The organism is Streptomyces sp. NPDC090022 (assembly GCF_044748145.1).
GTDB lineage: Bacteria > Actinomycetota > Actinomycetes > Streptomycetales > Streptomycetaceae > Streptomyces.
The window spans coordinates 1-54,338 of record NZ_JBIVFN010000002.1 but is presented as its reverse complement, the minus strand read 5'-3'; the positions used below and the strand labels follow the sequence as shown (position 1 = coordinate 54,338).

Annotated in this window: 57 protein-coding genes, 3 tRNA genes and 4 pseudogenes; 34 read left to right on the top strand and 30 right to left on the bottom strand. The window is 72.7% G+C overall.

Annotation, left to right across the window (positions count from 1 at the left end):
• Window positions 1-312 precede the first annotated feature (312 nt).
• The gene (locus ACIPXB_RS04705) at window positions 313-936 is read right to left on the bottom strand and encodes a hypothetical protein (RefSeq protein WP_401444553.1); all 624 of its coding nucleotides are present in this window, start codon (window positions 934-936) and stop codon (window positions 313-315) included.
• A gap of 145 nt (window positions 937-1,081) precedes the next feature.
• Between ACIPXB_RS04705 and ACIPXB_RS04700 the strand changes: the two genes are divergently transcribed.
• From ACIPXB_RS04700 to ACIPXB_RS04660, 9 genes are all read left to right on the top strand, one after another.
• On the top strand, window positions 1,082-1,420 hold the full coding sequence (locus ACIPXB_RS04700) for a DUF6344 domain-containing protein (RefSeq protein ID WP_401444551.1): 339 nt from the start codon (window positions 1,082-1,084) through the stop codon (window positions 1,418-1,420).
• Window positions 1,421-1,844: 424 nt separating this feature from the next.
• Entirely contained in the window at window positions 1,845-2,156 is a 312-nt protein-coding gene (locus ACIPXB_RS04695; RefSeq protein ID WP_401444548.1) for a hypothetical protein, read from the top strand.
• Window positions 2,157-2,325: 169 nt separating this feature from the next.
• Window positions 2,326-3,489, top strand: a complete 1,164-nt coding sequence (locus ACIPXB_RS04690; protein WP_401445802.1) for an acyl-CoA dehydrogenase family protein — start codon at window positions 2,326-2,328, stop codon at window positions 3,487-3,489.
• Window positions 3,486-4,412, top strand: a complete 927-nt coding sequence (locus tag ACIPXB_RS04685) for a bifunctional MaoC family dehydratase N-terminal/OB-fold nucleic acid binding domain-containing protein (protein ID WP_401444546.1) — start codon at window positions 3,486-3,488, stop codon at window positions 4,410-4,412. The genes ACIPXB_RS04690 and ACIPXB_RS04685 overlap by 4 nt, the downstream gene beginning before the upstream one ends.
• Window positions 4,412-5,443, top strand: a complete 1,032-nt coding sequence (locus tag ACIPXB_RS04680) for an acyl-CoA dehydrogenase family protein (RefSeq protein WP_401444543.1) — start codon at window positions 4,412-4,414, stop codon at window positions 5,441-5,443. Before ACIPXB_RS04685 ends, ACIPXB_RS04680 begins: the two co-directional genes overlap by 1 nt.
• Window positions 5,444-5,520: 77 nt before the next feature.
• Complete coding sequence (locus tag ACIPXB_RS04675; RefSeq protein WP_401445799.1) at window positions 5,521-5,970, top strand: MaoC family dehydratase; 450 nt, start codon at window positions 5,521-5,523, stop codon at window positions 5,968-5,970.
• Window positions 5,967-7,133 carry a lipid-transfer protein gene (locus tag ACIPXB_RS04670; RefSeq protein WP_401444541.1) on the top strand — a complete coding sequence of 389 codons (1,167 nt, stop codon included), beginning with the start codon at window positions 5,967-5,969 and terminating at the stop codon, window positions 7,131-7,133. The genes ACIPXB_RS04675 and ACIPXB_RS04670 overlap by 4 nt, the downstream gene beginning before the upstream one ends.
• 135 nt (window positions 7,134-7,268) lie before the next feature.
• Window positions 7,269-7,802 (top strand): SigE family RNA polymerase sigma factor, encoded by a 534-nt coding sequence (locus ACIPXB_RS04665; RefSeq protein ID WP_401444540.1) that lies wholly within the window; start codon window positions 7,269-7,271, stop codon window positions 7,800-7,802.
• 151 nt (window positions 7,803-7,953) lie between these two features.
• Entirely contained in the window at window positions 7,954-9,615 is a 1,662-nt protein-coding gene (locus ACIPXB_RS04660) for a long-chain fatty acid--CoA ligase (RefSeq protein WP_401444537.1), read from the top strand.
• A gap of 52 nt (window positions 9,616-9,667) precedes the next feature.
• Here the strand turns inward: ACIPXB_RS04660 and ACIPXB_RS04655 are convergent, their stop codons facing one another.
• The 3 genes from ACIPXB_RS04655 to ACIPXB_RS04645 all read right to left on the bottom strand — a co-directional run bounded on the left by ACIPXB_RS04655 (window position 9,668) and on the right by ACIPXB_RS04645 (window position 14,335).
• Window positions 9,668-10,246, bottom strand: a complete 579-nt coding sequence (locus tag ACIPXB_RS04655) for an antibiotic biosynthesis monooxygenase (RefSeq protein ID WP_401444535.1) — start codon at window positions 10,244-10,246, stop codon at window positions 9,668-9,670.
• Between the two features lie 13 nt (window positions 10,247-10,259).
• The gene (locus ACIPXB_RS04650) at window positions 10,260-13,793 is read right to left on the bottom strand and encodes a PAS domain-containing protein (protein WP_401444533.1); all 3,534 of its coding nucleotides are present in this window, start codon (window positions 13,791-13,793) and stop codon (window positions 10,260-10,262) included.
• 119 nt (window positions 13,794-13,912) lie between these two features.
• Window positions 13,913-14,335 (bottom strand): SSI family serine proteinase inhibitor, encoded by a 423-nt coding sequence (locus tag ACIPXB_RS04645; protein WP_401445796.1) that lies wholly within the window; start codon window positions 14,333-14,335, stop codon window positions 13,913-13,915.
• 180 nt (window positions 14,336-14,515) lie between these two features.
• Between ACIPXB_RS04645 and ACIPXB_RS04640 the strand changes: the two genes are divergently transcribed.
• The 3 genes from ACIPXB_RS04640 to ACIPXB_RS04630 all read left to right on the top strand — a co-directional run bounded on the left by ACIPXB_RS04640 (window position 14,516) and on the right by ACIPXB_RS04630 (window position 15,384).
• Window positions 14,516-14,606 (top strand) — tRNA-Ser (locus ACIPXB_RS04640).
• Window positions 14,607-14,834: 228 nt separating this feature from the next.
• Window positions 14,835-14,907: transfer RNA gene (locus ACIPXB_RS04635), tRNA-Arg, on the top strand.
• 111 nt (window positions 14,908-15,018) lie between these two features.
• Window positions 15,019-15,384 (top strand): PH domain-containing protein, encoded by a 366-nt coding sequence (locus ACIPXB_RS04630; RefSeq protein WP_401444530.1) that lies wholly within the window; start codon window positions 15,019-15,021, stop codon window positions 15,382-15,384.
• Between the two features lie 20 nt (window positions 15,385-15,404).
• On the opposite strand, the pseudogene ACIPXB_RS04625 reads toward ACIPXB_RS04630, so the two are convergent.
• Window positions 15,405-16,155: pseudogene (locus ACIPXB_RS04625) on the bottom strand (SMP-30/gluconolactonase/LRE family protein).
• A 112-nt stretch (window positions 16,156-16,267) separates the two neighbouring features.
• Between ACIPXB_RS04625 and ACIPXB_RS04620 the strand changes: the two are divergent.
• The 9 genes from ACIPXB_RS04620 (at window position 16,268) to ACIPXB_RS04580 (ending at window position 25,683) form a co-directional block, all read left to right on the top strand.
• Window positions 16,268-16,702: an Lrp/AsnC family transcriptional regulator gene (locus ACIPXB_RS04620; protein ID WP_401444528.1), complete on the top strand. Its 435-nt coding sequence runs from the start codon at window positions 16,268-16,270 to the stop codon at window positions 16,700-16,702.
• Window positions 16,699-17,583, top strand: coding sequence for a DUF2797 domain-containing protein (locus tag ACIPXB_RS04615; protein ID WP_401444526.1), 885 nt, complete (start codon window positions 16,699-16,701; stop codon window positions 17,581-17,583). Before ACIPXB_RS04620 ends, ACIPXB_RS04615 begins: the two co-directional genes overlap by 4 nt.
• 114 nt (window positions 17,584-17,697) lie before the next feature.
• Window positions 17,698-18,036: an antibiotic biosynthesis monooxygenase family protein gene (locus ACIPXB_RS04610; protein WP_401444524.1), complete on the top strand. Its 339-nt coding sequence runs from the start codon at window positions 17,698-17,700 to the stop codon at window positions 18,034-18,036.
• Complete coding sequence (locus tag ACIPXB_RS04605) at window positions 18,020-18,913, top strand: amidohydrolase family protein (protein WP_401444522.1); 894 nt, start codon at window positions 18,020-18,022, stop codon at window positions 18,911-18,913. The genes ACIPXB_RS04610 and ACIPXB_RS04605 overlap by 17 nt, the downstream gene beginning before the upstream one ends.
• A 187-nt stretch (window positions 18,914-19,100) precedes the next feature.
• Window positions 19,101-19,814, top strand: coding sequence for a response regulator transcription factor (locus tag ACIPXB_RS04600; RefSeq protein WP_401445793.1), 714 nt, complete (start codon window positions 19,101-19,103; stop codon window positions 19,812-19,814).
• Window positions 19,815-19,873: 59 nt separating this feature from the next.
• Window positions 19,874-21,409, top strand: coding sequence for a sensor histidine kinase (locus ACIPXB_RS04595; protein ID WP_401444520.1), 1,536 nt, complete (start codon window positions 19,874-19,876; stop codon window positions 21,407-21,409).
• A gap of 25 nt (window positions 21,410-21,434) precedes the next feature.
• On the top strand, window positions 21,435-22,712 hold the full coding sequence (locus ACIPXB_RS04590) for a glycosyltransferase (protein WP_401444518.1): 1,278 nt from the start codon (window positions 21,435-21,437) through the stop codon (window positions 22,710-22,712).
• Window positions 22,709-24,916 carry an ArnT family glycosyltransferase gene (locus ACIPXB_RS04585; protein ID WP_401444516.1) on the top strand — a complete coding sequence of 736 codons (2,208 nt, stop codon included), beginning with the start codon at window positions 22,709-22,711 and terminating at the stop codon, window positions 24,914-24,916. Before ACIPXB_RS04590 ends, ACIPXB_RS04585 begins: the two co-directional genes overlap by 4 nt.
• A gap of 89 nt (window positions 24,917-25,005) precedes the next feature.
• Window positions 25,006-25,683 (top strand): TetR/AcrR family transcriptional regulator, encoded by a 678-nt coding sequence (locus ACIPXB_RS04580; RefSeq protein ID WP_401444514.1) that lies wholly within the window; start codon window positions 25,006-25,008, stop codon window positions 25,681-25,683.
• Between the two features lie 3 nt (window positions 25,684-25,686).
• Here ACIPXB_RS04580 and ACIPXB_RS04575 read toward each other — a convergent pair whose 3' ends face one another.
• The 11 genes from ACIPXB_RS04575 to ACIPXB_RS04525 all read right to left on the bottom strand — a co-directional run bounded on the left by ACIPXB_RS04575 (window position 25,687) and on the right by ACIPXB_RS04525 (window position 34,197).
• Window positions 25,687-27,360 (bottom strand): MDR family MFS transporter, encoded by a 1,674-nt coding sequence (locus tag ACIPXB_RS04575; RefSeq protein ID WP_401444511.1) that lies wholly within the window; start codon window positions 27,358-27,360, stop codon window positions 25,687-25,689.
• Between the two features lie 122 nt (window positions 27,361-27,482).
• A complete protein-coding gene (locus tag ACIPXB_RS04570; RefSeq protein ID WP_401444509.1) occupies window positions 27,483-28,274 on the bottom strand; it encodes a hypothetical protein in 792 nt (263 codons plus the stop codon).
• A gap of 44 nt (window positions 28,275-28,318) precedes the next feature.
• Window positions 28,319-29,158, bottom strand: a complete 840-nt coding sequence (locus ACIPXB_RS04565) for an RNA polymerase sigma factor SigF (RefSeq protein ID WP_401444507.1) — start codon at window positions 29,156-29,158, stop codon at window positions 28,319-28,321.
• A 221-nt stretch (window positions 29,159-29,379) separates the two neighbouring features.
• Window positions 29,380-30,222 carry an RNA polymerase sigma factor SigF gene (locus tag ACIPXB_RS04560; protein WP_401444504.1) on the bottom strand — a complete coding sequence of 281 codons (843 nt, stop codon included), beginning with the start codon at window positions 30,220-30,222 and terminating at the stop codon, window positions 29,380-29,382.
• Between the two features lie 230 nt (window positions 30,223-30,452).
• The gene (locus ACIPXB_RS04555) at window positions 30,453-30,614 is read right to left on the bottom strand and encodes a hypothetical protein (RefSeq protein ID WP_401444501.1); all 162 of its coding nucleotides are present in this window, start codon (window positions 30,612-30,614) and stop codon (window positions 30,453-30,455) included.
• A 380-nt stretch (window positions 30,615-30,994) separates the two neighbouring features.
• Entirely contained in the window at window positions 30,995-31,288 is a 294-nt protein-coding gene (locus ACIPXB_RS04550; RefSeq protein ID WP_401444499.1) for a hypothetical protein, read from the bottom strand.
• A gap of 132 nt (window positions 31,289-31,420) precedes the next feature.
• A tRNA-Ser gene (locus ACIPXB_RS04545) sits at window positions 31,421-31,507 on the bottom strand.
• A gap of 93 nt (window positions 31,508-31,600) precedes the next feature.
• A complete protein-coding gene (tadA, locus tag ACIPXB_RS04540) occupies window positions 31,601-32,029 on the bottom strand; it encodes a tRNA adenosine(34) deaminase TadA (RefSeq protein WP_401445791.1) in 429 nt (142 codons plus the stop codon).
• 77 nt (window positions 32,030-32,106) lie between these two features.
• Window positions 32,107-32,655 (bottom strand): hypothetical protein, encoded by a 549-nt coding sequence (locus ACIPXB_RS04535; protein WP_401445789.1) that lies wholly within the window; start codon window positions 32,653-32,655, stop codon window positions 32,107-32,109.
• 247 nt (window positions 32,656-32,902) lie between these two features.
• A complete protein-coding gene (locus ACIPXB_RS04530) occupies window positions 32,903-33,088 on the bottom strand; it encodes a hypothetical protein (RefSeq protein WP_401444497.1) in 186 nt (61 codons plus the stop codon).
• Between the two features lie 110 nt (window positions 33,089-33,198).
• Window positions 33,199-34,197, bottom strand: coding sequence for a universal stress protein (locus ACIPXB_RS04525; RefSeq protein WP_401444495.1), 999 nt, complete (start codon window positions 34,195-34,197; stop codon window positions 33,199-33,201).
• Between the two features lie 151 nt (window positions 34,198-34,348).
• Between ACIPXB_RS04525 and upp the strand changes: the two genes are divergently transcribed.
• The gene (gene upp, locus ACIPXB_RS04520) at window positions 34,349-34,984 is read left to right on the top strand and encodes a uracil phosphoribosyltransferase (RefSeq protein WP_401444492.1); all 636 of its coding nucleotides are present in this window, start codon (window positions 34,349-34,351) and stop codon (window positions 34,982-34,984) included.
• Between the two features lie 61 nt (window positions 34,985-35,045).
• On the opposite strand, the gene ACIPXB_RS04515 is transcribed toward upp, so the two are convergent.
• Both ACIPXB_RS04515 and ACIPXB_RS04510 read right to left on the bottom strand, forming a co-directional pair.
• Window positions 35,046-35,687 carry a LytR C-terminal domain-containing protein gene (locus ACIPXB_RS04515; protein WP_401444489.1) on the bottom strand — a complete coding sequence of 214 codons (642 nt, stop codon included), beginning with the start codon at window positions 35,685-35,687 and terminating at the stop codon, window positions 35,046-35,048.
• Between the two features lie 115 nt (window positions 35,688-35,802).
• A complete protein-coding gene (locus tag ACIPXB_RS04510) occupies window positions 35,803-36,099 on the bottom strand; it encodes a type II toxin-antitoxin system VapB family antitoxin (RefSeq protein WP_003955420.1) in 297 nt (98 codons plus the stop codon).
• Window positions 36,100-36,187: 88 nt separating this feature from the next.
• On the opposite strand from ACIPXB_RS04510, the gene ACIPXB_RS04505 reads away from it, so the two are divergent.
• Window positions 36,188-37,756, top strand: a complete 1,569-nt coding sequence (locus ACIPXB_RS04505; protein ID WP_401444487.1) for a helicase HerA-like domain-containing protein — start codon at window positions 36,188-36,190, stop codon at window positions 37,754-37,756.
• 126 nt (window positions 37,757-37,882) lie between these two features.
• The gene (gene opcA / locus ACIPXB_RS04500) at window positions 37,883-38,815 is read left to right on the top strand and encodes a glucose-6-phosphate dehydrogenase assembly protein OpcA (RefSeq protein ID WP_401444485.1); all 933 of its coding nucleotides are present in this window, start codon (window positions 37,883-37,885) and stop codon (window positions 38,813-38,815) included.
• Here opcA and ACIPXB_RS04495 read toward each other — a convergent pair.
• Complete coding sequence (locus tag ACIPXB_RS04495) at window positions 38,764-39,249, bottom strand: cupin domain-containing protein (RefSeq protein ID WP_401444482.1); 486 nt, start codon at window positions 39,247-39,249, stop codon at window positions 38,764-38,766. The two genes, opcA and ACIPXB_RS04495, sit on opposite strands and share 52 nt — an antisense overlap.
• A 99-nt stretch (window positions 39,250-39,348) precedes the next feature.
• Window positions 39,349-39,939: an HhH-GPD-type base excision DNA repair protein gene (locus ACIPXB_RS04490; RefSeq protein WP_401444479.1), complete on the bottom strand. Its 591-nt coding sequence runs from the start codon at window positions 39,937-39,939 to the stop codon at window positions 39,349-39,351.
• 87 nt (window positions 39,940-40,026) lie between these two features.
• Here ACIPXB_RS04490 and ACIPXB_RS04485 point away from each other — a divergent pair, with 87 nt between their 5' ends.
• Entirely contained in the window at window positions 40,027-40,848 is an 822-nt protein-coding gene (locus tag ACIPXB_RS04485; RefSeq protein WP_401444477.1) for a VOC family protein, read from the top strand.
• Here ACIPXB_RS04485 and ACIPXB_RS04480 read toward each other — a convergent pair.
• Window positions 40,805-41,647, bottom strand: coding sequence for an AraC family transcriptional regulator (locus tag ACIPXB_RS04480; protein WP_401444475.1), 843 nt, complete (start codon window positions 41,645-41,647; stop codon window positions 40,805-40,807). The genes ACIPXB_RS04485 and ACIPXB_RS04480 overlap by 44 nt on opposite strands.
• A 49-nt stretch (window positions 41,648-41,696) precedes the next feature.
• Between ACIPXB_RS04480 and ACIPXB_RS04475 the strand changes: the two genes are divergently transcribed.
• A complete protein-coding gene (locus ACIPXB_RS04475) occupies window positions 41,697-42,200 on the top strand; it encodes a DUF2000 family protein (protein WP_401444473.1) in 504 nt (167 codons plus the stop codon).
• A gap of 183 nt (window positions 42,201-42,383) precedes the next feature.
• Window positions 42,384-42,803, top strand: coding sequence for a molybdopterin-binding protein (locus ACIPXB_RS04470; RefSeq protein WP_401444471.1), 420 nt, complete (start codon window positions 42,384-42,386; stop codon window positions 42,801-42,803).
• Here ACIPXB_RS04470 and ACIPXB_RS04465 read toward each other — a convergent pair.
• Window positions 42,769-43,264, bottom strand: a pseudogene (locus ACIPXB_RS04465) (molybdopterin-dependent oxidoreductase). The gene ACIPXB_RS04470 and the pseudogene ACIPXB_RS04465 sit on opposite strands and share 35 nt — an antisense overlap.
• A 25-nt stretch (window positions 43,265-43,289) precedes the next feature.
• Window positions 43,290-43,820 (bottom strand): annotated as a pseudogene (locus ACIPXB_RS04460) (molybdopterin cofactor-binding domain-containing protein); the annotation flags it as partial.
• A 213-nt stretch (window positions 43,821-44,033) separates the two neighbouring features.
• Here ACIPXB_RS04460 and ACIPXB_RS04455 point away from each other — a divergent pair.
• A complete protein-coding gene (locus ACIPXB_RS04455; protein WP_401444468.1) occupies window positions 44,034-44,318 on the top strand; it encodes a PucR family transcriptional regulator in 285 nt (94 codons plus the stop codon).
• 45 nt (window positions 44,319-44,363) lie between these two features.
• Here the strand turns inward: ACIPXB_RS04455 and ACIPXB_RS04450 are convergent, their stop codons facing one another.
• From ACIPXB_RS04450 to ACIPXB_RS04440, 3 genes are all read right to left on the bottom strand, one after another.
• Window positions 44,364-44,762: a molybdopterin-binding protein gene (locus ACIPXB_RS04450; RefSeq protein ID WP_401444465.1), complete on the bottom strand. Its 399-nt coding sequence runs from the start codon at window positions 44,760-44,762 to the stop codon at window positions 44,364-44,366.
• Between the two features lie 57 nt (window positions 44,763-44,819).
• Entirely contained in the window at window positions 44,820-46,064 is a 1,245-nt protein-coding gene (locus ACIPXB_RS04445; RefSeq protein WP_401444462.1) for an RNA polymerase sigma factor, read from the bottom strand.
• 70 nt (window positions 46,065-46,134) lie between these two features.
• A complete protein-coding gene (locus tag ACIPXB_RS04440; protein ID WP_401444459.1) occupies window positions 46,135-46,488 on the bottom strand; it encodes a YciI family protein in 354 nt (117 codons plus the stop codon).
• Between the two features lie 368 nt (window positions 46,489-46,856).
• Between ACIPXB_RS04440 and ACIPXB_RS04435 the strand changes: the two genes are divergently transcribed.
• The 3 genes from ACIPXB_RS04435 to ACIPXB_RS04425 all read left to right on the top strand — a co-directional run bounded on the left by ACIPXB_RS04435 (window position 46,857) and on the right by ACIPXB_RS04425 (window position 48,076).
• A complete protein-coding gene (locus tag ACIPXB_RS04435; protein WP_401444457.1) occupies window positions 46,857-47,186 on the top strand; it encodes a MerR family transcriptional regulator in 330 nt (109 codons plus the stop codon).
• Window positions 47,187-47,456: 270 nt separating this feature from the next.
• Entirely contained in the window at window positions 47,457-47,660 is a 204-nt protein-coding gene (locus tag ACIPXB_RS04430) for a cold-shock protein (protein WP_401444454.1), read from the top strand.
• Between the two features lie 149 nt (window positions 47,661-47,809).
• Window positions 47,810-48,076 carry an SCO5918 family protein gene (locus ACIPXB_RS04425; protein WP_401444451.1) on the top strand — a complete coding sequence of 89 codons (267 nt, stop codon included), beginning with the start codon at window positions 47,810-47,812 and terminating at the stop codon, window positions 48,074-48,076.
• Window positions 48,077-48,294: 218 nt separating this feature from the next.
• On the opposite strand, the gene ACIPXB_RS04420 is transcribed toward ACIPXB_RS04425, so the two are convergent.
• From ACIPXB_RS04420 to ACIPXB_RS04405, 4 genes are all read right to left on the bottom strand, one after another.
• The gene (locus tag ACIPXB_RS04420; RefSeq protein WP_401444448.1) at window positions 48,295-49,722 is read right to left on the bottom strand and encodes an ATP-binding protein; all 1,428 of its coding nucleotides are present in this window, start codon (window positions 49,720-49,722) and stop codon (window positions 48,295-48,297) included.
• Window positions 49,723-49,783: 61 nt separating this feature from the next.
• Complete coding sequence (locus ACIPXB_RS04415; protein WP_401444446.1) at window positions 49,784-52,219, bottom strand: helicase C-terminal domain-containing protein; 2,436 nt, start codon at window positions 52,217-52,219, stop codon at window positions 49,784-49,786.
• 218 nt (window positions 52,220-52,437) lie between these two features.
• On the bottom strand, window positions 52,438-52,860 hold the full coding sequence (locus ACIPXB_RS04410) for a PIN domain nuclease (protein WP_401444444.1): 423 nt from the start codon (window positions 52,858-52,860) through the stop codon (window positions 52,438-52,440).
• A complete protein-coding gene (locus tag ACIPXB_RS04405) occupies window positions 52,857-53,072 on the bottom strand; it encodes a type II toxin-antitoxin system VapB family antitoxin (protein ID WP_401444443.1) in 216 nt (71 codons plus the stop codon). The genes ACIPXB_RS04410 and ACIPXB_RS04405 overlap by 4 nt, the downstream gene beginning before the upstream one ends.
• A gap of 439 nt (window positions 53,073-53,511) precedes the next feature.
• Between ACIPXB_RS04405 and ACIPXB_RS04400 the strand changes: the two genes are divergently transcribed.
• The 3 genes and pseudogenes from ACIPXB_RS04400 to ACIPXB_RS04390 all read left to right on the top strand — a co-directional run.
• The gene (locus ACIPXB_RS04400; RefSeq protein WP_401444440.1) at window positions 53,512-53,787 is read left to right on the top strand and encodes a hypothetical protein; all 276 of its coding nucleotides are present in this window, start codon (window positions 53,512-53,514) and stop codon (window positions 53,785-53,787) included.
• On the top strand, window positions 53,784-54,023 hold the full coding sequence (locus tag ACIPXB_RS04395) for a hypothetical protein (protein ID WP_401444438.1): 240 nt from the start codon (window positions 53,784-53,786) through the stop codon (window positions 54,021-54,023). The genes ACIPXB_RS04400 and ACIPXB_RS04395 overlap by 4 nt, the downstream gene beginning before the upstream one ends.
• Window positions 54,024-54,038: 15 nt before the next feature.
• A pseudogene (locus ACIPXB_RS04390) lies at window positions 54,039-54,212 on the top strand (type II toxin-antitoxin system VapC family toxin); the annotation flags it as partial.
• Between the last annotated feature and the right edge of the window lie 126 nt (window positions 54,213-54,338).

The following is a 54,338-nucleotide window of genomic DNA, read 5'->3' as shown; positions in this document are numbered from 1 at the left end:
GAAGATGCAAGGTCAGGCTGAGCAGCCGGCTCGGCAAGGGCAGGACTGCTAGGCCGTCCTCCGGCGACCACGTGGAAGGGCGTCCTCGTGGACCAGGTGTGGACCGGTAGGAGCGGCGAGGGCCCCCGAGGGCGGGGAACGAGCAGGTCAGGCACGACAGAGACGCTGCCCACAGCACTCTCTTGAAAACCGTCGTGGCAGCGATGTCACCGTGGGTTCAAATCCCACACCCACCGCACCAGGTCGGCGTACGCGCAGGCCCGAAGGGGCGCCCCGGTCCGGGGCGCCCCTTCGTCGTGACCGCCCGGGGCGTCAGCAGTCGAACCAGACGACCAGGCGGACCCCGTCGGGGCCGTGCCGGTCGGCGAGCGTGCGCATGACGCTCCATACGGCGCCCCAGTCGGCCTCGGGCACGGCGTCGCCGCGGCGCAGGCGGGCGATGCGGAACAGGCGGTCTCCGTCGGGCCACTCGGTGCCCTCGGGGTGGGTGCGCCCGGCGCGGTACAGGACCGTCGGGTCATCGATGCGGGCGAGCCCGGCGAAGCGCGTGAGGCTGGTGTTGCGGCCGTGGAAGTGCCACGCGCCGTCCGGGCCGCGGCGGTACTCGTGCACGCAAGCGTCCACCGCCGTGGCCGGTTCGGACCAGTCGGTCGTCGCGAGTTCCGCCCACGTGATCCAGGACGCTCCGTGGGCGTCGCGGCCCCAGCCGTGGTAGGCGGCCACCGTCCCGGCGGCGGCGTCGGGCGGGAGGCCGCGGTGGTCGGCCAAGGGGCGGAAGGACGTGTCGTCGCGGACGCCGAAGAGGGCGCCGAAGGCCGCGTACGAGCGGCCGTCGTAGAGGTGGTCGAGGCTGATCGCCGCGTCCCACGCCGTCTCGTCCCCGGTCGGCCAGTGGTCCCAGCGGCATTCGACGATGCCGTGTATGTCCGTTCCCATCAGCGGATTATCGCGGGGCCGATGGGCCGGCCGGGTGGTGTTTGTCGGACCATCGGCGCGCGTCGTGGAGGCGGTGCGGTTGCGGGCACATCATGCCGAATGTATGCAGATCCGCCCGTCCGAACATGTGGAGTGTGGGGTCGTCATGGCCGCTAAGCACAGCTTCTTCTCGATCTGGACCGTCGTCATCGCCGCCGTCGTCGCGTTCCTCGCCGGCCTCGGGATCGGCGCCAAGGCCGCCGCCCCGAGCGCGGGAGTGGCTCCGGCCGCGGGCACGGCCACGGCCCCGGCGAGCGCTGCGCGGCCGGAGGCGGTGGTGCGGGCCCGGCGGAGCTGGCGGGAGGTGATGCGCGGCGGGGCGCTGCCGCCCACCATCGCGCAGCGGATCCGGGCCGAGGCCCACGGGTCGGCTCCCAGTGCGCGCCGGTCGACGACCGCCGCCGCCACGGTCGGGGAGCGGGACGACGTGGCCCTCATGGCATAGGGATGCGCAAGCCCCGGCGGGCGCCGGGGGCGCGCAAGGGGCGCACAGCCCGTGATCGCTTGGCGCAGCTCGTATCGAGCTGGGCGCTGCAGGGCCGCGAGGGCCGGGAGACGGTGGGGTTCCCGGACGGAGCGGCCCTTTTTGGCATGCGCAGGCATGCGCTGAAGATCCTTTTTGGTGAAACGCTTCGACCCGTCCGGGGCTTGGGTTGCGGTAGGGGCAGGGGTTGTGAGCTGGGGCTCTGGGGGCGTGAATGAGGTTTATCCGATGTTGCTCATGCTTGCGGGGGAACCGAGGCGCTAGGGGTGGTTTGCCGGGGATTCGGTGGGCAATTCTGATCTCGCGACGTCGTCACCACGACCAACGCCGGTCGGCCAACTGGCTTGGTACAACCCCCACTTCGGGTCCCTTGGAGGATTCAGACATGGCAAGCATCCGTACCGCCCGCGTCATCGCAGCCGTCGCCGCTTTCCCTCTCGCCGTCGCCGTCTTCGGCGGGGTGGCCCAGGCCGACAATGGTTCGTTCGCGAACGACGGATCGAATGCGAGCGTCGCCAGCATCATCGGCAGCGGTGTCGGCGGTGACAACAACGGCAACTCCGCCACCACGCAGCAGGTCGCCACGGGCTCCGGCGCGGCCAACCAGAACAACACCGCGCAGGTCAACGGCTCGGCGTTCACGGCCATCGACCAGTCGAACTCCAACGTCGCGGTGAGCTTCCACCCCTGGTGGTAGTCCCCGGCAAGCATGGAGGGCGCCTGAGCGACCGGACCGGCTGGGGTCCGGTAGCGCAGGCGCCCTCGCGCGTTCCCCGGCGGGGTCGCGGCCTGCGACCTTGACATCCCCAGTGGATCTGACGGAGAGTCAGATTTACTCGATGTTGCGACGCCTGGAGGCCGCCGCCGTGCATCTCGCCCCGTCCGAAGGCCAGTTGAGGCTCCGCGCGGAGCTGCGCGACTACTTCCGCACCACCATGCCCGACGGCCCCCCGCCCGGGCTTCCCGAGCAGCGCCGGCTGCTGCGCCGCATCGGCGCCGACGGCCTCCTCGGCCTCGGCTGGCCCGTCGAGTACGGCGGCCAGGGCCGCGGCCCCGACGAGCAGTTCGTGTTCTTCGACGAGGCCTACCGCGCGGGCGCCCCCGTCTCCATGGTCACGCTCAACACGGTGGGCCCGACCCTCATGAAGTACGGGACTCCGGAGCAGAAGGAATACTTCCTCCCCCGGATCCTCGCCGGCGAGCTCGTCTTCGCCATCGGCTACTCCGAACCCGAGGCGGGTACGGATCTCGCCTCCCTGCGCACCAGGGCCGTCCGTGACGGCGCCGGCGCCACCGCCGACTGGGTCGTGGACGGGCAGAAGATCTTCACCTCGAACGCCCAGAACGCCGACTGGATCTGGCTCGCCTGCCGCACCGACCCCGACGCCCCCAAGCACAAGGGCATCTCGATCATCCTGGTGCCGACCGACTCCCCGGGTTTCTCCTGGACCCCCATCGAGACCGTCGGCGGGCTCACCACCACGGCCACGTACTACGACGCCATCCACGTCCCCGCGGGCAACCTCGTCGGCCCCGAGCACGGCGGATGGGGTCTGATCACCAACCAGCTCAACCACGAGCGCGTGGCCCTCGCCGCCATCGGCATGCAGGCCGAGGACTTCTACGCCGCGGCCCTCGCCCACGCCCGCACCCCCGACCCTGGCACCGGCGAGCGCCCCGCCGACCGCCCCTGGGTCCAGGCGCGCCTGGCGGAGGCGCACGCCCGGCTGGCCGCCGTACGCCTGCTCAACTGGCGCCTCGTCCAGGACGTCGGCGCCGGCACCCTGGCGCCCGGCGACGCGAGCGGTGTGAAGTTCCTGGGCACCGAGTCCACCGTCGAGGTCTACCGGATGTGCCAGGAGGTGGTCGGCGAGCAGGCTCTCGTCCGCGGTCCCGGCGGCTTCGCCGGCGGCGAGCTCGAGCGGATGAACCGGGCCGCCCAGATCAACACCTTCGGCGGCGGGGTCAGCGAGGTCCAGCGCGAGATCGTCGCCATGATGCGGCTCGGTATGAAGGGGAGGAAGGGGTGAGCGAGGACGGCCTCTATCCGCTGCTCAAGGAGTTCGAGGGACGGCCCGCCGCCACCGGGGGCGTCGGCAAGGACCGCGTCGACGCGGCCATGATCCGCCACTGGTGCGAGGCGATGGGCGATGCCCACCCCGCCTACACCGGCCCGGACGCCATCGCACCGCCCACCATGCTCCAGGCCTGGACGATGGGCGGACTCTCCGGCCACACCGACCGCTCCTCCGCCTATGACGAGCTCCTCACCCTCCTCGACAGGGCCGGCTGCACCTCCGTGGTCGCCACCGACTGCGAGCAGGAGTACCTCCGGCCCCTGCGGCCCGGGGACACCGTCGCCTTCGACGCCGTCATCGAGTCGGTCTCCCCGCGTAAGACGACCAAGCTCGGCACCGGCCACTTCGTGACCACGCGCATGGACATCCGGGTGGCGGGCGAACTCGCCGGGACCCACCGCTTCCGCATCCTCAAGTACGCCCCGGCCGCCCCCACCCCGCAGCCACGCCGGCAACAGCAACAGCAACAGCAACAGCCCTCCCGCCCCCGCCCCGTCGTCAACCGCGACAACCAGGGCTTCTGGGACGGGGTCGCGCACCACCGCCTCCTCATCCAGCGCTGCGGCGCCTGCGGCACCCTCCGCTTCCCCTGGCTGCCCGGCTGCAACCACTGCGCCTCCCCCGACTGGGACACCGTCGAGGCGAGCGGAGCCGGCACCGTCTTCAGTTACGTCGTCATGCACCACCCGCCCTTCCCGGCGTTCGACCCGCCCTACGCGGTGGCCCTGGTCGAACTCGCCGAGGGTGTCCGCATGATCAGCAACATCACCGGGGTCCCGTACGACAAGGTGCGCATCGGGATGCCCGTCCAGCTGGAGTTCCTGCGCGTCGACGACGACCTCGAACTCCCCGTCTTCCGGGGGAGCGCCGCCTGATGGACTTCCGTCCCACCGAGGAACAGGCGGCGGCCGCCGGCCTCGCCGCCCGGATCTTCCGCGACCTGGCCACCCATGAGCGCCTCGCCACCGCCGGCACCGGCAGCGACGCCGAGCTGTGGAAGGCGCTGACCACCGCCGGCCTGACCGCCGCGGTGGCGGACGTCGGGCTGCTCGGCCTGGTCCTGCTGCTGGAGGAACAGGGCCGCACCACCGCCCAGGTGCCCTTCGCCGCCACCTGCGCCTACGGCATCCTTCCCGTCACCGCCCACGGCGGCGCGGAGCTGCGCGACCGGCTGCTGCCCGCCCTCGGCACCGGCGAGGCGGTGGCCACCGGCGCCTTCCCGGCCCGCGGGTACGTCGCCCGGGCCGACGGCGGCCGGCTCAGCGGCACCCTGCCCGTCGTGCCCTGGCTGCGCGACGCCACCCATGTCCTGGTGCCCGACGACGGGCGGGCCCTGTGGCTGGTCAGGACGGACGCGCCCGGGGTCCGGACGCAGCCGGTGGAGACCACCGCCCCGTGGTCGGCGGGCCGGCTGACCCTGGCCGGCGCGGAGGCGGAGCCGCTGGCGGGCCCCGAGGCGTACGAGCCGGTCCTCGCCGCCGCCCGGACGGCCTTCGCCGGTCTCCAGGCGGGCGTCTGCGCCGGCTCCCTCGCCCGCGCCGTCGCCCACACCTCCACCCGCGAGCAGTTCGGCCGGCCCCTCTCCACCCATCAGGGTGTCCAGCTCCGGGCGGCCGACGCGCACATGGACACCGAGGCCATCCGGGTCACCGCGTACGAGGCCGCCTGGCGCATCGACGCGGGCCTGCCGGCGTACGAGCACGCGCTGACCGCCGCCTGGTGGGCCTCGGAGGCCGGCAAGCGCGTGGTCCACGCGGGCCAGCACCTGCACGGCGGCATGGGCGCCGACCTCGACCACCCCGTCCACCGGCACTTCCTGTGGGGCCGCCAGCTGGACGCGTATCTGGGCTGCGGGGCCGAGCTGCTGGCCGAACTGGGCGCCTCACTCGCGAAGGAGACGGCATGAGAACCGGCGACACCCCGCCGCCCGGCGACACCAAGCCGCCCGGCGGCGTTCCGGCGGCCGGAGACACCCGGGTGCCGCTGGAGACAGGCGACACCCTGGCGCCGCTGGAGATACCGGTCACGCGCACGCTGATCGTCGCGGGCGCCATCGCCTCCCGCGACTACCAGGACGTGCACCACGACGCGGAGCTCGCGCGGGAGAAGGGCTCCCCGGACATCTTCATGAACATCCTGACGACGAACGGCCTGGTCGGCCGGTACGTCACCGATCGCCTGGGGCCGGGCGCGCGGCTGCGCAAGGTCGCGATCCGGCTCGGCGCCCCCAACCACCCCGGCGACACCATGGTGCTCACCGGCACGGTCCTCGCGGTCGAGGGCGACACAGTAGAGATCCGTGTCATCGGCGCCAACGGCCTCGGCCACCACGTCACCGGCACGGTCACCGCCACCCTCGGCGGCCTCCCTCCGGCCCCCGCAGCCGCCGGAGCCGCCGCCGCGGCCACCGCGAGCCGGGAGACGGCCGCATGAGCGTGCGCAACCGTGACGGGCTCGGCGGCCGCGCCGCCATCGCCGGCATCGGCGCGACCGAGTTCTCCAAGGACTCCGGGCGCAGCGAGCTGAAGCTCGCCGTCGAGGCCGTGCACGCCGCCCTCGACGACGCCGGGCTGAGCCCCGCCGACGTCGACGGGATGGTCACCTTCACCATGGACACCAGCCCCGAGATCACCGTCGCCCAGGCGGCGGGCATCGGGGAGCTGTCCTTCTTCTCCCGGATCCACTACGGCGGCGGCGCGGCCTGCGCCACCGTCCAGCAGGCCGCCCTCGCCGTGGCCACCGGGGTCGCGGAGGTCGTGGTCTGCTACCGCGCGTTCAACGAGCGCTCCGGCCGCCGCTTCGGCTCCGGGGTCCAGCAGCGCGAGCCCTCGGCGGAGGGCGCGGCGCTGGGCTGGTCGCTGCCCTGGGGCCTGCTGACCCCGGCGTCCTGGGTGGCCATGGCCGCCCAGCGGTACCTGCACGCCTACGGCCTGACCCCCGACGCCTTCGGCCATGTCGCGGTCACCGACCGCCGGCACGCCGCCACCAACCCGGCCGCCTACTTCTACGGCAAGCCCATCACCCTCGCCGACCACGCCGCCTCGCGCTGGATCGTGGAGCCGCTGCGGCTGCTGGACTGCTGCCAGGAGACCGACGGCGGCCAGGCCGTCGTCGTCACGACCACCGAGCGCGCCCGCGATCTGCGGCAGCGGCCCGCGGTCATCGCGGCCGCCGCCCAGGGCGCGGGCCGCCGCCAGGAGGGCATGACCTCCTTCTACCGCGACGACCTGACCGGGCTGCCGGAGATGGACGTGGTCGCGCGCCAGCTGTGGCGGACCTCCGGACTGCGCCCCGCCGACATCGACGTGGGCATCCTCTACGACCACTTCACCCCGTTCGTCCTGATGCAGCTGGAGGAGTTCGGCTTCTGCGGACCGGGTGAGGCGGCGGCCTTCGTGGCCGAGGACCGGCTGCCGCTGAACACCCACGGCGGTCAGCTCGGCGAGGCGTACCTGCACGGCATGAACGGCATCGCCGAAGCGGTGCGTCAGCTGCGCGGCATCTCGGTCAACCAGCGGGCCGGCGCCGCTCACGTCCTGGTCACGGCCGGTACCGGGGTCCCGACCTCCGGCCTGATCCTGGGCGCGGACGGCTAGGGGGCCCGTCCGGCGCGACGAGAGCACCTCCACCTTCAGGTGGTGGGGGAAACCCCCGCACTACAACCTGAGACGGAGGAGGCTTCGGCACCTGGGGGCGATCCCCGGCGCGTCCCGCGCTCCTAGCGTGGGGGTATGACCACGCCTGTGTGCACGTCCGCCTCGGACCCGCTGCTGTATCCGTCGTTCTCGGCGTACGTACGGACCCGCGGCACGGTCCTGATGCGCACCGCACGCTCGCTGACCGCCGACCCGTGCGACGCCGAGGACCTGCTGCAGACCGCCCTGACCAAGACGTACGTCGCCTGGGACCGGATACAGGACCAGCGGGCCCTCGACGGTTACGTGCGCCGCGCCCTGGTCAACACGCGTACCTCGCAGTGGCGCAAGCGCAAGGTGGACGAGTTCGCGTGCGACGAGCTGCCCGAGGTCGCGAACCCCCCGGTGACCGACCCCGCCGAGGCGCAGGCACTGCGCGACGCGATGTGGCGGGCGGTGGCCCGGCTGCCCGAACGGCAGCGGGCGATGGTGGTCCTGCGCTACTACGAGGACATGAGCGAGGCGCAGACCGCCGAGCTGCTCGGCGTCTCGGTGGGCACCGTCAAGAGCGCGGTCTCCCGCGCCCTGGGCAAGCTCCGCGAGGACCCGGAGCTCGCCGTCGCCGGCTGATCCCATGTTTCACGTGAAACAGTGAGCCGGACCGGGCACGGTTTCCGTCACGGCTTTGTACTCCCGGGTAGTGACAGACCAGGCGGTACGTGCGCAGAATCGGCTTCGAACCGAAGCCGCCGCAGCGCCGCAGCGCCCCCGGGAGGACGCTTTGCTGAGCACCATTCAGGATGTCCCGCTCCTTGTCACCCGCATCCTTCATCACGGGATGACGATCCACGGAAAGTCCCAGGTCACGACCTGGACGGGGGAGGCCGAGCCGCACCGCCGGAGCTTCGCCGAGGTCGGGGCCCGCACCACCCAGCTCGCCAACGCGCTGCGCGACGAGCTCGGGGTCCAGCAGGACGACCGGGTCGGCACCCTGATGTGGAACAACGCCGAGCACGTCGAGGCGTACTTCGCGATCCCCTCGATGGGCGCGGTCCTGCACACGCTCAACCTGCGGCTCCCTCCCGAGCAGCTGGTCTTCATCGTCAACCACGCGGCCGACCGGGTCGTCCTGGTCAACGGCACGCTGCTGCCCCTGCTGGTCCCGCTGCTGCCGCACCTGCCGACCGTCGAGCACGTGGTCGTCTCCGGCATCGGCGACCGCTCGGGCCTCGAGGCCCTCGCCCAGGAGCGCGGCTTCCGCGTCCACGACTACGAGGAGCTGATCGCGGGCCGCCCCACCTCGTACGACTGGCCCGAGCTGGACGAGCGTCAGGCCGCGGCCATGTGCTACACCTCCGGCACCACCGGTGACCCCAAGGGCGTCGTCTTCTCCCACCGCTCGATCTACCTGCACTCCATGCAGGTCAACATGACCGAGTCGATGGGCCTGACCGACCGCGACACCACCCTCGTGGTGGTCCCGCAGTTCCACGTCAACGCCTGGGGTCTGCCGCACGCCACCTTCATGTCCGGTATCAACATGCTGATGCCGGACCGCTTCCTGCAGCCCGCCCCGCTCGCCGAGATGATCGAGCGCGAGAAGCCCTCGCACGCGGCGGCCGTCCCCACCATCTGGCAGGGCCTGCTCGCCGAGGTCACGGCCAGCCCGCGCGACCTGTCCTCCATGAAGCAGGTCACCATCGGCGGCTCGGCCTGCCCGCCCTCGCTGATGGAGGCCTACGACAAGCTCGGCGTCCGGCTGTGCCACGCCTGGGGCATGACCGAGACCTCGCCGCTGGGCACCATGGCCCACCCGCCCGCCGGTCTGACCCCCGAGGAGGAGTGGCCCTACCGTGTCACCCAGGGCCGCTTCCCGGCCGGGGTCGAGGCGCGGCTGATCGGCCCCGGCGGCGACCTGCTGCCGTGGGACGGGCAGTCGGCGGGCGAGCTGGAGGTCCGTGGCAACTGGATCGCGGCCGCCTACTACAACGGGCCCACCGGCGAACCTCTGCGCCCCGAGGACAAGTTCAGCGCGGACGGCTGGCTCAGGACCGGCGACGTCGGGACGATCAGCGCGGACGGGTACCTGACCCTGACCGACCGGACCAAGGACGTCATCAAGTCCGGCGGCGAATGGATCTCCAGCATCGAGCTGGAGAACGCGCTGATGGCGCACCCCGACATCGCCGAGGCCGCGGTCATCGCCGTCCCCGACGACAAGTGGGGCGAGCGCCCGCTGGCCACCGTCGTCCTCAAGGACGGGGCCGGCGCGGACTACACGGCGCTGCGCGCGTTCCTCGCCCAGTCCATCGCCAAGTGGCAGCTGCCCGAGCGCTGGACGATCGTCGAGGCGGTGCCGAAGACGAGCGTCGGCAAGTTCGACAAGAAGGTCATCAGGCGCCAGTACGCGGACGGCGAGCTCCAGGTCACCCTGCTCGACTGAGGCGCCCGGGCGGCCCGGCCAGCCGCGTGTGAGCCAGGGCCGCCCGGTCCGGCTAGCCGCGCGTGAGCCAGGGCCGCAGCAGTCTGCTGACCGCGGGCATCGCCACATAGGTCATCAGGGTGCTGAAGACGACCGCGAAGGCCGCGGTCCGCAGGACGACGTGCCAGTCCATCAGGAACGGCCCGAGCAGCGCGTTCCCCGCGAGCGAGATCGGGAAGATGGCCAGCCCCGAGCTGATCGCCATCTTCCACCGCGGGGGCGCGGGCCGGGTCGTTCCGGGCTTCGCGAACCACGTCTCCATGCCGTGCAGTTCGCGCCGGGCTGTCTCGGTGTGGTGGTGGCCCTCGCAGTTCGCGAACCACCGCTCCCGCTCGGGCGAGGCCTGCCAGGCCTCGAAGGCCGCCTGGTCACGGAAACGGTGGACGAGGAACCAGGGCGCGCCCTCGGCCGCCGGACGGAACAGCCCGTACCCCAGGTGGTCCGGGAAGGTCGCGGCGGTCTCGAGGATCCCCCGTGCCCACGTCTCGAACGCCTCCTCGTAGCCCGGCTCGACCTGCCGGGCGATGAGGAGGGTCACCTCCCCGTCGTCGGCGGGGACGCTGTGTTCGGTGGTTCCGGTGGTGAGAGCCATCCGTACAGGGTGGCTAATTGGTGCCGATCTTCGCCAGCAGGTCCACGATGCGGCCCTGGACCTCGGCGGTCGTGGACCGCTCGGCGAGGAACAGCACGCTCTCGCCGGAGCCGAGCCGGGGCAGCTCGGCCGGGTCGATACCGGCGGTCGTGTAGACGACCAGCGGGGTGCGGTTCAGCTGCCCGTTGGCGCGCAGCCAGTCCACGATCCCGGCCCGGCGCCGGCGTACCTGCATCAGGTCCATGACCACCAGGTTGGGCCGCATCCGGCTCGCCAGCTCCACGGCGTCCGTGTCCGCGCCCGCCCGTGCGACCTGCATGCCGCGCCGTTCCAGGGCGGCGGTCAGCGCGGTGGCGATCTCGTCCTTCTCCTCGATCAGCAGCACGCGCGAGGGGTGCTGCTCGCTGTCGCGCGGCGCGAGCGCCTTGAGGAGGACGGCCGGGTCCGCGCCGTACGCGGCCTCGCGCGTCGCGTGGCCGAGGCCCGCCGTCACCAGGACCGGCACCTCGGCGGCCACGGCCGCCTGCCGCAGCGACTGCAGGGCCGTGCGGGTGATCGGCCCGGTCAGCGGGTCGACGAACAGCGCGGCGGGGAACGCGGCGATCTGCGCGTCCACCTCCTCGCGGGAGTGCACGATCACCGGGCGGTAGCCGCGCTCGCTGAGCGCCTGCTGGGTCTGTACGTCGGGCGCCGGCCACACGAGCAGGCGGCGCGGGTTGTCCAGCGGCTCCGGCGGGAGTTCGTCGTCCACGGGCTGCGGCGCGGGGCGGTTGACCACCTCGACGGCGCCACCGGGACCGTCCAGTGGCTCCGGTCCCTCGGCGGCGCCCGCCTCGGGGGCCCCTATGGCGAAGGCGCGGCCCTGGGGCGCGGGCTCGGCGAGCCGGCGCCGGCGGCCCGAGCCGGTTCCGGCACCCGCTCCGGTGTCGGTGCCGGGCGCCGTCATGGCGGAGGTGTCGACGCCCTGGCCGAGGGTGCGCACGCTGATCGGCTGCGCGGGGTTGTCCTGCGGCTGCCGGGTGCCGGGCAGCGCGATCGGCTCGGCCGCCTCCTGCTCGGGCGCGTTCCGGGCGGAGGGCACGGGCCACGCCGGGGTCGCGGGCAGGGCGCGGCGGCGGCCGGTGGGACCGTCCTGCGCGGGCAGCGGGGTCTCGGGGGTCTCGGGCGCGGGTTCCGCGGCGGCGGGCGCGCCGAGGGCCCGGCGGCCGCGGCGTCCGGCGGTCTCCGTGACGGCGGCGTCGCCCACGGGTGCGGGGCCGGCGGTGGCGGCGGCCATGACAGGGCCGCCGGCGCCGGGCGCGGCGTCCGGACCCGGTACGGGCCGGGCGGGTCCGGGCTGCGGAGCCCCGGAGGGCAGGGGCATCGCCGTGGCCGGGGGCACGGGGGCCGTGGGAGCGGCCGGTGCAGGCGGCACGGCCGGGCGGGCGCCGTTCGGCCCGGGCACGGGACCGAGGCCCGTCGCCGGTACGGGTCCACCGGTCTGCGGCGGCGACGGCCGGCCCGGGACCTCCTGCGCCGGCGCCAGCGCCCGGCGGCGCCCGGCCGTCGGTTCGGCGGCCGGCACCGGCGGCACCGCGGAAGCGGGAGGTACGGGGGCCGCGGGAGCGACAGGAGACGCGGGCGGTACGGGAGAGCCGGGCGCGCCGGGGGCCACCGGAGCGGCCGTGGCCGCGCCCGTGGGCAGGGACGGCGGTACGGGCGGCAGCGCCGGCATGCCCTGCGGCGGGACCGGACGCCCGGCGGCGCCCTCCGGGGCCCCGTCGCCGTCGCGGCCGCGGCGCCGTCCGGTTCCCAGACCCGCCGGGTGCACCGGTGCCTGCGCCAGCTCGGGCGCGGCCGTGCCGGCCCGCCGCCGCCCGGACGGCAGGGCCAGCGCACCACCGGCACCCGCGGCGGCGTCGGCACCGGCCGGCGTACCGCCGGCAGCACCGGCGGCCGCCTCGTCCTCCAGGAACGCGTCGACACCGCGCCGGGCGCGCCGGCCGCCGGGCCGCGCCGCGCCCTCACCCTTGCCCTGCTCCTCCGCCGTGCCGCCGGCCCCCTTCGGTGCCTCCGGCTCCGGCTCGGGTTCCGGGTCGGGCAGTGTCACGGTGCCGGCGCCCGCGCCGAGCGGCAGCTCCAGGACGTACGCCCCGCCGGGCGCGCCCGGCACCTCGACCGTCTGGAGCACACCGCCGTGCGCGGTCACGATGCCCCGCACGATCGGCTCGTGCACCGGGTTCCCGCCGTCGTAGGGGCCGCGCACCTCGATGCGTACGACATCGCCGCGCTGGGCGGCCGCCACCACGATCGTGGAGTCCATGTACCCGCTGCCCTGCGGGGTCTTGCCGGTGGCGTCGACACCGGCGACGTCCGCGATCAGGTGGGCGAGCGCGGTCGCGATCCGCTCCGCATCCACCTCGGCCTCGATCGTCGGCGCATGCACCGCGAACTGCGCCCGGCCCGGTCCGATCAGCTCGACCGCGCCGTCGACACCGGCGGTCACGACGCCGTTGATCAGCACCTTCTTCTTGGCGAGCTTCTCGGTGCCGGCGTCCAGCCGCTGGAAGCCCAGCACGTTGTCGACGAGGGTCGTCATCCGTGAGTAGCCGGCGGCCAGATGGTGCAGCAGCTGGTTGGCCTCGGGCCACAGCTGGCCGGCGTCGTCGGCGGCCAGCGTCGCCAGCTCGCCGCGCAGCTCCTCCAGCGGCCCGCGCAGGGCGTCGCCGAGCACCGCGAGCAGCTGGGCGTGCCGGGCGGCCAGGGCGTCGTACGGGCGGCGGTCGGTGAAGGTCATGACCGCCCCGACGAGCTGCTCGCCGTCGCGCACCGGCGACGTCGTCAGGTCGACGGAGACGGGCCGGCCGGCCTTGTTCCACAGCACCTGCCCGCGTACGCGGTGCTTGCGGCCGCTGCGCAGGGTGTCGGCGAGCGGGGATTCCTCGAAGGGGAAGGGGGAGCCGTCGGCCCTGGAGTGCTGGATGAGGCCGTGCAGCTCGCGGTTGCCGAGGTCGGTGGCGCGGTAGCCGAGGATCTGGGCGGCGGCCGGGTTGACGAGGACGACGCGGCCGTCGGTGTCGGTGCCGACGACGCCTTCGGCGGCGGCGCGCAGGATCATCTCGGTCTGCCGCTGGGAGCGGGCGAGCTCGGCCTCGGTGTCCACGGTGTCGGACAGGTCGCGCACCACGAGCATGAGCAACTCGTCGCCGGTGTAGCCGGGCTGGGGCTCGCGGTAGGCGTCGCGTCCGTCGAGGTTGGCGCTCGTCACCTCGACGGGGAACTCGCTGCCGTCCGTACGGCGCGCGATCATCCGCGTCGGCTTGGTCCGGCCCTCGTCGTCCTCACCGGGCCGCCGCATGGAGCCGGGGATGAGCTTGGAGTCGAACTGCGGAAGGAGGTCCAGCACGCCCCGCCCGACCAGTCCCGTGCCCGGGCTCTCCATCGCGGCCAGGGCGATGGAATTGGCGTTCACCACCGTGCCGTTGGCGTTGACGAGCAGGAGCGCGTCGGGAAGCGCGTCGAGTATTGCTGCGAGGCGAGCAGCGCCTCGGGATGGCCTGCTGCTCACGACGAGCTTCCTCCCTGACCACGACTACCGGCATGTCACGGGAGGAGTCTAAGGGCACCGGCCCGGCGGGGGGCGGCGGATGCACGGCTCATCCGCGGCATATTCCTCATCCTCCCAGGTCAGCGCGACCGACCCGGAAGCAGAGGTTCCAACTCATTCCATCGCTTGATCTCACAGCCATTGCGCCGCCGAAACGTCGTGTCCACCTCGCGGCCCTGCCAGGTTCCCCGGACGCGGGCGGTGGCCGGTCCGCCGTCCGCCATCGTGCACATCTCGTCGCGGGGAGCGCGCGCGAAGGGGTCCTTCCCGTCCCGGGCGAGCTCGGCCAGCCGGGCGCAGGCGCGGTCCGCCTTGGGGTGGGTGCCGTCGACGGGGTCGCAGGCCAGCCAGTACTCGCCGTCCGTGTGCGGATTGCCGGTGTGGGCCACGGTGAGGGTGAGGCGGTCGGGCGGGGCCAGCAGCCGGCCGAGCGGGAGCGGGGGCAGGGGGCCGGCGGCCGCGGCGGCCAGGGCTGAGGTGACGGCGAGGGCGGCGAGACGCATCAAGATCACTCCAGGTCGTCCGTACGTCGTACGCCGTGCCCAACGACGCGCCCGCCCGGACGTTCCTCGCCGTAAGCCTTTGCTCTGCGGGTGCCGCTCCTTGTACCGTGAGAGCGGATTGGTGACCGGCCCCGCGCCTGTGTCATCATCTGCACGCACCCTCGTACGCGAGGGCGCGCTGGAGGCGTCGCCTAGTCCGGTCTATGGCGCCGCACTGCTAATGCGGTTTGGGCTTTACCGTCCATCGAGGGTTCAAATCCCTCCGCCTCCGCACCTTGCCGAAGCCCCGGTCCGTATGGACCGGGGCTTCGTCGTGTGGTGCGTGATTTCCCGGTGACCGTGCGCCGGGTCACATCCGCCCAGACCGCCCGGAGAGGGTGCCCGGAAGGGTGTTTCCGCAGGTCAGGCCGCGTGTGACTAATGGATTTCGCGTCCCGGCGAGGTCCATGTATTGTTGTTCTCGCAAGGCCAACGGGGCGAAAAACCCCGGGAAGCCCAAGCACTCGTAGCTTAACGGATAGAGCATCTGACTACGGATCAGAAGGTTGCAGGTTCGAATCCTGCCGAGTGCACAGCCGAAGAGGCCCCCCGGTTCGCCGGGGGGCCTCTTGTGTTCGGGCCTTGAGGAGGTCTGGGGGGCTGGATAGGGTTTGAAGATCGTTCGATCTTCAAAGGGGGATGTCATGGGGCTGTTCGGGAACGCGCACACCGTCGACCCGGTGCAGGCGCAGCAGGACTACGCGCGCCTGATGGGGCAGGGGGAGCAGGTGCACGCGGCCTTCCAGCTGGTGCGGGACACCATCCTGTTCACCGACCGGCGGCTGCTGCTCGTCGACAAGCAGGGCATCACCGGGAAGAAGACGGAGTACCACTCCATTCCGTACCGGAGCATCACGCACTTCGCCGTGGAGACCGCCGGCACCTTCGACCTCGACGCCGAGCTGAAGATCTGGATCTCCGGCAGCCAGATGCCGGTCCAGAAGACCTTCACCAAGGGCGTGGACATCTACCAGGTGCAGGCGATCCTGACGCAGTTCGTCGCCCGCTAGGCGATCGCGGCGCGCGGGCCTCACCGCACGCGCGGGAGGCCGGTCACCGACATCACCAGTGAGTACAGGGATGTGGTGGCGGTCAGGAAGAGGCGGTTGTTGCGCGGGCCGCCGAACGCGATGTTCGACACGGGCTCCGGCACCCTGATCCGGCCGATCAGGGTGCCGTCGGCCGCGTAGCAGCGCACGCCGTCCTCCATCGCCGCCGCCCACAGGCGGCCCGTGTCGTCGAAGCGGATGTTGTCCACCTGCGGGCAGTCGGCGAAGACCCGGCCGTCGGTGAGGGTGCCGTCGTCGCGGACGGTGAAGGCCCGGATGTGGCCGGCCCGTGTGTCGGCGGCGTAGAGCTCGCGCTCGTCGGGGGAGAACACCACGCCGTTCGGGCCGAGGAAGCCGTCCGCGACCAGCCGTACCTCGCCCGTCGCCGGGTCCGCCCGGTAGAGGTTGCAGGCGCCGATCTCGCTCACGGCGCGGTGGCCCTCGTAGTCGCTCGTGATGCCGAAGTCCGGGTCGGAGAACCACACCGAGCCGTCCGAGCGACGACCGCGTCGTTCGGGCTGTTGAGCCGCCTGCCCTTCCAGCGGTCGGCGAGGACCGTCACCGTCCCGTCCGGTTCGGTGCGTGTCACCCGGCGGGCAGGTACAGCGGCCCCTCGGCCCAGCGGCAGTCGTCGTAGAGCCGCTCCAGGCGCATGTCGCCGTTGGCGCAGCGGCCGGTCCGGAACCGCTCGTCCAGGATCTCGTACAGGTTCGGGTCCGCGACGGATGACATCATTCTCCTCTGTGGGTTAGATGCCGAATTCTGTTCGGGTCGCTGGTGAGATTGCAGGATGCGGTACGGTCTTCGCAAGGGGTTGGGGAGAAGACTGGGGTAAGGAGAGCGCGTGGACGACATCGACCGGGCCCTCGTCCTGCGTCTGCAGCAGGACGCCGGTCAGTCCTACGCCGTGCTGGGCGCGGCCGTCGGTCTGTCGGCGGGAGCCGCGCACGAGCGCGTACGCAAGCTCCGCGAGCGCGGGGTGATCCGGCGTACGACCGTCGATGTGGATCCGGCGGCGGTCGGGAGCGGGGTACTCGCGTACGTGATGGTGGACTCCACCGCCTGGATGGGCGACTCCCGCGTGGCCTTCGAGGAGATCCCCGAGATCCAGGAGGCGCACGTGATCGCGGGCAGTGCCTCCGTGCTGGTCAAGGTGCGTACCGCCACCACGGCGCAGTTGCAGGACGTGCTGCGCCGCCTGTACGCCATCGACGGGGTCAGCGGCACCCAGGCGACCGTCGTGCTCGACACCTTCTTCGAGCGACCGCTCCCGCTGTGACCTGGCGGTGCACCGGACTGCGGTGGACCGGCGACGGGCCGGCCATCGGCTGGTACGGCCCGCTGGGCCAGGAGACCGCCAGCCGCCTGACGTACGGGGCCCCGCTGCTGTTCACCGTGGACGGCGGTGAGCGGCGCTGCCTCGGCGTGCGGCGGGCCGGGAAGCGGACCCCGTGCCCCACGGCGTGCACCGTTCCGGGCCGCGCGGGCAGCGCCCAGTGCCCCGAGTGCGCCCGCCTCGACCGGTCCTTCTCGGTGGCGGCCGACACCAACGCCGGTGATCCGCGCCCTTACCGGGTCTACCTGGCCTGGTTCGGGCCGGGGACGGTCAAGGTGGGGATCACCGCCGAGGAACGCGGGTCCGCGCGGCTGCTGGAGCAGGGCGCGGTGACCTGGACCTGGCTGGGCCGCGGGCCCCTGATGGCGGCCCGGCGTACCGAGGAGCTGCTGCGGGCCGCGCTCGGGGTGCCGGACCGCATCGCGTACGCGCGCAAGCGTGCGGTACGGGCGCAGCTGCCGCCGGGCCCCGAGCGGGCCCGGGAGGTCGCCGAGCTGCACGCGCGGGCGGCGGCGCTGCCCGGCTGGCCGGAGTCGCTGGAGCGGCTGGCGTGCGAGGTCGCCGACCACGCCGCGGTGTTCTGGCCCGACGGGCTGCCCGACCCGGCCCGGGTGGTCACCGAGCTGGTGCCCGGCGGAACGGTCGCGGGCCGGCTCGCCGCGGCCGCCGGACCGGACCTGCACTTCGCCGACGGGCTCGTGCTGGACACCCGGCTGCTGGCCGGCTGGGGGCTGGGCGTCGCTGCCGCGGCCGCCGTCACCGACGTGCCGATGGCCGGGACCGGCCCGGGGCTGCCCCCGGTGGAGCAGGGCGGACTGTTCTGAGCGGGCACGCCGGAGCGGGGCGTTCCGGCGGGCAAGGTCAAAACTTGGATCCCTTTGGGCTTCCGGGGCCGTTCGAGGTGGACATGCCGGGGCCCGCCCGCCGAGGGTGGAGCCATGAGCATCCAGCCCGTTCAGGCGTTCCAACCGCCTTATGTGATGGCCGTCTTCAGCAATGTCCGCACCCCCGACGAGAGCGGATATCCCGAGACCAACGCCCGCATGCAGGAGATCGTCGGTGCCAACCCCGGCTTCCTCGGCTACGAGTCCGCGCGCACCCCCGGCGGCCTCGGGATCACCGTCGCCTACTTCCGCGACCACGCGTCGCTCGACGTGTGGCGCCGGGACATGGAGCACCAGGCGGCGATGGCGCGGGGCCGCGCCCACTGGTACGAGAGCTACACCCTGCACGTCGCGACCGTAGAGCGGAGCCACGGCTTTGCCCGCAACGGCTGAGGCGGTCCGGGCCTTCCGTGAGCGGCTCGCGCTGCCCGGACTGATCGACGTGCACACGCACTTCATGCCGGAGCGGGTCCTGGCCAAGGTATGGGACCACTTCGACGCCGTCGGCCCGCTGACGGGCGTCGCGTGGCCCATCACCTACCGGCACGAGGAGGAGGAACGGGTCGCACTGCTGCGCGACTTCGGGGTGATCGCCTTCACGTCGATGCTGTACCCGCACAAGCCCGCGATGGCCGCCTGGCTGAACTCCTGGGCCGCCGACTTCGCCGCCCGCACACCGGACTGCCTGCACACCGCCACGTTCTTCCCCGAGGACGGGGTGGCGGCGTACGTGCGGCAGGCCGTCGAGGGCGGGGCGCGCGTCTTCAAGGCGCACCTCCAGGTCGGCGGGTACGACCCGAACGACGAGCGGCTGGACCCGGTGTGGGGGCTGCTCGCCGAGGCCGGCATCCCCATCGTGGTCCACTGCGGGTCCGGGCCGGTGCCAGGCCCGTACACCGGGCCCGGGCCGGTGGGCCGGCTGCTGGCCCGCCACCCCCGGCTGCCGCTGGTCGTCGCGCACATGGGGATGCCCGAGTACGCCGACTTCCTCGACCTCGCCGACCGCTACCGCGAGGTGCGCCTGGACACCACCATGGCCTTCACCGACTTCGCCGAGCGGCTCACCGGGTTCCCGGCCGGGGACCGTGGCCGGCTGGCCGACCTCGGCGACCGGATCCTGCTCGGCACCGACTTCCCCAACATCCCCTATCCCTACGAGCACCAGCTCGACGCCCTCGACCGGCTCGGCCTGGGTGACGACTGGCTGCGGGCCGTCTGCCACGACAACGCGGCCCGGCTCTTCGGGCTCCGCGGGCCGGGTCCCGCCTGATCGGGTCCCGGCCGGCGCGGCGCCCGCGGCCCGCCCGGCGGTCGCGAATGGCGCGGCTTCTTTCTCAGGAGATTCACAGAAACCGACAAGAGGGCTCTCAGAGGCCTTCGCCAGCCTGGTCGGCATGACTGCGACGACCACATCCCACGCGTCCACGTCCGCCACGTCCACCGCCTCCCCCGCGGCCATGGTCCGCGCCGACGGCGGACCCTGCCGGGTGCTCGTCGTCGACGACGAGCGCTCGCTCTCCGAGCTGCTGTCGATGGCCCTGCGCTACGAGGGCTGCGAGGTCCGCAGCGCGGGCGACGGGGCGAGCGCGGTGCGGGCGGCCCGAGAGTTCCGTCCGGACGTCGTGGTGCTCGACATCATGCTTCCCGACATGGACGGGCTGGCCGTCCTCGGGCGGCTGCGGCGCGAGATCCCGCAGGTCCCGGTGCTGTTCCTGACCGCCAGGGACTCCGTCGAGGACCGCATCGCGGGCCTGACGGCCGGCGGCGACGACTACGTCACCAAGCCCTTCAGCCTGGAGGAGGTCGTGGCCCGGCTGCGCGGGCTGATCCGCCGCTCGGGCGCCGCCCAGGCCGCGCGCGGCGAGTCCGTCCTGGAGGTCGGCGATCTGCGCCTGGACGAGGACAGTCACGAGGTCAGCCGGGGCGGCCGGGAGATCCACCTGACCGCCACCGAGTTCGAGCTGCTGCGCTTCCTGATGCGCAATCCGCGCCGGGTGCTGAGCAAGGCCCAGATCCTGGACCGGGTGTGGTCCTACGACTTCGGCGGCCAGGCCAACGTGGTCGAGCTCTACATCTCCTACCTGCGGCGCAAGCTGGAGAGCGGACCCGGCCTCAGCCCGATGATCCACACCCGGCGCGGGGCGGGCTATCTGATCAAGCCGGGGGAGTAGTGCGCAGGCGCCGGGCGCGTGTTTCACGTGAAACATCCCGACCCGCACGGCCGTGGTCCTTGCGGACCCGGCTCGTCGTCACCTCGGTCGCGCTGATCGCGGTCGTCGGCGCGGTGATCGGTACGGTCACCACCCTGGCGCTGCGCTCCTACCTGATGGGCCGGCTCGACGACCAGCTGCGGACCGCCGTCGAGATGGCGTCCCGGCCGCCGGCACCGGGCAAGCCCGCCGACAAGGGCGGCGAACGGCTCTTCTACGGACACCGCCTCGGCTTCGTGGTGGCCCCCGGCGCGCCGATGCGTGCGGCCGCGGTGCTCCTCGACAAGGACGGCACGATCCGGGAGAGCGCGAGCAGCGAGCCGGACGACGCACCGGAGTACGCCGTCATCAGACCGCTCAGCGACCGGCAGGCCCGCGCGCTGGCGGCCGCCGCCGGCCGGGGCCGCGGCAACCCGGTCCAGGTCGACCTGCCCGATCGCGGCGCCTACCTGGCGCGCACCTTTCCCGGGGGGAACGTCGTCCTGGCCTTCCCGCTGGACCGGGTGCACTCCACCGTGGGCACGCTGGTCGCGGTCGAGGTCTGCGTGACCCTCGCCGGACTGATCGCGGCCTCCCTGGCCGGCCAGGCTCTGGTCGGCGTCGCCCTGCGCCCGCTGCGCCGGGTCGCCGCCACCGCCACCCGGGTCTCCGAACTCCCCTTGCACAGCGGTGAGCCCGCCCTGCACGAGCGGGTCCCCGACGCCGAGGCCGATCCCCGTACCGAGGTCGGCCAGGTCGGGGCCGCCCTCAACCGGATGCTGGGCCATGTCTCCTCGGCGCTCACCGCCCGCCAGCAGAGCGAGATGCGGGTCCGTCAGTTCGTCGCGGACGCCAGCCACGAGCTGCGGACCCCGCTGGCCTCCATCCGCGGGTACGCCGAACTCACCCGCCGGGGCCGCGAGGAGCCCGGCCCCGACACCCGGCACGCGCTCGGCCGCATCGAGTCCGAAGCCACCCGGATGACCGGCCTGGTGGAGGACCTGCTGCTGCTGGCCCGTCTCGACGCGGGCCGCCCGCTGTCCTGCGAGGACACCGACCTCGCCCCGCTGGTCGTGGACGCCGTCAGCGACGCCCGCGCCGCCGGCCCCGGCCACCACTGGCGGCTGGAACTGCCCGAAGGGCCCGCCGGGGTCCACGCCGACCCCGCCCGGATCCAGCAGGTCCTGGTGAACCTGCTGGCCAATGCCCGCACCCACACCCCGGCGGGTACCACCGTCACGGCCCGCGTCCGGTCCGGCCCCGACACCGTCCGCGTCGAGATCGAGGACGACGGCCCGGGCATCCCGGCCGCCTTGCTCCCGCACGTCTTCGAGCGGTTCGCGCGCGGTGACGCCTCCCGCTCCCGGCACGCCGGGTCGACCGGGCTGGGTCTGGCCATCGTCCGGGCCGTCGTCGTGGCACACGGCGGGCTGGTCGGCGTGCACAGTGAACCGGGGTGCACCCGGTTCGACGTACAACTCCCCCCTGCGGCACGGCCACATGCAACTTCCCACGGCGGCACGGCGGTGCCGTGGCCTGACTCACAGCACGGGCACAGGGCCGCCACACCACGGTGACAGCTCACTCGGAGAAGATCGGGGCATGCCAACCGACATCTCACCGGGAGCCCTCCCGGCGCGCACCCCGCTCGACGTCCTGGGCCCCGGCGGGCCCGGTACACCCGTCGTGGACGTGGTCATCCCGGTCTTCAACGAGGAGAAGGACCTCGAACCCTGTGTCCGCCGCCTCCACGAGCACCTGACGCGGACCTTCCCCTACCCCTTCCGCATCACCATCGCCGACAACGCGAGCACCGACAGGACCCCCGAGGTCGCCGCCGGTCTCGCCGCCGGGGTCGAAGGGGTCCGCAGCGTCCGGCTGGACCAGAAGGGGCGGGGCAGGGCGCTGCGGACCGTCTGGGCCGCCTCCGAGGCCCCCGTCCTGGCCTACATGGACGTGGACCTGTCCACCGACCTCAACGCGCTGCTGCCGCTGGTGGCCCCGCTGATCTCCGGCCACTCCGACCTGGCCATCGGCACCCGGCTGTCCCGCTCCTCCCGCGTGGTGCGCGGCGCCAAGCGGGAGTTCGTCTCCCGCGCCTACAACCTGCTGCTGCGCTCCTCCCTCGCCGCCCGGTTCAGCGATGCCCAGTGCGGCTTCAAGGCCATCCGCCGCGACGTCGCCGAACGGCTGCTGCCGCTGGTGGAGGACACCGGCTGGTTCTTCGACACCGAGATGCTGGTACTCGCCGAGCGCGCCGGGCTGCGCATCCACGAGGTGCCCGTGGACTGGGTGGACGACCCCGACTCCACCGTCCACATCCTGGGGACGGCCGTCGAGGACCTCAAGGGCATGTGGCGGGTGGGCCGGGCGCTGGCCGTGGGCGCGCTGCCGCTGGACCGCCTCGCCCGGCCCTTCGGCGACGACCCGCGCGACCGGGCCCTGACCGGGGTACCGCGCGGCCTGGCCCGCCAGCTGCTGGGCTTCTGCGCGGTCGGCCTGCTGTCCACGCTCTGCTACCTCGCCCTCTACACCCTCTTCCGGCTCGGGACCGGCGCCCAGGCGGCCAACGCGGCCGCCCTGCTGCTCTCCGCCATCGCCAACACCACCGCCAACCGGCGCCTGACCTTCGGCGTGCGCGGCCGCGAGCGGGTCCTGCGCCATCAGGCCCAGGGGCTGCTCGTCTTCGGCATCGGACTGACGCTGACCGCCGGTTCGCTGGCCGCGCTCGACGCGGCCACCGCCCACCCGGCGCACAGCACCGAGCTGGCCGTGCTCATCACCGCCAACCTCGCCGCGACCGTGCTGCGCTTCCTGCTCTTCCGCGGCTGGGTCTTCCCGGAGCGCCCGGCCCCCCACGCGAAGGACACCACGCGATGACCACGGCCTCCCTCGCCGCCGTCCCACCCGCCTCCCCGCCACGGGCCGCCGTCGCGAGCGCCGTCCTGCCGCGCTGGGAGCGTCCCGCGCTCGCCGTCCTGCTGCTCGGCACCGCCGTCCTGCTGCTGTGGAACCTGGGGGCCTCCGGATACGCCAACTCCTTCTACTCCGCGGCCGTCCAGGCCGGCAGCGAGAGCTGGAAGGCCTTCTTCTTCGGTTCCTCCGACGCCGGCAACTCCATCACCGTCGACAAGCCCCCGGCCGCCCTGTGGCCGATGGCCCTGTCGGTCCGGCTCTTCGGCCTCGGCGCCTGGCAGATCCTGGTCCCGCAGGCCCTGATGGGCGTGGCGACCACCGCGGTCCTCTACGCCGCCGTACGCCGCCAGTTCGGGCCGGCCGCCGCCCTGCTCAGCGGTACGGTCTTCGCCCTGACCCCGGTCGCGGCGCTGATGTTCCGCTTCAACAACCCCGACGCGCTGCTGACGCTGCTACTGACGGTCACCGTGTACTGCGTGCTGCGCGCCCTCGACGGCGCGCACACCAGGTGGCTGGTCTACGCCGGCATCGCGGTCGGCATGGGCTTCCTGACCAAGACCCTGCAGGCCTTCGTCATCCTGCCGCCGCTCGTCCTGCTGTACGCGGTCTGCGCGCCGGCCCGCCCCCTGCGGCGGCTGGGCCAGCTGGCGCTGTCCGGGCTGGCGATGGTGGTCACCGGCGGCTGGTGGGTGGCGGTCGTCGAGCTGTGGCCGGCGGCCTCCCGCCCGTACATAGGCGGCTCACAGACCAACTCCTTCCTGGAGCTGACCCTCGGCTACAACGGCCTCGGCCGGATCAACGGCAACGAGACCGGCAGCGTGGGCGGTGGCGGCGCGGGCCCGGGCGGCGGCGCCGGCCGGGGCGGGGGCGGATGGGGCGAGACCGGCATCGACCGGCTTTTCTCGGCCAATATCGGCGGTCAGATCTCCTGGCTGCTGCCGGCCGCGCTGGTGCTGCTGGTCGCGGGACTGGTGATCACCTGGCGGGCCCGGCGGGCCACGGACTCCCTGGAGGGCATGGCCCGGGCCGCTTTCCTCGCCTGGGGCGGCTGCCTGCTGATCACCGCCGTCGTCTTCAGCTGGATGCAGGGCATCTTCCACGAGTACTACACCGTGGCGCTCGCGCCGTTCGTGGCCGCGCTCGTCGGCATGGGCGTCGCCGTCCTGTGGGAGGAGCGGCACTCCCCGCTCGCGGCGGCCACCCTCGCCGGCACGCTCGCGCTGACCGCGCTCTGGTCGTACGTCCTGCTCGGCCGGGCGCCGTCGTACGTGCCGTGGCTGCGCTGGGCGGTGCTGGTGGCCGGGACCCTGGCGGCCGCCGGGCTGCTGGCCGGCGGGCGGCTGGGCTCCCGGTTCGTGCGCGGCACGGTCGTGCTGGGACTGGGTACGGCGCTGGCGGGACCGTTCGCGTACTGCCTGACGACGGTGAACACCCCGCACGCCGGCTCCATCGTGACGGCGGGTCCCGCGGTCGCCGGTGGCCGCGGCCCGGGCGGCGCCATGCGGCTGGGTCCGGGCGGCGAACTCCCGCCGGGCGCGGCCCTCGTCCCCCCGCAGAACGGCCCCCAGGGCCAGGCCCAGGGCCAGGCCCAGGGGCAGGGCCCCGGTCAGGGCCCGGGCACGGGCCGGGACGGCCGGGCGCCGGACGGTCAGTCGCCGAACGGTCAGGGACCGGGCGGTCAGTCGCCGAACGGTCAGGGACCGGGCGGCCAGGCCCCCGACGGGCGCAAGCGCGCTGCCGGGCCGGGCCAGTTCCCCGGCGGCCGGGGCGAGATGGCCCCTGGCGGTCCGGGCGGCGCAGGCGGTCTGCTGAACGGCACCCGCGTCGACGCCGCCGTGAAGAAGGCGCTCGCCGCCGACTCCGGCCGCTACACCTGGGTGGCCGCCACCACCGGCGCGCAGAACGCCGCGAGCTACCAACTCGCCACCGGAGATCCGGTGATGCCGGTCGGCGGCTTCAACGGCAGCGACCCGTCCCCCACGCTGGCGCAGTTCCAGGCGTACGTGAAGGCCGGGAAGATCCACTACTACATCGGTGGCGGCTCGGGGATGCGCATGGGCCCCGGCGGCGACACCAGCGGCGCCATCTCCAGCTGGGTCCAGGAGAACTTCACCGAGGTCACGGTCGGCGGCACCACGCTCTACGACCTGACCGCTCCGAAGGCCTGAACCCACCACCGGCCGGGAGGCACCCTCTAGCATCAAGAAGGGCGGACCGGGCATACCGGGACGCTCCGGCGGGCGAGGAGGGTGCTCCCATGGCGATGGCGGCCGGTGCGGCACGCACCAGTGTGTGGCTGGTGGTCAGGCCCGCCCCCGCGACCCGGCGCCGTACCGACGCGGCGCCGTCCGGACTGGACCGGGACCGGATCACCGCCGCCACCGTCCACCTGCTCGACGCCGAGGGGCTCGGCCGGTTCTCCATGCGGCGCCTCGCCGGCCGGCTCGGGGTGACCGCGATGTCCCTGTACTGGTACGTGGACACCAAGCACGATCTGCTCGAACTCGCCCTGGACCGCGCCCTGGGCGAGCTGCCCCTGCCCGGTGACGGCGCCCCCGGTGACGGCGCCCCCGGCGGTTGGCCGGGCGGGCTGCGGGCGCTGGCCCAGGGCTACCGGCGGGTGCTGGCCGACCACGCGTGGATCGCCCCGCTGGCCGCCGAGTACCCCAACATCGGCCCCCACGCCCGCGCCCTCGACGCGGCGCTGAAGAGGCTGCTGGACGCCGTCGGCCTGACCGATGCCGGCCGGGCCGGCGCCCACCTGGCCGTCTCGCAGTTCCTGCACGGCTGTGGGGGCGCCGGCACGGTCCGCCGGGCCCCCGAGGCCGACTTCGGCCTCGCGCTCGACATCCTGATCGCGGGCATCGGGGCCAAGGCCGCCGCGGGCGGCACGGTCCCGGACCAGGCCGGCCCGCGGCCCGACCCCGACCGCTAGGGTCTACCGGTCCACGGTGGCCGGGGCCGCGGTGGACCGGTCCTCGTCCGACGGGGAGGCGGCCGGGGAGGCGGCCGGGGAGGCGGTCGGGGAGGCGCCCGGGGAGGCAGCCGGGGCCGCCGCCATCGGCTTCGACTGCAGGGCGACCTCCTTGATGAACACCACGATCAGCAGGGACAGCAGCGCGAAGGGGGCGGCGCTGAGGAAGACGTCGCCGACGCCGTGCCCGTACGCCGACTCGATGACCTCGCGCACCGGCGCCGGCAGCGCGCCGAGGTCCGGGATGGCCCCGCCGCCGGTGCCGCCGTGACCCAGCGCGGCGGCCTTCGGGCCGAGCGCGGTCAGGCCGTCCGTGACGTAGCCGGTGACCTGGTGCGCCATCAGCGCGCCGAGCGCGGAGACGCCCATCGCGCCGCCGAGCGAGCGGAAGAAGGTGACCACCGAACTGGCCGCGCCCAGGTCCTCGGGGGCCACCTGGTTCTGGGTGGCGAGGACGAGGTTCTGCATCATCATGCCGAGGCCGAGACCGGTCAGCGCCATGAAGACGGCGATCCGCCCGTACGGGGTGTCGTGGCGCAGGGTGCCGAGCAGGCCCAGGCCCGCCGTCAGCAGCACACCGCAGGAGACCAGCCACGCCTTCCACCTGCCGGTCCTGGTGATGACCTGCCCGGAGACGGTGGAGGAGACGAAGAGTCCGCCGATCATCGGGATGGTGAGGATCCCGGACATGGTCGGGGACTCGCCCCGGGCCAGCTGGAAGAACTGGCTGAAGAACACCGTGCCCGAGAACATCGCGATGCCCACGAAGAGCGAGGCGGCCGAGGCCAGGCTGATGGTCGTGTTGCGGAACAGCCGCAGCGGGATGATCGGGTCGCTCGCCCTCGCCTCGGTGAGCACGAACAGCACGCCGAGCACCACCGCGCCGCCGACCATCGCGTACGTCTGCCAGGAGACCCAGTCGTAGGAGTCGCCGGCCTGCGTGACCCAGATCAGCAGCAGCGAGACCGCGGCGCTGATCAGGAAGGCGCCCAGCCAGTCGACCTTGACGTCCCGGCGCACGACGGGGAGCTTCAGCGTGCGCTGGAGCACGATCAGCGCGATGACGGCGAACGGCACGCCGACGTAGAAGCACCAGCGCCAGCCCAGCCACGCGGTGTCGGTGATGACACCGCCCAGCAGCGGGCCGCCGACGGTGGCGACGGCGAAGACGGCACCGAGGTAGCCGCTGTAGCGGCCGCGCTCGCGCGGGGAGATCATCGCGGCCATGACGATCTGCGCCAGCGCGGAGAGGCCGCCGACGCCGATGCCCTGGACGACGCGGCAGGCGATGAGCGTGCCGGTGTTCTGGGACATGCCCGCGACGACCGAGCCGAGGACGTAGATGACGAGGGCTATCTGGACCAGGAGCTTCTTGCTGAAGAGGTCGGCCAGCTTGCCCCACAGCGGTGTCGCGGCGGTCATCGACAGCAGGGCGGCGGTGACCACCCACGTGTAGGAGGACTGGGTGCCGCCGAGCTCGCTGATGATCTGCGGCAGCGCGTTGGAGACGATCGTCGAGGACAGGATCGCCACGAACATGCCGAGCATGAGCCCCGACAGTGCCTTCATGATCTGCGGGTGTGTCATGGGTGCGCCGTCGGACGTGGTCGTGGTGGCCGGCACGGAAACCCTCCCCATCTTGTTGCTTAGGGCAACCATAGGAGCGGGTGGTTGCTACAGGCAAACGAATCGGGACGTTCCGGCGGTAAAGGAATCGGAAAACCGCGCAGCCCCGGCCTCCCGCCGGACGCGGGCGGCCCTCAGCTCCAGGTGGCGGTGACCTTCCGGGTCTCGACGTGCATGCCCAGGGGGACCCGCCAGGCCTCCACGCACACCGTGTAGACGTGCGTCTTCGCCGACAGGCCCGCGATCGGGGCGGGCAGCGGCTGGGTCGTGGTGACGGTGGCCCAGTCCACGCCGAGGGCGCCGATGATGTGGGTGGAGAAGGTCACCGTGCCCGAACGGGCCGCCGTACCGCCCGTGTTGGCGAAGGTCACCGTGACCCGCTCGCACCAGCGCTCGGCCGCGGCCGCCCGCGTCGGGTTGCTCAGCAGCAGCGCGGCCGGGGTGGCGGGGGGTGTCGTGCCGGGCGGCCTGGACGGCGTACCCGGGCCGCCCGTGGACGGCGTGCCGGAGGACGGTGTACCGCCAGGTGTCTGCGGGGAGCCGGGACCGCCGGAGGCGCCGGGCGGGACGGGCGCGCCCCCCGGGCCGGGAGAACCGGAGGTGCCGGAAGCGCCGCCGGAACCGGACGTGCCGACGGCGGCGGAACCGGGGGCGCCAGGGGTCTCGCCGGGGCCCGCCGCGGGTGTCGTCGACGCGCTCGCCGTGCCGCCGGGTGCGGAGCCGGCCGCTCCGGCCGCCGACGGCCCCGGCAGCGGCTGGAGCTCCACCGCGCCCTTCGGCGGCACGAGCTCGCCCGCGCCCCGCTCCGGGCCCGCCGCCGCGGCGCCCACGGCCACGTAGCCGTCCCGCGCGGGGCCGCCGCATCCGGACGTCAGGGCGGCGGCGGCCGTGCACAGGGCGAACAGCGTCAGCGATCCCTTTCGCATCGCGCCAGTGTTCCTGACGCTGCGTCAAATCACCAGAGGGGCGGCTACTCGCCGATGAGCCCCTGCCGCAGCTGCGCCAGCGTGCGCGTCAGCAGCCGCGAGACGTGCATCTGCGAGATGCCGACCTCCTCGCCGATCTGCGACTGCGTCATGTTGGCGAAAAATCGCAGCATGATGATCTGCCGTTCCCGGGGCGGGAGTTTGGCGAGCAGCGGCTTGAGCGACTCCCGGTACTCGACGCCCTCCAGGGCGCTGTCCTCGTAGCCGAGCCGGTCCGCGAGCGAGCCCTCGCCGCCCTCGTCCTCCGGGGAGGGCGAGTCGAGTGAGGAGGCGGTGTACGCGTTGCCGACGGCGAGGCCGTCCACGACCTCCTCCTCCGACACCCCGAGCACGGCGGCGAGTTCGGGCACGGTCGGGGAGCGGTCGAGCTTCTGTGCCAGCTCGTCGCTCGCCTTGGTCAGCGCCAGCCGCAGTTCCTGGAGCCGTCGCGGGACCCGCACCGACCAGGACGTGTCGCGAAAGAATCGTTTGATCTCGCCCACGACGGTCGGCATCGCGAACGTCGGGAACTCCACGCCGCGTTCGCAGTCGAACCGGTCGATCGCCTTGATCAGGCCGATCGTGCCGACCTGGACGATGTCCTCCATCGGCTCGTTGCGGCTGCGGAACCGGGCCGCCGCGTAGCGCACCAGCGGCAGGTTCAGCTCGATCAGGGTGTCGCGTACGTACGCCCGTTCGGGGCTGTCCGCGTCCAGGGCGGCGAGACGCTGGAAGAGGGAGCGGGAGAGGGTGCGGGTGTCGATGGCTTCCGAGCGGTCGGCCACAGCCGGCGCCTCGCTCTTCTCGAGCGTGAGCACCTTGGAGCTGCCCTGGTCTTCGGACATGCCACCCCCTTGAGGTCGCGGACGGTCGCGTACGGCGCGCCCGTCGGAGGAACGCAGCCTCCACCTGAATACCGGAGGCGGGGCTGCGGCAAACGCGGTTCCAGCAGAATGTCACATGTCGGCAACGCGCTGTAGCGCCAAGTCGACATATAACTCCAGCGACAGACCGGAATGAGCCTGATCTGTCGGGAAACGCGGGGAGCGATCTCCACCCGATCCGGTTACGCCTCGATCCTGTTTGCGGACCGGAGTCGGGCGAAGCTCCGCGCGAGCAGCCGGGAGACGTGCATCTGGGACACCCCGAGCTCCGCGCTGATCTGCGACTGCGTCAGATTGCTGTAGTAGCGCAGCAGCAGGATCCGCTGTTCGCGCTCGGGCAGTTGTACGAGCAGATGGCGCACGAGGTCGCGGTGTTCGACCCCGGCCAGCGCCGGATCCTCGTACCCGAGCCGGTCGAGCAGGCCGGGCAGTCCGTCACCCTCCTGGGCGGCCTCCAGCGACGTCGCGTGGTACGACCGGCCGGCCTCGATGCAGGAGAGCACCTCCTCCTCGGTGATCCGCAGCCGTTCGGCGATCTCCGGGGTGGTGGGCGTGCGCCCGTGCAGCGTGGTGAGGTCCTCGGTGGCCGCGTTGACCTGGACCCACAGCTCGTGCAGCCGGCGCGGTACGTGGACGGTGCGGACGTTGTCGCGGAAGTACCGCTTGATCTCGCCCACCACCGTCGGCATGGCGAACGTCGGGAACTGCACCCCGCGGTCCGGGTCGAACCGGTCGATCGCGTTGATGAGGCCGATGGTGCCGACCTGGACGACGTCCTCCATCGGCTCGTTGCGGCTGCGGAAGCGGGCGGCCGCGTAGCGGACGAGCGGGAGGTTGGCCTCGATCAGGGCCCCCCGCACCCGCGCGTGCTCGCTGCTGCCCGGCTCCAGGCCCTTGAGGCGGGCGAAGAGGACCTGGGTGAGCGCCCGGGTGTCCGCGCCCCGGCTCTGGGGCCGGGCGGCCGGTGCGGGGTCGTTCTGGGGATCCTGCTGGGGTGGCACCTGAGGCGCAGTACTGGCCGGCACGGTCACGCCACCCCTTCATGTCAATGCATTCAATAAAAGCGGTCATAGCATCACAAGAGATGCGCACTGTGTGCAAGCACCGTATATCGCCGTGTTGAGGGCAAGTTGGACATTTGGCGGGGGTGGTCCGAGGGAGGCCGGGCCGTGGTGGGCGCGCCTGATACACAGAAGGCCCCCCGCTCCTCGGAGCAGGGGGCCGGAAAGTCGTGGAACCGTGTCGGCGTACGGGTTCAGCGCACCAGTTCGGTCATGAACTCGCCGATTCCGTTGGCGGCATCCGAGATGCCCTGGAAGCCGATTTGGACGATCTCCGCTGCTTTGACCGGCTGGGTGATGATCGTGAAGAGCACGAACACGACGAGCGCGCCCACGACGATCTTCCTGGTGTCCACGAGCGCTTTCGGCCTCCCCTGCCGGTACGTGCAAACGCGCGTGAGTCTAGCCGGTCGGCCGGGGGCTCTCACCTGTCCTTTATGGACCAATGACCCGGTATGAGGGGCCCTTCGCCGGGGCCGCCCCGGTTGCGGGGAGAGCAGAATGGATGACGAGCCCACCGGTTCTGGCAGGAAACCGGAGGGCACAGGGACAGGGCCTCACTGCGGGGTCCGGCCGCATGCTTCCCCCCTGAATGCGGCCGGACCGGCAGGTCCCGTCCTCCTCGGGGGGAGCGGCTTGTCCCCCCGTTGCCGCTTCCCCCGTCCCGGGTGGACGAAGGCCCCGACCTCGGTCGGGGCCTTCGCCGTGTCCGGGACGGCCGGGCCGGTGGCCGTGGTTACTGGATGGCGCCCGCCAGGCCCAGCACCGGCTCGACCGGGGCGATCACCGGCGCGAGGTGGTCCGGCAGCGCCGTCAGCTGGTTCAGCTGGTTCAGTTCGTTCAGCTTGGCGCCGATCTCCTGCACCGAGCCGGGCGTCGCGCCCTCGGGCATTCCCGGCGCGGCCGACGGCAGGTCGGGCAGGGTCAGCGGGCCCTGCGGCAGGACGGCGGCGGAGGCGGCGGGGGCGGCGAAGCCGGCGGCGGCACCCGCGAGGGCGACGGCGGCCAGCAGGCGCTGGGTCTTGGTCATGACGTGTTCAACGGCCCTGTGCCCGAGGCGGTCACGCCGCGGGTTCTGATCGGAGCAACCGCTCCGGCGGCCCCGCATGTGCCGCATACGCCGAGAGCCCCGACCCTTACGGGGCGGGGCTCTCGATCAGAGCGGTAGCGGTGGGATTTGAACCCACGGAGGAGTTGCCCCCTCACACGCTTTCGAGGCGTGCTCCTTCGGCCGCTCGGACACGCTACCGAGAGAGAGCTTAGCCCACGGATGCCCGTGCTCTGAAATCCGTATCCGTCACGCCGTCTCCGTCACGCCGTCTCCGTCACGGCACGCGATCCGTCACAGCGCGCGGAAGAACTCGGTCAGCTGCCGGGCGCACTCCTCCTCCAGCACGCCCTGGATCACCTCCGGCCGGTGGTTGAGCCTGCGGTCCCGTACGAGGTCCCACAGCGAACCGGCGGCGCCCGCCTTCTCGTCGCGCGCCCCGTAGACCACCCGGGCGAGGCGCGCCTGCACGAGCACCCCCGCGCACATCACGCACGGCTCCAGGGTGACCACGAGGGTGCACCCCGGAAGCCGCCATTCGCCGAGGGCGGCCGCGGCCCGCCGGACGGCCAGCACTTCGGCGTGCGCCGTCGGATCACCGGTCGCCTCCCGCTCGTTGTACCCGGTCGACAGGACGTCACCGGCCGGGCCGAGCAGGACGGCGCCGACCGGTACGTCGCCGGCCGGCACCGCCCGGGCCGCCTCCGCCAGCGCCCGGCGCATGGCCTCCTGCCACGGGTCGCGCACGGGATCCGTCCGTACGGTCCCGGGTACGTGCCCGGGGTCGTGCGTGGCGATCACTAGCGGACGGCCTCCAGGACCTCGGTGGCGCCGAGGGCGTCGGCGATCTCCGCGAGGGCGTCCCCGTCGAGGGCCAGCAGCTCCCGGTGGTTCACGCCGAGGTCGTCCAGCAGCCGGGCGTCGCCGAGCGGCCCCGACGGCACCGGCTCGGCCCCGCCCGCGCCCTCGGCGTCCTCGTCCGCGGCGTCGGCGAACGCCGCGACCGCGTCCTCCTCGCCGTCCTCGGTGCCGTCCAGGTCGAGCTCGTCGAGTTCGTTGTCCTCCTCGTCGTCGCTGCCCAGCAGCTCGTCGGTCAGCATCGAGCCGTAGGAGCTGCGCGAGGCCAGGACCGCGTTCGAGACGAAGATCCGCGGGTCCTCCTCGCCGTCCACGCGGACGACGCCGAACCAGGCGTCCTCCTGCTCGATGAGGGCGACCACCGTGTCGTCTTCGACAGCGGCGGAACGGGCGAGATCGGTCAGATCCGTCAGCGACTCGACTCCGTCGAGTTCCATGTCGCTCGCTTCCCACCCGTCTTCGGTGCGCGCGAGCAGTGCGGCGAAGTACACCGTGACTCTCCCACTGGTCATAGGCGTGCCGGTTGGAGGTCCCCCCGGCCGGAGGTTGGGGTGGGGGGTGGAACGGCTGTGCTGCTTGCCGCTCAAGCCCCTCCCCATCGGCATCGTGGCAGAAACAGCGGCTTTGCGAGAGGTCTTCCGCGCTTGCGTCGTGCCGCGCCGTGCGCCGCGCTGGCTGAACGGGTGCTGCTCGGGGGCCCTCGGAGGGGCCCTCGGACGGGCCCGCGCACGGCATCCGTCACCAGCGGAACGTACGCATCCGCATCTGCTGGCGCATCCGGGCCGCGCGGGCGCGTCGGGGCTGCACCCGGTCGCGCAGCTCGCGGGCCTCGTTCAGGTCGCGCAGGAACTGCGCGCGCCGCGCTCTGCGCTGCGCCGCCGTCTCCGCCGTGTCGTCTTCCGCTGTCGGCTGGTCGTCGGGCATCGGCCACCGTCCCAGGCTGGTCCGCTCGTCCTCCTCCGCGTCGCGAAGCAGTCCCCCCGCTCCCCACCTTCCCCCCTGACGGTCACTTGATGCCACCCCTCCGGCTCGCGTCATTCACCTTCCTGAGCTGGTACGACGGCCACCGCGCAGGGGGTGTGGGTCAGGACGGCGTTGGCCACCGACCCCATCAGCAACGCACGTCCCAGCCGCCGGTGGTGCCGGCCGACGACCACCAGGGCGCTGTGCGCGCCGGCCTGCACGAGCAGCCCGGCCGCGTCACCGGGGGAGGCGACCTGGTCCACGGGGAGGTCCGGGTACCGCGTGCGGTACGGCGCCAGCCGTTCGCCCTGGCTCCGCAGCATCTCCCGCTCGGCCGGCGCCCGGTCCGTGTCGGCGAGGACGTCGGGCAGCGCCTCGGGCGGTACGACGCCGAAGGGGGCGTCGATCAGCAGCAGCGGCGAGGGCGGGACGGCGTACGCGGAGACCACCCGCAGGGAGGCCGGCCGGCCGGCGGCGCGCCGCGCCGCGGCCTCCGCGAAGGCGAACGCGATCACCTCGTCGGCGGTCTCGGCGGCGTGCAGCCCGAGCACGACCCGGTCGGCGGCGGCCGCGGGGTCGGTGTCGGCGTCGTGGGCGGCCGTGGCGTCGGCGTCGCGACCGGCAGCCGGGCCGGCGCCGGCGCCGGGGCCGGCCGCGCCGTGTCCCTCGGTGCGGGCGTCGTGCGGGACGACGACCACGGGGCAGGCGGCGGTCGTCGACACCGCCCGGCTGGTGGAGCCCAGCAGCAGGCTGGCGAAGCCGCCGCGGCCGCGCGAGCCCATGACCAGCATCCCCGCACCCTCGGCCGCGCCGCGCAGCGCGACGGGGACCGCGCCCTCCAGCGCCCGGTACCGGGCGCCCTCGGGCACCAGGGCGCGGATGGGGTCCGGCGGCTCGGTGGCGCCGCCCAGCGCCTCGCGGCGGCCGGCGTACAACTGGACGTGATCGGGAAGGACGTGGGCGACGACGAGTTCCGCGTGGTGCCGTCCGGCGGCCGCCACGGCCCATTCCAGCGCCTTCAGGCTGTGGTCGGATCCGTCGACCGCCGCCACGACCGGTCCATCGATCATGGTTCCAGGGTGGCATCGGCGACGGCTTCGCGCAGCCGCGCGCCCGGGTTGCCGCGAGCGTGGCCCGTACCGCGTAGCCTTTTGGGCGCGGGTCGCGTCTTGCGTCCGTTGTCGCAGGTCAAAACCCTGAAGCTGAGCCTTGGAGGATGTTGTGCGTTTGCAGGTCGTCGATCACCCCCTGGTGGCGCACAAACTGACCACCCTGCGCGACAAGCGCACGGACTCCCCCACCTTCCGCCGACTGGCCGACGAGCTGGTGACCCTGCTCGCGTACGAGGCCACCCGCGACGTCCGCACCGAGCAGGCCGACATCGAGACGCCGGTCGCCCCGACGACCGGTGTGAAGCTCTCCCACCCGCGCCCGCTGGTCGTGCCGATCCTGCGCGCGGGTCTGGGCATGCTCGACGGCATGGTGCGGCTGCTGCCGACCGCCGAGGTGGGCTTCCTGGGCATGGTCCGCAACGAGGAGACCCTGGAGGCCTCCACCTACGCCACGCGCATGCCCGAGGACCTCTCCGGCCGCCAGGTGTACGTCGTCGACCCGATGCTGGCCACCGGCGGCACGCTGGTCGCGGCGATCCAGGAGCTGATCAAGCGCGGCGCCGACGACGTCACGGCCGTGGTGCTGCTGGCCGCCCCCGAGGGCGTCGAGGTCATGGAGCGCGAGCTGGCGGGCACGCCGGTCACCGTCGTCACGGCGGCGGTCGACGAGCGCCTCAACGAGCACGGCTACATCGTGCCGGGCCTCGGCGACGCGGGCGACCGCATGTACGGCTCGGCCGAGTAGGCCCGAGCCGTACGGCCGTCACGCGCCGTCACACCGTTACCCGGCCATGCGGCCACCCGGTTCAGCAGGTGGCCGCGGGCAGGGGCTGCGGGTTGGTCAGGGCGGCGAGTGCCTTCTCCGCCTCCTGCACCGTGCTGAGCTCCTTGAACGCGTCACCCAGGATCAGGTCGATGTCCGCGCCCTCGCGGGCGTCGGCCTGCTGGGTGGTGCCGGCCAGGTGCGTGGCGAGCACGGAGTACGCGGCCTTGTCGGTCTTGGGGGAGCCCAGCAGTATCCCGGTGCCGGGCACCTTCTTGTCGAAGTCCGCAGGGGCGTTGCCCACGTCGGCGACGGTGAAGCCGCGTTTCTTGAGCTCGTCGCCGACGGCCTTGGCGAGCCCCGAGCGCGGGGTCGCGTTGTAGACGTTGACGGTGATCGTGCCGGGCTGGGGGAGCTGCACCGGCGGCTGCGCGGCGGTGCTGGCCGAGGCCGGCCTGCCCTTGGTGCCGCAGTTCTTGGTCGCGACGGCGTCGCGTTTGTCCTTGTCACCGCCGAACACGTCGATGAGCTGCAGGGTTCCATAGCCGAGCAGGGCGAGGACCAGGACCGAACCGAGGGCGGTGAACACCAGGCGGCGACGACTGCGGCGGCGGCTCATGCGCGGGTACGCGGCTCCCGTGACGCGGTACTTTCCGCCCATGCCGGGGGGAGTGAGCATGCTCATGGGCGCAGCGTAGTGCGGCCCGGTGACGATGCCTACTAAATGATCTGCTGATCGGGCAAGCCTGACCCGAAAGGCGCAACCAGCCCTTGATCAGCTGTTTTGACCGGCCGACCGATCAGCCCAGTTCGAGGACGCGGGCGTGCAGCACCTGGCGCTGCTGCAGGGCCGCGCGCACGGCGCGGTGCAGCCCGTCCTCCAGGTAGAGGTCGCCCTGCCATTTCACGACGTGGGCGAAGAGGTCGCCGTAGAAGGTCGAGTCCTCCGCGAGCAGCGTCTCGAGGTCCAGCTGTCCCTTGGTGGTCACCAACTGGTCGAGCCGGACCGGGCGCGGCGCGACGTCCGCCCACTGCCGGGTGCTTTCCCGGCCGTGGTCGGGGTACGGCCGCCCGTTTCCGATGCGCTTGAAGATCACACGGAAAGCCTACCGGTCCCGTGCCTGCGGGCGCAGCCTCGTGGTGTTGATGGAAAGGTGACAAACAGGTCTATTCCGGGAGTGAGAGATGAGCGACAGCACCGCCGCGGCCGATGAGATCGCCGCCGGGTACGCCTTCACCGGCCCCGCGCTCGACCTGGGGGCGCTGCTGTGGGACGGGACCTGCCTGCCGGACCGGCAGATCCGCATCCCGCTGTCGATGCTCAACCGGCACGGACTGGTCGCGGGCGCGACCGGCACCGGGAAGACCAAGACCCTCCAGCTCGTGGCCGAGCAGCTGTCGGCAGCCGGCGTGCCGGTGTTCCTCGCGGACATCAAGGGGGACGTCTCCGGGATCTCGGCGCCGGGCGCGGCGAACGACAAGGTCGGCGGCCGGGCCCGGGAGGTGGGCCAGGAGTGGGAGCCCGCCGGATTCCCCGCGGAGTTCTACGCGCTGGGCGGCATCGGGACCGGTATTCCGCTGCGGGCCACGGTGACGAGTTTCGGGCCGGTGCTGATGTCGAAGGTGCTCCAGCTCAACCAGACGCAGGAGCAGTCGCTCGGGCTCATCTTCCACTACGCCGATTCCAAGGGCCTGGAGCTGATCGACCTCAAGGACCTGCGGGCGGTCGTCGCCTTTCTCGTCTCCGACCGGGGAAAGGCGGAGCTGAAGGGAATCGGCGGGCTGTCGACGGTCACGGCGGGGGTCATTCTGCGCGCGCTCACCGCATTCGAGCAGCAGGGCGCCGGGGAATTCTTCGGCGAGCCGGAGTTCGACACCAGCGAATTCCTGCGGACCGCGCCGGACGGGCGCGGACTGGTCTCCGTACTGGAACTGCCCGCCGTACAGGACAAGCCGCAGCTCTTCTCCACCTTCCTGATGTGGCTGCTGGCCGACCTCTACACCGGCCTGCCGGAGGTCGGCGATCTGGAGCGGCCCAAGCTCGTCTTCTTCTTCGACGAGGCGCACCTGCTCTTCAACGGCGCGTCGAAGGCGTTCCTGGAGGCGATCACGCAGACGGTGCGGCTGATCCGGTCCAAGGGCATCGGCGTCTTCTTCGTCACGCAGACCCCGAAGGACGTGCCGGCGGACGTGCTCGCGCAGCTCGGCAACCGGGTCCAGCACGCGCTGCGCGCCTTCACCCCGGACGACGCGAAGGCGCTGAAGGCGACGGTGAGGACCTTCCCCCGTTCGGACTACGACCTGGAGGAGCTGCTGACCCGACTGGGCACCGGCGAGGCCGTCGTGACGGTGCTGAGCGAGAACGGCGCGCCGACGCCGGTCGCGGCGACCCGGCTGCGCGCGCCGAGCTCGCTGATGGGCCCGATCGACGCGGTGGCGCTGGAGACGGCGGTGAAGTCCTCGCTGCTGTACGGGCGGTACGCGCAGGCGGTCGACCGGGAGTCGGCGTACGAGAAGATCAGCGCCGAGCAGGCGGCCGCGGAGGCGGCGGCGGAGCAGGCGGCGGCCGAGGCCGAGGCGGAGAAGCAGGCCAGGACGGCGGCGCGGACGGCGAAGGCGGCGCCGAAGGACCAGTCCCTGGCCGAACAGGTCGTGGGCAGCGGGCTGTTCCGCTCGCTGGCCCGCTCGATCGGCACCCAGCTCGGCCGGGAGATCTCCCGGTCGGTCTTCGGTACGGCGCGGCGGCGGAGGTAGGCGGTGATGAGCGCGACGCGGGAGACGAGCGGGACGAGAGGGACGAGAGAGATGCGGGGCCGGGGTCGAGGGGAAATCCAGGCAACCACCGTCCCCCGTCAGGCCATCGGCTGACAGACTCATGCCATGCGGACCGAACTCACCGACACCACGTCCAGCAAGATCGACCGGGCGCTCCTCGCCGCCCGCCGGGCCGTCGGCAGTCACACGACGGGGCTGGTGCTGACCCTGATCGTGGCCACCGACGAGGAGAACGCGTACGACGCGGTGCGGGCGGCGACCGAGGCCGCACGCGAGCACCCGTGCCGGATCATCGTCGTCATCAAGCGGACCTCGCGCGGTCCGCACACGCTGCGCGAGACGCGGCTGGACGCCGAGCTGCGCGTGGGGTCGGACGCCGGGACCGGCGAGATCGTGATCCTGCGCCTGCACGGGGAGCTGACCGGTCACACGGGTTCGGTGGTACTGCCGCTGCTGGTCCCGGACGCGCCGGTGGTCGCCTGGTGGCCGGCCGACGCGCCGGACCGGCCGGCTCACGACGAGCTGGGCGCGCTGGCCCAGCGCCGCATCACGGACGCGCAGTCCGCGCCCGACCCGGTCGCCGTGCTGGACGAGCGGGCCGCCGCCTACACGCCCGGTGACACCGACCTGGCGTGGACGCGGCTGACGCCCTGGCGGGCGCTGCTGGCGGCGGCCCTGGACCAGAGCGGGCTCCCGGTGACGGGGGCGGGGGTGGAGAGCGAGGCGGGGAACCCGAGCGCCGAGCTGCTCGCCCGCTGGCTGGAGGACCGGCTCGGGGTACCGGTGGAGCGGGTCGCCACGCGGGGTCCGGTGATCACGCGGGTCCGTCTGGAGACCGCGGACGGGGAGATCCGTATCGACCGCCCTGCGGGGGCGGTCGCGACGCTCTCCGTGCCGGGCCGGCCGGACCGGCCCGTCGCGCTGAAGATCCGTACGAACGCGGAGCTGATCGCGGAGGAGCTGCGCCGGCTCGACGCGGACGTGATCTACGGCTCGGCGCTGCGCCGGCGGCCGCTCCAGGCGGCGCTCTCGGCGTAGTGGTTGTCGTAGACGGGTGAGGAGTCCTTGATGTCCTGGACGGTGGCCTCGCCCGCGTTCACCCGGCCCAGCAGCCGGTAGTAGTCGAAGCGCTCCATGCCGGGCGCGAACCCGACGAACACCTGGGCGGTGTGGCCCGCGGCGGGCGCGAAGGCGTGCTTCACTCCGGGCGGTACGGCGAGGAAGTCGCCCTTGCCGAGCGTGGTGACCTCGTCGTCCACCAGCACGTCCAGCCGCCCGTCGACGACGAAGAAGAACTCGGTGGCCCGGGTGTGGAAGTGCACCGGCGCCCCGGCCGCGCCCTCGTCGAAGGTGGCCGTGTTGCAGGTCAGTCCGGCCTGGTCGGTGAGCAGGGTGATCAGGCTGCCGGGGGCGTCGGAGACGGTCTCGGCGGTGGCGTTCCGGGTGAGGTGCGCGCTCTCGTTCGTCTTCATGTCCCTCAGCCTATGGCGGTGATCGACCGGTTTCAGGGGTCATTTTCATGGCCGATTTCCCGGTCAATTCGCGCCCCGCACGGGATGTCCGTGCCCGGGCTACCCGCCACGCTTCGCGGCCTTGGCCGCCGCCTTCGCCTCCTGCTTGTACGCCCGCACCCGGGCCAGGGACTCCGGGCCCGTGATGTCCGCCGCCGAGCGGTGGGCGCCCGCCTCGCCGTACGCGCCCGCGGCCTCCCGCCAGCCCGTGGGGCGTACGTCCCACTGCTTGCCCAGCAGGGCCAGGAAGATCTTGGCCTTCTGCTCGCCGAACCCCGGCAGGGCCTTGAGCCGCGCCAGCAGTTCGGCGCCGGTCGCCACCTCGCTCCACAGGGCGGAGGCGTCTCCGCCGTAGTGCTCCACCAGGTACGCGCACAGCTGCTGCACCCGCCTGGCCATCGCCCCCGGGTAACGGTGCACGGCCGGCTTCTGCGAGAGCAGCGCCGCGAAGGCCTCCGGGTCGTACGCCGCGATGGCGTGCGCGTCGAGGTCGTCGGCGTCCATCCGGTGCGCGATGGTCCACGGCCCCGAGAACGCCCACTCCATCGGCACCTGCTGGTCCAGCAGCATCCCCACCAGCAGCGCCAGCGGGCTGCGCCCGAGCAGCGCGTCCGCCTCGGGATCCTGGGCCAGCCGCATCGTGTGTTCCATGCCCCCAGCCTGCCGCGCGACCGCGTTCCCCGCGCGCCCGGCACACCGCGCGCCTAGCGTGAGGAGTGGGAAGGAGTGAGGCGTACCATGACAGATTTCGCGGAAGGCGCGCCCTGCTGGGCGGACGCCATGTTCAAGGACGTCGAAGGGGCGAAGACCTTCTACGGGGACGTGCTGGGCTGGACCTTCGGTGAGGCGTCCACCGAGTACGGCGACTACACGCAGGCCTACTCCGGCGGCAAGGCCGTCGCCGCCGTCGCCCCTCCCATGGCCGGCGCGGAGCAGGCGCCGTCCGCCTGGTGCCTGTACTTCGCGTCGGACGACGCGAACCGGACCGCCGAGAAGATCAAGGAGGCGGGCGGGGCGCTCCTGATGGAACCGATGCAGATCGGTCCCTTCGGCTCGATGGCCCTCGCCAAGGAGCCCAGCGGTGCGGTGTTCGGGGTCTGGCAGCCGGGCGAGCACAAGGGCTTCGAGAAGATGGGCGAGAACGGCGCGTACTGCTGGGCCGAGATCTTCACCCGGGAGCCGGACACGGCCGACGACTTCCTCAGGCGGGTCTTCCCCTACCAGGTGGAGCGGATGGAGGCGGGCGACGAGGGCGGGCCGTCCACGATGGACTTCAAGATCTTCAGTCTTGGCGGTCCCGAGCATCCGGTCCTGGGCCGGATGAAGATGGACGAGGACTTCCCGCCGGACCTGCCGGCGTACGTCCAGATCTACTTCGCCGTCCCCGACTGCGACGACGCCGTCGCCAAGGCGCAGGGGCACGGCGGCACGCTGCACTTCGGCCCGATGGACAGCCCGTTCGGGCGGTTCGCCGCCCTCACCGACCAGCAGGGAGCGGCGTTCGCGGTCATCGACCTCAGCCGCACGACGGGCGAGATGCCCCCGACGACCCCCGCCTGATCGCGGGCGGGCGGACGAAACGGCCCGGCGTGGTGCCCACGAGGCGCTTGAAGTGGCGGGCCAGGTGCGACTGGTCGTAGAAACCGGCCGCGGCCGCCACGTGGCCGGGCGGCTGCCCGTCGAGCAGCAGGCGGCGGGCGCGCTCGACCCGGCGGGCCGTCAGGTACTGGTGCGGGGCGATGCCGAACGCCGCGCCGAACGCCCGCACCAGGTGCGTGGGATGGGCGTGCAGCAGTGTGGCGGCCTCGTCCAGGGTCACCCCACGGACCAGCCGGGCGTCGAGGAGTTCGCGCAAGTCGTGGGCCACCCCGCGGTCGGGGACCCGGGGGCCGGGCGGGAGCAGCCGGGGCCGCAGCCGGGTGCGCAGGCGCTCGCGGACCAGGGCGAGGCGGCTCTGCGCCTCCAGTTCGTCACCGGGGGCCGCCAGCGCGGTGTGCAGCTGTGCCACGCGCCGGCGCAGGAGCGGGTCGAGGAGGTCGGGGCCGTCCACCGCCGGGCCGATGAACGTCTCGTCCAGCTGGGTCAGGTCGAGGTAGAGGACCCGTTTGCGGAATCCGGACGCGGTGGCGGGCGAGCCGTTGTGCGGCACCTGCGGCGGGAGCAGGGACACCGTGTCGCCGGGTGTGCCGCGCCGGTGGCGGTCGAGGTCGTAGCGGATCGCGCCGTCGTCGACGATGAGCAGGGTCCACACGTCGTGGACGTGCATCGGGTAGGCGTGCTCGGTGAAGTGGGCGTGGAAGACCTCCACGACCCCGGGGACCGGCGGGCGCCACGCGGAAACCTGCTGCCCGTCCACCATGCAAGGAATGTACAAGACCGCCGGCGGCCCGGGTCGGCAGTCTCGGATCATGAACACCGACACCACGGCCGACACCACGGCCGACACCACGGCCGACACCACGGCCGGCATTGCGCCGCACGCCCCCGCGGACGCGGCCCCCGTCCGCCCCGACACCAAGATCGCCGTCCTGCTGCGCGCGGACCTGGAGACCTGGCAGCGGCTGAACGTGACCGCGTTCCTGGTCAGCGGCCTCGGCACGGCGCAACCCGGGGTGATCGGCGCCCCGTACGCGGACGCGGACGGCACCGCGTACCTGCCGATGTTCCGCCAGCCCGTCCTGGTCTTCGAGGGCACCGAGGAGACGCTGACCGCGGCCCACACCCGCGCCCTGGCCCGCTCGCTGCCCCTGTCGGTCTTCACGTCGGAGCTCTTCACCACGGGCAACGACCGGGACAACCGGGCGGCGGTCGCCGCGGTGGGCCGGGACTCCCTGGACCTGGTGGGTCTGGCCGTGTACGGGCCGCGCAACGCGGTGGACAAGGTGCTCAAGGGGGCGCGGATGCACCCGTGACGTTCCGGGCGCCCGTCAGGTGCATACGGCCGCAGGGACGAGCCGGGCGGGGGGATTGCGGGTGGCGGATGCGACGGGTCGAACACGCGCCGCCGGAAAGCCGATTACGTTCGGTCGCGTGCGGTCCGTATCGTGCGGTCCGTGTCCGGGTCGTACCGGGATCTACGTAAGAGGTTGACCTGCATGAGCCTGAGCATCCGCAACCAGATCGCCGGCACCGTCACGGGTGTGACGACCGGTGAGGCCATGGCGACCGTCAAGGTCCGTCTGGAGGGCGGTCAGGACATCACCGCCGCCATCACCACCGACGCCGTCAAGGAGCTCGGCATCACCTCCGGTTCCGCCGTGACCGTGCTGGTCAAGGCCACCGAGGTGGCGCTGGCCACCGGGCCCGTCGAGGGGCTGTCGATCCGTAACCAGATCGCCGGCACCGTCGTCGACGTGGCCACCGGCGGCGCGATGGCCTCGGTCAAGGTGGACGTGAACGGCGGCGGGCTGACCGCCGCCATCACCAAGGACGCCGTCGAGGCGCTCGGCCTGACCGCCGGGTCCTCCGTCGTCGCCCTGATCAAGTCGACCGAGGTGGCCCTCCGGTCCGCGTGAGGACGGCCCGGTTCACGGGCCCGGTCGCCGGCGCCGCCAGTGCGCCGAACCATACGTGCGTGACCGCGCTGATGCAGCGCGCCCCGCAGCGGTCGGACGGCACCACCAGCTGGCGGCCCGCCTCGTCGAGGTCCGCCCCGTCGAGCCGGGTGGCCAGCAGGACCGGGCTGCCGCCGAAGTCGGCGTCCAGCTCCGCCCACGACAGCACGGTGTGGTGGCCGTCCGCCCCGGTCACCGCCCGCAGGAACCGCGAGCGGTCCCTGCGGGCGGCGGGCGTCGAAGGCCGGGCCCGCGTCCGCCACCACCTCGCGCAGCAGCGGGCCCTCGAAGACGTGCTCCTGCGGACCGTTCGTCGCGCAGTCGAACGTCACCGCGGCCCGGTGGTACCGCCATTCCCGCAGGTCGGCGACGCTGAGCGTGGCCGGGTGGTCCAGATCGCCGTGCAGCATCAGTTCGGCCATGACCAGGGCATGCCCGGACACCGCCCTCCATGAAGTGCACCTCGGTGCGCGGGACGTCGGCGTACTGCGGCAGCCGGTAGCGGCGGAAGGCCGCCGCCGTGACCTCGCCGCGCTCGTCGACACGTACGGTCTCGAAGAGCGTGGCCCCCAGCGCCTGCGCGACACCGCCCTCGACCTGCCCCAGGCACTGCATCGGGTTCATGACCTTGCCCGCGTCCGCCGCGTGCACGCTGCGCAGGATCCTCATCTCCCCCGTGCCGGGGTCGACCGCCACCCGGAACCACTGCGCGTCGAAGGCCACCGAGCGCGGGCTGCCGCCCCAGTGCCCCTCCGCGCTGACCTCGGCGGCGCGGCCCGACGCGTGGGCGGCCTCGTACAGCTCCCTGAGCGTGACGACCCGGCCCGCGCAGTCGAAGGCCTCGGCGCCGAGCGTGCACAGGTGGCGGGCCACGCCCGTGTGCCGGGCGGCGAACGTCTTCAGGCGCCCGGCGACCTCGGGGGACGCGCTGGTGGAGGCGCTGCGGCACGCGGAGGCCGCGGGGACGGACGCGACCGCGGCGGCGGTCGGGGAGACGGTGGCGGTCGTGGCCCTCGCGGGCGACGCGGGCGATTGCGCGGGCGCCGCCGATGACGCTGCGGGCGGTGCCGGCGGCTCCGCGGGCGCTCGCGACGGAGTACCGGAGGCGCGGCTCGGCGCCGGGCTGCGGGCGGGCTCACCCGGGCCCTGTTCGCCCGCGCCGCGACCGACGAGCGGGCGCCCGTACGGGAGGTGGCGGAACCGGGCACCCTGGCGGAGCTGCTGGCGGGGGCGCCGGCCGAGGTGCGCACGGTGTACCGGACCCGGGTCCTGGGAGCGCTCGGCGACGGGATGCTGCGCGAGACGCTGGAGGTGTTCCTGGCGAACAACTGCTCCTGGACCCGTACGGCCGAGGCCCTGCACCTGCACGTGAACACGGTCCACTACCGGATCGAGCGCGTGGAGTCCCTGACGGGCCGTGACCTCTCGCGCCTGGACCACGAGCTGGACCTGTACGCGGCGCTGCGCTGCCTGTGACCCCGGCGCGCCGCCGGGTCATGCGCCTCAGCCTCGGCCTCGGCCTCAGCCCAGGTCGATGTGCACGTTGGTGGACTTCACCCGCGCGGTGACCGTCACGCCGACCTCGATGCCGAGCTCCTCGACCGACTCGCGCGTCACCAGGGACACGATGCGGTGCGGGCCCGACTGGATCTCCACCTGCGCCGCCACGTCGTCCACCCGCACGCCGGTCACGATGCCGGCGAAGGCGTTGCGCACGGAGGTGGCCGGGCTGTTCTCGGGAAGCGGGTGCATCCCGGCCGCCCGTGCCTGGGCGAACGCGGCGAGCGCCGCGCCGTCGATGCTGCGGACCCCGTCGTCCTGCCGGACGGCGGGCAGCCGCCCGGCGTCCGTCCAGCGCCGGACGGTCTCCGGACTCACGCCCAGCAGGCCGGCCGCCTGCCCGATGGTGTACTGCGGCACGTACGCACTCTAGGGGCTGCCCGCCCGGTCCGGCGCCCCTGCGGGACCGGCGTGCACTCAGGACCCGGCGCGGGCCGCCCGCGCCAGCAGCAGCCGGCGCTCGCCGGCGTTGCGGGTCAGCGCGGCCGCCCGTTCGAACTCCGCCCGCGCCTCGGCGCTGCGCCCGAGCCGCTCCAGCAGGTCCCCGCGCACGCTCGGCAGCAGGTGGTAGTCCTTCAGGGCCGGTTCGGCCGCCAGCGCGTCCACCAGCGCCAGCCCCGCCGCCGGGCCCTCGGCCATCGACACGGCGACCGCCCGGTTCAGCTCCACGACCGGGGACGGGGTCAGCGCCATCAGCCGGCCGTACAGGGCCGCGATCGCCGGCCAGTCGGTGTCCTCGTACCGGACGGGCTGCGCGTGGTACGCCGCGATCGTGGCCTGGACGGCGTACGGCCCGTGGCCCGCGTGCCGCAGCGCCTCGAGTCCGCGCAGGACCAGCAGCCGGTTCCACTTCGAGCGGTCCTGGTCGGCGAGGAGCACCGGCGCGCCGTCGGGCCCGGTGCGGGCCGGGATGCGTGAGGCCTGGAACTCCAGGAGCGCCGCCAGCGCGTGCACCTCGCCCTCGTCGGGCATCAGGCCCGCCAGCACCCGGGCCAGCCGCAGGGCGTCCTCGCACAGGGCCGGCCGGACCAGGTCGTCGCCGGCGGTGGCGGCGTAGCCCTCGTTGAAGATCAGGTAGATGACCTCCAGGACGGAACCGAGCCGGGCCTCGCGGTCCGCGCCGTACGGCACCTCGAAGGGCACGTCGGCCTTCGCCAGCGTCCGCTTCGCCCGGACGATCCGCTGTGCGACCGTCGGCTCGGACGTCAGGAACGCCCGCGCGATCTCCTCCGTCGTCAGCCCGCCCAGCAGGCGCAGCGTGAGCGCGATCCTGCCGTGCGTCGACAGGACCGGATGGCACGCCGTGAAGATCAGCCGCAGCAGGTCGTCGTCGATGTCGTCCGCGTCGGCGGGCTCGGGCGGTGGCGCGACCGCGTCGGGCTGCGCGCGCCCGACCTCCGCCAGCTTGCGCGCGTACGTCTCCTTGCGGCGGACGAGGTCGATCGCGCGGTGCTTGGCGGTGGCCATCAGCCAGGCGCCGGGCCGGTCCGGGACGCCTGCCGCCGGCCACTGCTCCAGGGCCGCGACCAGCGCGTCCTGCGCGAGCTCCTCGGCGATGCCGACGTCGCGCACGATCCGGGTGACGCCCGCGATGATCCGTGCGGACTCGATCCTGAACACCGCTTCGACCGTCCGGGCCACGCTCGCTGCCGTCACGGGCACCCATCAGAGCAGCCGCCCGTGCCGCCGGGCAAGCGCGACCCGGCGGCACGGACGGGACGGCCGACCTCGCTCAGCCCTCGATCTCGCGGACCTCGCACGTCACGGTCCAGTGCGGCGGGTGGATCTCCAGGAACCGCCGGGCCCACTCGACGGCCTCGGCCTTGTCCTTGGCCTGGATGAGGGAGTAGCCACCGATGACCTCCTTGGTCTCGGTGAACGGGCCGTCGGTGTAACCGACCTTCCCGCCGGCCCAGGTCACCCGGGTGGCCTCGGCGGTCGGCTTCAGGCCGGCCGTGTCCAGCATGACCCCGGCCTTGGTGATCTCCTCGAACAGCGCTCCCATGCGTGCGTCGAAGTCGGGCCCGGGGGCGTCGGCGGGCAGGTTCTGCTCGTCGATGCGGATCAGTGTCAGGTAGCGCGGCATGGTGGCTCCTCGGTCAGGAGGACGGGGCTCGTTCCCCGCCTCTCACCCCTGCGTCGAACGGGAGACGGCCGGATCGACACCTCCCCCGGAAATCTTTCCGGGAATCCTCCGGAGCCGCCCCCGGACAGCCCTGCCCCCGGACAGCCCTGCCCCCGGACAGCCGTGCCCGCGTACGCCCGTGCCCGCGTACGCCCGTGCCCGTGTACGCCCGTGCCCCGGTACGCCCGCGGCCCCGTACGCCCGCGGCCGCTACCGGGGCGCGTTCAGCCGGACCGGGCTTCGGAGGCGTCCGATTTTCCCACCCGGAGAAAATCTGCTGCGGCCGGAGTACACTTCGCCGTGTTCTGCCGCTGAAGTGAGAGGTCTGTGTGACCCCGAAATCCCCGGCCCGCACCCCCGACCGTTTCGACGACGACGACTATCCGGCGTACACGATGGGCCGGGCTGCGGAAATGATCGACGCGACGCCCGCGTTCCTGCGGGCGCTGGGTGAGGCGGGGCTGATCACACCCCTGCGGTCGGAGGGCGGACACCGCCGCTATTCCCGCCACCAGCTGCGCGTCGCGGCCCGCGCACGCGAGCTGGTGGGCCAGGGCACCCCGGTCGAGGCGGCCTGCCAGATCATCCTCCTGGAGGGGCAGCTGGCCCAGGCCCTGCGGGACAACGAGGAACTGCGGCGGGACCTGCGAAGCCGCTGACGCCCGCCGGAACCGGTGAAACCCTATGCCGACCGATACAGAATTACAGCAATCGCGGCAGGTGAAATAACCTCCTTCGAAGGAATTCGGTCTTCCTGTCCATGGTTTCCGGGGCGGCGCAGGGGTGCTGTGGTAGTTTCGAAAGAAGTTGCAGTTGTGGTTCCCAGTGCGTCGAGCATTACCGGTCTTTTCCGGCGGGGCAATCATCGCGGCGACGCGGGGTGTGCACAGTGCCCGCCCCGGGACCTGCCCCGTTAGAGGAGATCTTTCATGGCTACTGGCATCGTGAAGTGGTTCAACGCCGAAAAGGGCTTCGGCTTCATCGCGCAGGACGGCGGCGGCGCCGACGTCTTCGCCCACTACTCCAACATCGTCTCCAACGGCTTCCGTGAGCTCCAGGAGGGCCAGAAGGTGTCGTTCGACGTCACCCAGGGCCCGAAGGGCCCCCAGGCTGAGAACATCGTCTCCGCCTGATCACAGGACGCACGCCCGGCCGGGGTCCGCACCTTGGGGTGCGGGCCCCGGTTCGCGTTCCCCCAGGGCCCACGGCCCGGCTGCCGCCCCATGAACCTCTACCCGCCGCTGGCCGGCGGCGGGTTCCCGTTCGCCACGGAGGAACCCTCATGCGCTGCGTGATCGCCCGCTTTCCCTTCGAACTGACCAAAGGCGGAGTGGAGGCGTCCATGAAGGGCGTCGTGCCCGAGCCCGTCACCGACGCGTCCGCGACCATCGACGGCCGCGTCTACCCCGTCAAGCAGGTCGGCCGCATCATCACCGGCCAGGACCCCCGCGACTTCACCGCAGGCGAGGTCTACCGCGCCCTGGTCCGCCTGGGCTTCACCTGCCGCGCCACCCCCACCGCCGACCCGTCCGGCCTCTCCCAGGCCTGATGCCACGATGTGACGTGGTCCACGTCGGCCGCTCTGCCCCTGGCGCGTGCGCCGCACCGCATACGGAGAAGGGCCCCGCTGCAAGCAGCGGGGCCCTTCTCCGACGTGCCCGGTGAGGCACTGACCTGCGGCGGATCGGTCCGGCTGCCTCCGTTCGGACGGCACCGGACGGAGGCGGATGCAACCAGAACCGCAACCATGGAAGGCCCGGCCTCTGATCACGTTCTGCGCCAGGCGCCCAACAGTTCCGCTGGTCCGTACGCCGCCTGGAGCCCGAGCCCGGAAGGGGCGGTCCCGTTGCGCGAGACCGCCACGAGCGGTACCGGCTCGTCGGTGATCGCGGCCCGGTGTTTCTGGAGCGCGGCCAGGTCGTGGCTGTCGAACGCGGAGTTCTCCACCCATTTGACCGAACCGAGGAAGAGCAACTCCTTGGCCACCGGCTGCCGGTCGGCGCCGACCAAGTCGATTTCGACGTCGTTGCTGCGGGTCCAGTAGCCGCCGATCGCCGGAGCGGCGGGCAGGAGCCCGTCCGGCAGGAGGCGGGCGAGGGATTCCCGGACCAGGGGCTCGATCGCACGCCCCCGCCAGCTCGTCCACTGCTCCTTGATCCGGCCCAGCGTGAGATCCCCCCTCATGCGCTCGATCTCCGCCATGTGCGGATCCAGGAACGCGAGCCAGAACCGTAGGTACGGATCGGCCACGCGGTAGCGGCGTTCCTTCGACGGTCTCAGCGAGAGGGGCAGCTCGGCTGCCACCACCCGCTTCTCGGTCAGGACATCAGTGGCTCGGGTGAGAGTGGTGTGGGCGATGCCGCCCGCCGCGCGAGCGATGTTGGTGAAGGTCCTCTCACCGCTTCCGATGGCCCGAAGGACCTCCCGGCTCATGGCCTGCGGTGGAAACTCCGCGGCAAGTGATCGCTCGGCGGAGACCAGCAGCGCCGAGATCGGGTTGTCGAGCGAGTCGCGGAGGAACTCCCAGACATCGGCTCCGGGCCGCCACTCCGCGCAGATCAGCGGAAGACCGCCCGTGACCAGGGCGGCGTCGAAGGCTGCGGCCGGCTCAAGCCCGAGCATCTCGCCGATGTCGGCCGGGTTCAGCGGCCCCACGACCATTTCCCGACCCCGCTGGTGGAAGGGGCGGTCGTAGCTGTTCAGCGCCTCCATCATCGACAGGTCGGAGCCCACCAGGAGGAGGAGTACGGGTTTGCGGCTGAGCAGACGGTCCCACGCCCGCTGGAGCATGCCCTCGAAGGCGTCGATGCGGTCCATGAGGTACGGAACCTCGTCCATGACGACCACGCTTGGGCTGTCGTCGGGAAGGATCTCCGCGAGCAGCCTGAATGCCGCGTTCCACTGCTCTGGAGTCTCCTCCGAGAACAGTGCCCGCTCCGGCAGGGTGGATCTGGCGACGGCGTCGAGCAACTCCGTCAGCTCGTCCTCCGCCGTGCCGCCCGCCGCGGTGAAGAACAGATGGGGAACCTCGGTGCGTCGGAGGAATTCCTCGACGAGGCTGGACTTGCCGACCCGCCTCCGCCCGCGCATGAGGATGCACTGTCCCGGCTTCGCCGAGCCGACGGCACCGTGGACCGACCGCAGGGCGCTGACAAGCACGTCCAGCTCGCGGTCCCGTCCGATGAAGCGCCGCATTCAAGCCTCCCGCGAGCAATAGTATCGGCAGAGATACTATCGTCGCCGATACCATTTTCCCTCACTCGGGTGCGGCGCTCATGACGCTGTGGATGCGGGAGAGTGTGAAAACGCGCTCGGCGTCCCGAAGGTGGCACCAGGCTTCGAGATAGGGCGGATCGAGGTCCAGGCTGCTGAGGGTGCGCACGGTCCGGCTGCCCGAGGTGGCAACGTACTCGACGGTGATGGCCTGACCGGTGTCGATGGCGTGGGCGAGCTGGCGGATGTCGCTGTACGGCAGGCGCTTCGCCCACCCTGCGACGATCTCCTCGGTGTCCGTGGCGAAGGGCACTCCTCCGTCGAACGATGCCGGTTCGGGAGTCGTGGCAGGGGCGGCCAGCAGCCGGGTCGCCAACGCGTTCGGGTCGAGTGTGGCGAATTCCTTCGGCGTGCTCGCGGCACCGGTCCGACCGCCGCCCCTGGCCCTGGAGCTGCGCGGAGCCGGAACGGGAGCGGCTGCCCGCCGAGGTCGGGCCTTTTCGATGCGTACCGTTCCCTGGTCGGTCTCGGCGACGGGGGCGTATCCCTCGGCCCGGAGCGCGGCGAGGGTCGTGTCGAGCGGGCTGCGGCTGATCAGCACCGTCGGCGCCAGCTGCCGGAGTCCGAGCTTGGCCAGCCTGCGGTGGGCGGCGAGTTCGGCCAGGAGAGCGGGCTCGTCGCCGTGGAGGACGCAGGCGGCGGGGGCGATGCGCACCCGCCCGTGGCCGCGTGCGGTGTCGGCGACCAGGTACGACAGGGGCTGCGGCAGGGGTCCGACGGCGACAGCGGCCAGGTCCGCTGTGATGTCCTCGGGGGTACGGCCGACGTCCAGAGCCCGGCGGACGCTGCCGGCGCTGAACCGCCACACCGACGCCGTGCCGCTGGTCTCCCGGTCGGCGACGGAGTCCAGGAGCGAGGCCAGCCGCGCGGACGGTGCGCCGGTGACGACGGCGGTGAGGTCGGCGCCGATCCGGGCCGTCGCGGTGGCCGAGGGCAGCAGCCGCCGGCACTCGACGCCCAGCCCCTCCGCGTCGCCGGTCCGCAGGTGGATCCCGATGGCGGACAGAGCACCGCGTGCGAGCACGCCGAGGAGCTCGGCCTCCCGGATCACGGTGGCGAACGGCGGTCCGTCCGGCGACGAGTCGGCGAAGGGGCGGTACCAGGCGATCAGCGGCCCCAGATCCGACGCGACCCGCACGCCCTGCCCTGCCGGGAGCCGCCCGGCTGCGGCCAACAGCCCGTGACGGGCCTGCACGCAGCCGTTGCAGGGCGGTGCGCCGGCGAGTGCCGGGAGTGCCTTGTCGTCCTCGTCGCGCGCCTGGGTGGGGGTGAGCGGCAGGTTCCGCCATGCCTGCAGCAGTACGGCGAACTGCTCCGGGGGTTCCTGTTCCGCCCAGGCGTCGTATCCCTCGGTGGGCGCCACGCGATCGCCGTCCCGGGCCAGCAGGCCGGCGGCGTACGCGGTCTCCAGGGTGAGACGTACGACGGTGTCGTCGGCCTGGGCGGCCTTGCCGATCCGTGCCAGTTCACGCGCGCCGATCCCGCCGGACTTCAGCCGGGTCGGCGCGGTCGCCGCGCAGGCCGACAGGACCGAGGCGGCACCTCCGGTGAACGCCGAGGCGGCGGCCGACGCCTCGTGGTCGACCTCTCTCGGGGCGACGGGCGCCCATCCCACGGAAGGCGGGACGGGCTGGAACGGGGCGTGCCAGCCGCGCCCGCGCAGCGCGAGCGCCACCTCGGCGGGCATACGGGCCGGGCCGTAGCGGTGGCGGTCCTGGACCAGGAGCCCCCGTTCCAGTGCCCATCGAGCGCCCGGTTCGGGATCAGGGCCCGGACTCCCGAACATGACGAACCGCGCGGGCCTCGCGGGCCCAGCCCCCGCTCGGCCTTCGAGCAGCTTCCGGGTCGCCGCAGGGGCCTTGGCGACCACGGAGAGGATCCGCTCCGGGGCGCTGTGGTGTTCCACCAGTGCGGCCAGCCGCTGCGCCTTGCTGCTCGGCGGCTTGACGCCCAGTGCCGCCAGCATTCCGCGCAGCTCGTCGGAGGTCGTGCCGGAGAGCAGTTCCTCCAGCTGGGTATCCAGCCCCAGGGGCGCGTCCCACGCCTGCCGCAGCGGTCCTGCCATGCGGAGCTTCCCCGCGCCGTCCGGCCAGACCAGAGCATGATCGGCCAGAGCCTCCAGTACGGCCTCCAGTTCGGGGATGGTGTCGTCGTCGGCCGCTCCCAACAGCTCTGCCAGCGCATCGCGCGACGCGGGCGCACGCAGCGCCGCCAGAGCTTCGGCGACCTGGAGATGTGGCAGCGCGAGCTGCGGCAAGGCGAGTGCCACCGATCCCGGGCGCTGAAGACGGTCGGCCAGTTCCCCCACCGAGCGCGGCTCGGGAGTGGCCGCCGCGTCCCTCCGCGTCTCGAGCACGCGTGCCAGGCGACGGCCGTCGAGGCTGCCCAGCCAAGTCGCCAGCGTCGATCGGGACTTCACGCCGGGACACCTCGCGAGATCAGAACCATGGCAGCGGGGACTCCCGCCGCAGTTTTCAAGGATGTCGTACTCCCGTGATCCGCAGATGCCGTACGGGACAGGACTCCCCCGTTGGCGGGCGCGGGCGTCCGAGGCGGCGGGAGGGGGGGTACCCGGCTTACCCGAAACATCCGAATGAGGTGTATGTAAACGCAACCAGAAATGCAACTACTGCTCGGCTACTTACGGCCCTCAGGGCCGTACCACTGAACGGGCTGGCCGGTTACTGCGGCGACGCAGTCGAAGTCGTGGTCACAGTGCAGGAGGGTGAGCCCCTGCAGCTCGGCAGTCGCTGCGACGACGAGGTCGACCGCACCTGCGCTGCGGTGCTTGCCTTGCTTGGTGAGGGCCTCCTGGACCTGCCAGGCGCGGTCGTAGGCGCGGTCGTCGACGGGAACCCAGCCGAAGAGCAGTCGCATGTCCTCAATGCCGCGCGCCCGGTCGGCTGCCGACCGGGCGCTGTAGAAGAACTCCAGCTCCGTGATGGGGCACGTGGCGATCAGGCCGGCGGCTGCCGCCTGGTCCCAGCCGTACTGCTCCGCGTCGCCCCCCATGAAGCGGGCGAGGGCGCTGGTGTCGATCAGGTAGAGCGCTGCGTTCACCGTCGGTAGTTCCGCTTGTCCTCGAAGAGCGTCAGATCGAATGCGCCCTCGTCGGCCGCGGCGCGCAGGCGGGTCAGGGCCAGCGCGCGCCGCCTGCTCTCCAGCACCTCGCGCAGGGCGGTGTTGACCGTCTCCTTCTTGGTGCTGGTCCCCAGGGCCTTGGCCACGTCCGCGACCAGCTCGTCATCGAGGTCGATCACCGTACGAGTCATGGTACACCTCCTTGATATCAAGTATGGAGAAAACTATACCTCCGATAGTTCATCGCTGTGCTGCGTTCTCTCCCGCGCGGCTGTCGGGTGTCTGCAGCGGCTCGGGTGGAGGCCGGAGGGCTGTGAACGGGCCGCACTCCGTCCGGGTGGGGGTGTCGGAGTTCGCTCGGTGCGGAAGGGTGGAGCGCTCGGGTGTTCGTCGGTCGGGCGTGAGCGTTTCCACATGTTCGTACGGGGGGCCGGCGGCGGTCGTGCCCGTCCTGACCTGCGGCGGAGAGTCCAGGCTGGCTCCGTCCGAACAGCCCCGGACGGCCACGACTGAGACCAGAACTGAGACCAGACGGCCTGGGTTCAGTGGGATCCAGCCTGCGTGATGGCCGGCCAGCCTAGGCTTGTCCTCAGGTATGGGCCAGCGGACCGCTTCGTGGAGGAGCCGATCATGAGTACTGCCCCGAACCTCCCGCTCCCACCCCGTCGGCCCGAAGACCCGCATCCGCTGCGGACCATCCGGGAGATCCGGGAGGCTTTGCCCGAGCACCAGCTTGGGCACTTCGATGCCGAGCTGGCCGACACCGACATCGATGCGTTGCCCGACATGCTTCACCGCTGGGCCACCCTCGGCAGTGACGGGTTTCTTGAGCGGCTTGCGTCAGCCCCGTTCGAGGGTCTGGAGTTCGGGCAGCGCTCCTACGACGACGCGGCGGGCGGCGAGTGATCCATCTCCTCGACACCAACGTGGTCGCCGAGATCACTACTCGGCCGAAGCCCGCTCCAGCGGTTGTCGCCTGGGCCCGCTCGGTACCGGCCACCGGTCTCTACCTGAGCGTCATCACGATCGCGGAGATCGAGGCGGGCATCGCCCAGACACCGGACCTGGTGCGACGTGCCGCTTTCGCGCGGGCGCTCGACGGCATCCGCGACGACTACAGCGACCGGATCGCGGCCATCTGAGAACGGGAGGCGCTCGCCTACCTCTCCCTTCATCGGAAGCTGAAGAGTGCCGGGACCGGCATCGATCCACCAGATGCACTGATCGCCGCCACTGCATTGGCGAACGGGTGGACTCTGGTGAGCCGGAACGTCAAGCACCTGGCCCGGACCGGCGCCCTCTTGCTCAACCCGTGGGAGTACGGGGGCTGAGCCGAGGTCGGGCGTGCGTGCCCTCTTGAGGCAAGGCCGCGTAGTTAAGGGCTCGCCCGTTCTGTCAAGCGGTTCGGGGAAGTCGGGGCACGAGGACGGGGCTCCGCGTAGGACAGGAAGTCGACC

Bases quoted from the DNA above. Each gene is read 5' to 3' on its own strand.
- ACIPXB_RS04705 (WP_401444553.1), bottom strand. From the start codon at position 936: ATGGGAACGGACATACACGGCATCGTCGAATGCCGCTGGGACCACTGG.
- ACIPXB_RS04700 (WP_401444551.1), top strand. From the start codon at position 1,082: ATGGCCGCTAAGCACAGCTTCTTCTCGATCTGGACCGTCGTCATCGCC.
- ACIPXB_RS04695 (WP_401444548.1), top strand. From the start codon at position 1,845: ATGGCAAGCATCCGTACCGCCCGCGTCATCGCAGCCGTCGCCGCTTTC.
- ACIPXB_RS04680 (WP_401444543.1), top strand. From the start codon at position 4,412: ATGGACTTCCGTCCCACCGAGGAACAGGCGGCGGCCGCCGGCCTCGCC.
- ACIPXB_RS04670 (WP_401444541.1), top strand. From the start codon at position 5,967: ATGAGCGTGCGCAACCGTGACGGGCTCGGCGGCCGCGCCGCCATCGCC.
- ACIPXB_RS04665 (WP_401444540.1), top strand. From the start codon at position 7,269: ATGACCACGCCTGTGTGCACGTCCGCCTCGGACCCGCTGCTGTATCCG.
- ACIPXB_RS04655 (WP_401444535.1), bottom strand. From the start codon at position 10,246: ATGGCTCTCACCACCGGAACCACCGAACACAGCGTCCCCGCCGACGAC.
- ACIPXB_RS04645 (WP_401445796.1), bottom strand. From the start codon at position 14,335: ATGCGTCTCGCCGCCCTCGCCGTCACCTCAGCCCTGGCCGCCGCGGCC.
- ACIPXB_RS04630 (WP_401444530.1), top strand. From the start codon at position 15,019: ATGGGGCTGTTCGGGAACGCGCACACCGTCGACCCGGTGCAGGCGCAG.
- ACIPXB_RS04610 (WP_401444524.1), top strand. From the start codon at position 17,698: ATGAGCATCCAGCCCGTTCAGGCGTTCCAACCGCCTTATGTGATGGCC.
- ACIPXB_RS04600 (WP_401445793.1), top strand. From the start codon at position 19,101: ATGGTCCGCGCCGACGGCGGACCCTGCCGGGTGCTCGTCGTCGACGAC.
- ACIPXB_RS04590 (WP_401444518.1), top strand. From the start codon at position 21,435: ATGCCAACCGACATCTCACCGGGAGCCCTCCCGGCGCGCACCCCGCTC.
- ACIPXB_RS04585 (WP_401444516.1), top strand. From the start codon at position 22,709: ATGACCACGGCCTCCCTCGCCGCCGTCCCACCCGCCTCCCCGCCACGG.
- ACIPXB_RS04580 (WP_401444514.1), top strand. From the start codon at position 25,006: ATGGCGATGGCGGCCGGTGCGGCACGCACCAGTGTGTGGCTGGTGGTC.
- ACIPXB_RS04575 (WP_401444511.1), bottom strand. From the start codon at position 27,360: ATGGGGAGGGTTTCCGTGCCGGCCACCACGACCACGTCCGACGGCGCA.
- ACIPXB_RS04570 (WP_401444509.1), bottom strand. From the start codon at position 28,274: ATGCGAAAGGGATCGCTGACGCTGTTCGCCCTGTGCACGGCCGCCGCC.
- ACIPXB_RS04565 (WP_401444507.1), bottom strand. From the start codon at position 29,158: ATGTCCGAAGACCAGGGCAGCTCCAAGGTGCTCACGCTCGAGAAGAGC.
- ACIPXB_RS04550 (WP_401444499.1), bottom strand. From the start codon at position 31,288: ATGACCAAGACCCAGCGCCTGCTGGCCGCCGTCGCCCTCGCGGGTGCC.
- tadA (WP_401445791.1), bottom strand. From the start codon at position 32,029: ATGCGCCGGGCGCTGGCGGAGGCGGCCCGGGCGGTGCCGGCCGGCGAC.
- ACIPXB_RS04530 (WP_401444497.1), bottom strand. From the start codon at position 33,088: ATGCCCGACGACCAGCCGACAGCGGAAGACGACACGGCGGAGACGGCG.
- ACIPXB_RS04525 (WP_401444495.1), bottom strand. From the start codon at position 34,197: ATGATCGATGGACCGGTCGTGGCGGCGGTCGACGGATCCGACCACAGC.
- ACIPXB_RS04515 (WP_401444489.1), bottom strand. From the start codon at position 35,687: ATGAGCATGCTCACTCCCCCCGGCATGGGCGGAAAGTACCGCGTCACG.
- ACIPXB_RS04505 (WP_401444487.1), top strand. From the start codon at position 36,188: ATGAGCGACAGCACCGCCGCGGCCGATGAGATCGCCGCCGGGTACGCC.
- opcA (WP_401444485.1), top strand. From the start codon at position 37,883: ATGCGGACCGAACTCACCGACACCACGTCCAGCAAGATCGACCGGGCG.
- ACIPXB_RS04495 (WP_401444482.1), bottom strand. From the start codon at position 39,249: ATGAAGACGAACGAGAGCGCGCACCTCACCCGGAACGCCACCGCCGAG.
- ACIPXB_RS04490 (WP_401444479.1), bottom strand. From the start codon at position 39,939: ATGGAACACACGATGCGGCTGGCCCAGGATCCCGAGGCGGACGCGCTG.
- ACIPXB_RS04485 (WP_401444477.1), top strand. From the start codon at position 40,027: ATGACAGATTTCGCGGAAGGCGCGCCCTGCTGGGCGGACGCCATGTTC.
- ACIPXB_RS04480 (WP_401444475.1), bottom strand. From the start codon at position 41,647: ATGGTGGACGGGCAGCAGGTTTCCGCGTGGCGCCCGCCGGTCCCCGGG.
- ACIPXB_RS04475 (WP_401444473.1), top strand. From the start codon at position 41,697: ATGAACACCGACACCACGGCCGACACCACGGCCGACACCACGGCCGAC.
- ACIPXB_RS04470 (WP_401444471.1), top strand. From the start codon at position 42,384: ATGAGCCTGAGCATCCGCAACCAGATCGCCGGCACCGTCACGGGTGTG.
- ACIPXB_RS04440 (WP_401444459.1), bottom strand. From the start codon at position 46,488: ATGCCGCGCTACCTGACACTGATCCGCATCGACGAGCAGAACCTGCCC.
- ACIPXB_RS04430 (WP_401444454.1), top strand. From the start codon at position 47,457: ATGGCTACTGGCATCGTGAAGTGGTTCAACGCCGAAAAGGGCTTCGGC.
- ACIPXB_RS04425 (WP_401444451.1), top strand. From the start codon at position 47,810: ATGCGCTGCGTGATCGCCCGCTTTCCCTTCGAACTGACCAAAGGCGGA.
- ACIPXB_RS04420 (WP_401444448.1), bottom strand. From the start codon at position 49,722: ATGCGGCGCTTCATCGGACGGGACCGCGAGCTGGACGTGCTTGTCAGC.
- ACIPXB_RS04405 (WP_401444443.1), bottom strand. From the start codon at position 53,072: ATGACTCGTACGGTGATCGACCTCGATGACGAGCTGGTCGCGGACGTG.
- ACIPXB_RS04400 (WP_401444440.1), top strand. From the start codon at position 53,512: ATGAGTACTGCCCCGAACCTCCCGCTCCCACCCCGTCGGCCCGAAGAC.